50 protein-coding genes and 1 tRNA gene (1 of these 51 running past the window's edge) are annotated in these 56,824 nt (G+C 71.8%); 19 read left to right on the plus strand and 32 right to left on the minus strand.

The window, feature by feature from the left end; translation table 11 throughout:
- Window positions 1–159 precede the first annotated feature (159 nt).
- Window positions 160–1,059 carry a D-alanyl-D-alanine carboxypeptidase family protein gene (locus tag ACFT32_RS22570; protein WP_382491992.1) on the plus strand — a complete coding sequence of 300 codons (900 nt, stop codon included), beginning with the start codon at window positions 160–162 and terminating at the stop codon, window positions 1,057–1,059.
- A gap of 54 nt (window positions 1,060–1,113) precedes the next feature.
- On the opposite strand, the gene ACFT32_RS22575 is transcribed toward ACFT32_RS22570, so the two are convergent.
- From ACFT32_RS22575 to ACFT32_RS22600, 6 genes are all read right to left on the minus strand, one after another.
- Complete coding sequence (locus ACFT32_RS22575) at window positions 1,114–1,908, minus strand: hypothetical protein (RefSeq protein ID WP_382492735.1); 795 nt, start codon at window positions 1,906–1,908, stop codon at window positions 1,114–1,116.
- A gap of 50 nt (window positions 1,909–1,958) precedes the next feature.
- Window positions 1,959–4,193 (minus strand): glycoside hydrolase domain-containing protein, encoded by a 2,235-nt coding sequence (locus ACFT32_RS22580; RefSeq protein ID WP_382491995.1) that lies wholly within the window; start codon window positions 4,191–4,193, stop codon window positions 1,959–1,961.
- Window positions 4,194–4,348: 155 nt separating this feature from the next.
- The gene (locus ACFT32_RS22585; protein ID WP_382491998.1) at window positions 4,349–5,752 is read right to left on the minus strand and encodes a dihydrolipoamide acetyltransferase family protein; all 1,404 of its coding nucleotides are present in this window, start codon (window positions 5,750–5,752) and stop codon (window positions 4,349–4,351) included.
- A gap of 10 nt (window positions 5,753–5,762) precedes the next feature.
- Entirely contained in the window at window positions 5,763–6,740 is a 978-nt protein-coding gene (locus tag ACFT32_RS22590; protein ID WP_382492001.1) for an alpha-ketoacid dehydrogenase subunit beta, read from the minus strand.
- Between the two features lies 1 nt (window position 6,741).
- Entirely contained in the window at window positions 6,742–7,947 is a 1,206-nt protein-coding gene (gene pdhA / locus ACFT32_RS22595) for a pyruvate dehydrogenase (acetyl-transferring) E1 component subunit alpha (RefSeq protein ID WP_382492003.1), read from the minus strand.
- A 394-nt stretch (window positions 7,948–8,341) separates the two neighbouring features.
- Window positions 8,342–9,925, minus strand: a complete 1,584-nt coding sequence (locus ACFT32_RS22600; RefSeq protein WP_382492006.1) for a protein kinase — start codon at window positions 9,923–9,925, stop codon at window positions 8,342–8,344.
- 356 nt (window positions 9,926–10,281) lie between these two features.
- Between ACFT32_RS22600 and ACFT32_RS22605 the strand changes: the two genes are divergently transcribed.
- On the plus strand, window positions 10,282–11,928 hold the full coding sequence (locus tag ACFT32_RS22605) for a protein kinase (RefSeq protein WP_382492009.1): 1,647 nt from the start codon (window positions 10,282–10,284) through the stop codon (window positions 11,926–11,928).
- An 80-nt stretch (window positions 11,929–12,008) separates the two neighbouring features.
- Here ACFT32_RS22605 and ACFT32_RS22610 read toward each other — a convergent pair whose 3' ends face one another.
- Window positions 12,009–12,551 carry a bacterial proteasome activator family protein gene (locus ACFT32_RS22610; RefSeq protein WP_382492011.1) on the minus strand — a complete coding sequence of 181 codons (543 nt, stop codon included), beginning with the start codon at window positions 12,549–12,551 and terminating at the stop codon, window positions 12,009–12,011.
- A gap of 249 nt (window positions 12,552–12,800) precedes the next feature.
- Between ACFT32_RS22610 and ACFT32_RS22615 the strand changes: the two genes are divergently transcribed.
- Window positions 12,801–13,304, plus strand: coding sequence for a hypothetical protein (locus ACFT32_RS22615; protein WP_382492013.1), 504 nt, complete (start codon window positions 12,801–12,803; stop codon window positions 13,302–13,304).
- 277 nt (window positions 13,305–13,581) lie between these two features.
- Here the strand turns inward: ACFT32_RS22615 and ACFT32_RS22620 are convergent, their stop codons facing one another.
- On the minus strand, window positions 13,582–14,571 hold the full coding sequence (locus ACFT32_RS22620) for an NAD(P)H-quinone oxidoreductase (RefSeq protein ID WP_382492016.1): 990 nt from the start codon (window positions 14,569–14,571) through the stop codon (window positions 13,582–13,584).
- Window positions 14,572–14,742: 171 nt separating this feature from the next.
- Between ACFT32_RS22620 and ACFT32_RS22625 the strand changes: the two genes are divergently transcribed.
- Both ACFT32_RS22625 and ACFT32_RS22630 read left to right on the plus strand, forming a co-directional pair.
- Window positions 14,743–15,777 (plus strand): ATP-binding cassette domain-containing protein, encoded by a 1,035-nt coding sequence (locus ACFT32_RS22625; RefSeq protein WP_382492019.1) that lies wholly within the window; start codon window positions 14,743–14,745, stop codon window positions 15,775–15,777.
- Window positions 15,774–16,622: an ABC transporter permease gene (locus ACFT32_RS22630; RefSeq protein WP_382492022.1), complete on the plus strand. Its 849-nt coding sequence runs from the start codon at window positions 15,774–15,776 to the stop codon at window positions 16,620–16,622. Before ACFT32_RS22625 ends, ACFT32_RS22630 begins: the two co-directional genes overlap by 4 nt.
- A gap of 7 nt (window positions 16,623–16,629) precedes the next feature.
- On the opposite strand, the gene ACFT32_RS22635 is transcribed toward ACFT32_RS22630, so the two are convergent.
- The 6 genes from ACFT32_RS22635 to pdhA (ACFT32_RS22660) all read right to left on the minus strand — a co-directional run bounded on the left by ACFT32_RS22635 (window position 16,630) and on the right by pdhA (ACFT32_RS22660) (window position 23,637).
- The gene (locus tag ACFT32_RS22635) at window positions 16,630–17,736 is read right to left on the minus strand and encodes a potassium channel family protein (protein WP_382492025.1); all 1,107 of its coding nucleotides are present in this window, start codon (window positions 17,734–17,736) and stop codon (window positions 16,630–16,632) included.
- Window positions 17,733–19,103: a molybdopterin molybdotransferase MoeA gene (locus tag ACFT32_RS22640; RefSeq protein WP_382492026.1), complete on the minus strand. Its 1,371-nt coding sequence runs from the start codon at window positions 19,101–19,103 to the stop codon at window positions 17,733–17,735. Before ACFT32_RS22640 ends, ACFT32_RS22635 begins: the two co-directional genes overlap by 4 nt.
- On the minus strand, window positions 19,100–20,080 hold the full coding sequence (locus tag ACFT32_RS22645) for an NTP transferase domain-containing protein (protein ID WP_382492029.1): 981 nt from the start codon (window positions 20,078–20,080) through the stop codon (window positions 19,100–19,102). The genes ACFT32_RS22640 and ACFT32_RS22645 overlap by 4 nt, the downstream gene beginning before the upstream one ends.
- 85 nt (window positions 20,081–20,165) lie before the next feature.
- Window positions 20,166–21,491, minus strand: a complete 1,326-nt coding sequence (locus ACFT32_RS22650; protein WP_382492032.1) for a dihydrolipoamide acetyltransferase family protein — start codon at window positions 21,489–21,491, stop codon at window positions 20,166–20,168.
- The gene (locus ACFT32_RS22655) at window positions 21,491–22,495 is read right to left on the minus strand and encodes an alpha-ketoacid dehydrogenase subunit beta (protein ID WP_382492034.1); all 1,005 of its coding nucleotides are present in this window, start codon (window positions 22,493–22,495) and stop codon (window positions 21,491–21,493) included. The genes ACFT32_RS22650 and ACFT32_RS22655 overlap by 1 nt, the downstream gene beginning before the upstream one ends.
- Window positions 22,492–23,637: a pyruvate dehydrogenase (acetyl-transferring) E1 component subunit alpha gene (gene pdhA / locus ACFT32_RS22660; protein WP_382492037.1), complete on the minus strand. Its 1,146-nt coding sequence runs from the start codon at window positions 23,635–23,637 to the stop codon at window positions 22,492–22,494. The genes ACFT32_RS22655 and pdhA (ACFT32_RS22660) overlap by 4 nt, the downstream gene beginning before the upstream one ends.
- Window positions 23,638–23,827: 190 nt before the next feature.
- Here pdhA (ACFT32_RS22660) and ACFT32_RS22665 point away from each other — a divergent pair, with 190 nt between their 5' ends.
- Entirely contained in the window at window positions 23,828–24,313 is a 486-nt protein-coding gene (locus tag ACFT32_RS22665; RefSeq protein WP_382492738.1) for an Lrp/AsnC family transcriptional regulator, read from the plus strand.
- Window positions 24,314–24,316: 3 nt separating this feature from the next.
- Here ACFT32_RS22665 and ACFT32_RS22670 read toward each other — a convergent pair whose 3' ends face one another.
- On the minus strand, window positions 24,317–24,907 hold the full coding sequence (locus ACFT32_RS22670; protein ID WP_382492040.1) for a TetR/AcrR family transcriptional regulator: 591 nt from the start codon (window positions 24,905–24,907) through the stop codon (window positions 24,317–24,319).
- On the minus strand, window positions 24,904–26,421 hold the full coding sequence (locus ACFT32_RS22675) for a 3-hydroxyacyl-CoA dehydrogenase (RefSeq protein ID WP_382492043.1): 1,518 nt from the start codon (window positions 26,419–26,421) through the stop codon (window positions 24,904–24,906). The genes ACFT32_RS22670 and ACFT32_RS22675 overlap by 4 nt, the downstream gene beginning before the upstream one ends.
- A 160-nt stretch (window positions 26,422–26,581) precedes the next feature.
- Here ACFT32_RS22675 and paaN point away from each other — a divergent pair, with 160 nt between their 5' ends.
- Entirely contained in the window at window positions 26,582–28,273 is a 1,692-nt protein-coding gene (gene paaN, locus ACFT32_RS22680) for a phenylacetic acid degradation protein PaaN (protein WP_382492046.1), read from the plus strand.
- Here the strand turns inward: paaN and ACFT32_RS22685 are convergent.
- Genes ACFT32_RS22685 through ACFT32_RS22695 form a run of 3 tightly spaced genes read right to left on the minus strand, consistent with a single transcriptional unit; the run spans window position 28,270 to window position 30,976 of the window.
- Window positions 28,270–29,010, minus strand: a complete 741-nt coding sequence (locus ACFT32_RS22685; RefSeq protein ID WP_382492049.1) for a TrmH family RNA methyltransferase — start codon at window positions 29,008–29,010, stop codon at window positions 28,270–28,272. The genes paaN and ACFT32_RS22685 overlap by 4 nt on opposite strands.
- On the minus strand, window positions 29,007–30,224 hold the full coding sequence (locus tag ACFT32_RS22690) for an HTTM domain-containing protein (protein WP_382492052.1): 1,218 nt from the start codon (window positions 30,222–30,224) through the stop codon (window positions 29,007–29,009). Before ACFT32_RS22690 ends, ACFT32_RS22685 begins: the two co-directional genes overlap by 4 nt.
- Entirely contained in the window at window positions 30,221–30,976 is a 756-nt protein-coding gene (locus ACFT32_RS22695; protein WP_382492740.1) for a DUF5819 family protein, read from the minus strand. The genes ACFT32_RS22690 and ACFT32_RS22695 overlap by 4 nt, the downstream gene beginning before the upstream one ends.
- A gap of 296 nt (window positions 30,977–31,272) precedes the next feature.
- On the opposite strand from ACFT32_RS22695, the gene ACFT32_RS22700 reads away from it, so the two are divergent.
- On the plus strand, window positions 31,273–32,406 hold the full coding sequence (locus tag ACFT32_RS22700; RefSeq protein WP_382492055.1) for an acyl-CoA dehydrogenase family protein: 1,134 nt from the start codon (window positions 31,273–31,275) through the stop codon (window positions 32,404–32,406).
- A gap of 19 nt (window positions 32,407–32,425) precedes the next feature.
- Here the strand turns inward: ACFT32_RS22700 and ACFT32_RS22705 are convergent, their stop codons facing one another.
- The 4 genes from ACFT32_RS22705 to ACFT32_RS22720 form a co-directional block, all read right to left on the minus strand.
- On the minus strand, window positions 32,426–32,755 hold the full coding sequence (locus tag ACFT32_RS22705; RefSeq protein WP_382492743.1) for a rhodanese-like domain-containing protein: 330 nt from the start codon (window positions 32,753–32,755) through the stop codon (window positions 32,426–32,428).
- A 65-nt stretch (window positions 32,756–32,820) separates the two neighbouring features.
- On the minus strand, window positions 32,821–33,669 hold the full coding sequence (locus ACFT32_RS22710) for a hypothetical protein (protein ID WP_382492058.1): 849 nt from the start codon (window positions 33,667–33,669) through the stop codon (window positions 32,821–32,823).
- Window positions 33,670–33,713: 44 nt separating this feature from the next.
- Entirely contained in the window at window positions 33,714–35,147 is a 1,434-nt protein-coding gene (locus ACFT32_RS22715; protein WP_382492061.1) for a DUF2252 domain-containing protein, read from the minus strand.
- A 176-nt stretch (window positions 35,148–35,323) separates the two neighbouring features.
- A complete protein-coding gene (locus tag ACFT32_RS22720; protein WP_382492064.1) occupies window positions 35,324–35,980 on the minus strand; it encodes a ScbR family autoregulator-binding transcription factor in 657 nt (218 codons plus the stop codon).
- A gap of 170 nt (window positions 35,981–36,150) precedes the next feature.
- Here ACFT32_RS22720 and ACFT32_RS22725 point away from each other — a divergent pair, with 170 nt between their 5' ends.
- Entirely contained in the window at window positions 36,151–37,167 is a 1,017-nt protein-coding gene (locus ACFT32_RS22725) for a ScbA/BarX family gamma-butyrolactone biosynthesis protein (RefSeq protein WP_382492067.1), read from the plus strand.
- Complete coding sequence (locus ACFT32_RS22730; RefSeq protein WP_382492069.1) at window positions 37,164–38,087, plus strand: NAD-dependent epimerase/dehydratase family protein; 924 nt, start codon at window positions 37,164–37,166, stop codon at window positions 38,085–38,087. The genes ACFT32_RS22725 and ACFT32_RS22730 overlap by 4 nt, the downstream gene beginning before the upstream one ends.
- Window positions 38,088–38,091: 4 nt before the next feature.
- On the opposite strand, the gene ACFT32_RS22735 is transcribed toward ACFT32_RS22730, so the two are convergent.
- The 4 genes from ACFT32_RS22735 to ACFT32_RS22750 form a co-directional block, all read right to left on the minus strand.
- Entirely contained in the window at window positions 38,092–39,348 is a 1,257-nt protein-coding gene (locus ACFT32_RS22735) for a cytochrome P450 (protein ID WP_382492072.1), read from the minus strand.
- Window positions 39,349–39,468: 120 nt separating this feature from the next.
- Complete coding sequence (locus ACFT32_RS22740) at window positions 39,469–40,140, minus strand: ScbR family autoregulator-binding transcription factor (protein WP_382492075.1); 672 nt, start codon at window positions 40,138–40,140, stop codon at window positions 39,469–39,471.
- A 138-nt stretch (window positions 40,141–40,278) separates the two neighbouring features.
- Window positions 40,279–40,938, minus strand: a complete 660-nt coding sequence (locus ACFT32_RS22745; RefSeq protein ID WP_382492746.1) for a response regulator — start codon at window positions 40,936–40,938, stop codon at window positions 40,279–40,281.
- 12 nt (window positions 40,939–40,950) lie between these two features.
- Entirely contained in the window at window positions 40,951–42,222 is a 1,272-nt protein-coding gene (locus ACFT32_RS22750; RefSeq protein ID WP_382492078.1) for a sensor histidine kinase, read from the minus strand.
- 159 nt (window positions 42,223–42,381) lie between these two features.
- Between ACFT32_RS22750 and ACFT32_RS22755 the strand changes: the two genes are divergently transcribed.
- The 4 genes from ACFT32_RS22755 (at window position 42,382) to ACFT32_RS22770 (ending at window position 46,464) form a co-directional block, all read left to right on the plus strand.
- Window positions 42,382–43,104, plus strand: coding sequence for an ABC transporter ATP-binding protein (locus ACFT32_RS22755; RefSeq protein WP_382492081.1), 723 nt, complete (start codon window positions 42,382–42,384; stop codon window positions 43,102–43,104).
- The gene (locus ACFT32_RS22760) at window positions 43,101–43,430 is read left to right on the plus strand and encodes a hypothetical protein (protein WP_382492084.1); all 330 of its coding nucleotides are present in this window, start codon (window positions 43,101–43,103) and stop codon (window positions 43,428–43,430) included. The genes ACFT32_RS22755 and ACFT32_RS22760 overlap by 4 nt, the downstream gene beginning before the upstream one ends.
- Window positions 43,424–45,874 (plus strand): FtsX-like permease family protein, encoded by a 2,451-nt coding sequence (locus tag ACFT32_RS22765; protein WP_382492086.1) that lies wholly within the window; start codon window positions 43,424–43,426, stop codon window positions 45,872–45,874. Before ACFT32_RS22760 ends, ACFT32_RS22765 begins: the two co-directional genes overlap by 7 nt.
- 65 nt (window positions 45,875–45,939) lie before the next feature.
- Window positions 45,940–46,464: a winged helix-turn-helix transcriptional regulator gene (locus ACFT32_RS22770; protein WP_382492089.1), complete on the plus strand. Its 525-nt coding sequence runs from the start codon at window positions 45,940–45,942 to the stop codon at window positions 46,462–46,464.
- A gap of 14 nt (window positions 46,465–46,478) precedes the next feature.
- Here ACFT32_RS22770 and ACFT32_RS22775 read toward each other — a convergent pair whose 3' ends face one another.
- The 5 genes from ACFT32_RS22775 to ACFT32_RS22795 form a co-directional block, all read right to left on the minus strand.
- Entirely contained in the window at window positions 46,479–47,147 is a 669-nt protein-coding gene (locus ACFT32_RS22775; protein ID WP_382492092.1) for a response regulator, read from the minus strand.
- Window positions 47,144–48,484 carry a sensor histidine kinase gene (locus ACFT32_RS22780; protein WP_382492095.1) on the minus strand — a complete coding sequence of 447 codons (1,341 nt, stop codon included), beginning with the start codon at window positions 48,482–48,484 and terminating at the stop codon, window positions 47,144–47,146. Before ACFT32_RS22780 ends, ACFT32_RS22775 begins: the two co-directional genes overlap by 4 nt.
- Before the next feature lie 25 nt (window positions 48,485–48,509).
- Window positions 48,510–49,349: an ABC transporter permease gene (locus tag ACFT32_RS22785; RefSeq protein WP_382492097.1), complete on the minus strand. Its 840-nt coding sequence runs from the start codon at window positions 49,347–49,349 to the stop codon at window positions 48,510–48,512.
- Window positions 49,349–50,287: an ABC transporter ATP-binding protein gene (locus tag ACFT32_RS22790; protein WP_382492100.1), complete on the minus strand. Its 939-nt coding sequence runs from the start codon at window positions 50,285–50,287 to the stop codon at window positions 49,349–49,351. Before ACFT32_RS22790 ends, ACFT32_RS22785 begins: the two co-directional genes overlap by 1 nt.
- Window positions 50,288–50,568: 281 nt before the next feature.
- A tRNA-Leu gene (locus ACFT32_RS22795) sits at window positions 50,569–50,652 on the minus strand.
- A gap of 474 nt (window positions 50,653–51,126) precedes the next feature.
- On the opposite strand from ACFT32_RS22795, the gene ACFT32_RS22800 reads away from it, so the two are divergent.
- The 5 genes from ACFT32_RS22800 to ACFT32_RS22820 form a co-directional block, all read left to right on the plus strand.
- Window positions 51,127–52,011 (plus strand): FhaA domain-containing protein, encoded by an 885-nt coding sequence (locus ACFT32_RS22800; protein ID WP_382492102.1) that lies wholly within the window; start codon window positions 51,127–51,129, stop codon window positions 52,009–52,011.
- 10 nt (window positions 52,012–52,021) lie between these two features.
- On the plus strand, window positions 52,022–52,534 hold the full coding sequence (locus tag ACFT32_RS22805) for an FHA domain-containing protein (protein WP_382492105.1): 513 nt from the start codon (window positions 52,022–52,024) through the stop codon (window positions 52,532–52,534).
- Between the two features lie 138 nt (window positions 52,535–52,672).
- Entirely contained in the window at window positions 52,673–54,229 is a 1,557-nt protein-coding gene (locus tag ACFT32_RS22810) for a Stp1/IreP family PP2C-type Ser/Thr phosphatase (protein WP_382492108.1), read from the plus strand.
- 27 nt (window positions 54,230–54,256) lie between these two features.
- Entirely contained in the window at window positions 54,257–55,714 is a 1,458-nt protein-coding gene (locus ACFT32_RS22815; protein ID WP_382492111.1) for an FtsW/RodA/SpoVE family cell cycle protein, read from the plus strand.
- On the plus strand, window positions 55,711–56,824 hold the 5' portion of the coding sequence (locus ACFT32_RS22820) for a peptidoglycan D,D-transpeptidase FtsI family protein (protein WP_382492114.1). 365 nt of this gene lie beyond the right edge of the window; 1,114 of the gene's 1,479 nt are visible here — the first part of the coding sequence; its start codon is at window positions 55,711–55,713; the stop codon falls past the right edge of the window. The genes ACFT32_RS22815 and ACFT32_RS22820 overlap by 4 nt, the downstream gene beginning before the upstream one ends.

Raw genomic sequence — 56,824 nt, forward strand, 5'->3', positions numbered from 1 at the left:
CGGCCTCCAATGTCACACGTCTGTGGCAAAGGGCGGGTCCCCCTCGGCAACGGCACAACCAACTGTGCTAGTTACAAGTCAGACACGTGCGGCTCCCCTTCCCCTCGTCCTCAATTCGGCCGCACGCCTGGGGCATTCAAAGCAATCGGGGTACTTCACTTGATAACCGGCATTAAGGGCACCCGTCTCCGTAGAGCCGCGGCCGTCGCCGTCACCACCGGCGCCATGCTCGCGACCGGAGCCCTCACCGTTGCGCCGGCGCAGGCCGCCACGGCGCCCACCATCGCCGCCAAGGGCGGCTATGTGATGAACAACGCGACCGGCAAGTCGCTCTACACCAAGGCTGCCGACACGCGTCGCTCCACCGGCTCGACCACCAAGATCATGACGGCCCTGGTGGTGCTGAAGCAGTCGAACCTCAACCTGGACAGCAAGGTCACGGTCCAGAAGGCGTACAGCGACTACATCGTCGACAACAACTGGGCGTCGAACGCCAAGCTGATCGTCGGCGACAAGGTCACCGTCCGCCAGCTGCTGTACGGGCTGATGCTGCCGTCCGGCTGCGACGCGGCGTACGCGCTCGCCGACAAGTTCGGCTCGGGCTCGACGCGGGCGGCGCGCGTGAAGTCGTTCATCGGCAAGATGAACACCACGGCCAAGAACCTGGGTCTGAAGAACACCCACTTCGACTCGTTCGACGGCATCGGCAAGGGCAACAACTACTCCACGCCGCGCGACCTGACGAAGATCGCCAGCAACGCCATGAAGAACGCCACGTTCCGCACGGTCGTCAAGACGAAGAAGTACACGGCGAAGACGACCACGAAGTCCGGCGGCACGCGGACCATGGCCGCGTGGGAGAACACCAACCCGCTGCTCGGGAGCTACACCGGCGCCATCGGTGTGAAGACCGGCTCCGGCCCGGAGGCCAAGTACTGCCTGGTCTTCGCCGCCACGCGGAACGGCAAGACGGTCATCGGCACGGTCCTCACCTCGACCAACCTGACCACGCGCAAGACGGACGCGACGAAGCTGCTCAACTACGGCTTCGCCAAGTAGTTCGGGATCGAGCGAAGGGGGCTCACCGCCGATGGCGGTGAGCCCCCTGTCGTGTCAAACGGCGCTCCGCTGACGGCGCTCCAGCGCCCGGGCCGCCTTCCGCCGGCCACCGGCCAGCACGTTCACGGACGAGCCCGCCCCGGCCCCCGGCTCCAGCTGCCAGCCGCGGATCCGCGCCGCGACCCGGGCCAGCCTCTCGTCGCCGGGCCGTACGTCGACGGAGAACAGCGACTCGTCGGGCGTACGGTCGTCGCCGCCCCAGCGGACGACGCCGTCCAGCTCGGCGAGGATGTCGCGGATCACGACCTCCTGCCACGGGAAGAAGCCGCCCCGGGCACCGCGCGGGTGGAAGCCCGGCCGGATCCGTACCGCCGTGCCCGACGCCAGGTTGGACTCCGGCCGGCCTCTGCCGACCTCGGACGGGTCGTGCCAGCCGACGACATCGCCCCGGCGCAGCGCGTCGACCTCGTAGTGGAACCGGCGCACCAGGTGGACGAGCACGGTCTCCACGTCGCCCATCCGCACGGCGACGCCCTTCAGCGGGGTGCCGGGGACGGGCCGGGTGTAGACGGTGCCGCCGTCGTCGGCGACGTTCTCCATCTCCCAGCCGTTGTGGGAGCGCGCACCGGCCCGCACGCGCCGGGTCCGGTCCTGCGCGCTGCGCAGGGCGTCCCGTACGCGGGCCGGAATGGGGTTGTGCGCGTCGGCGTACGCCTGGGACAGCAACTGCGAGACGGGCAGGGCGGCGACGCCCACGGCACCGCCGACGGCGGCGATACGGCCGAGCAGGGCACGACGGGACAGACCGCGGCGGTGCGCGGAGCCCGGGCGGGGCCCTCTGCGAGTGATGCTGGGGATGTGGGGGAGGTTGAGCTTCAACGGTCTCTCATTCCGGCGATTCACGCGTGACGAGCGATGCTGTTGTACTTCTCGAAGATCTGGTAGACGGCCAGGCTCCGGTGCGTCTGGGCCTCGACCTCGGGGTCCCAGGCCCGGTAACGGCGCAGGAGCTCGGTGATCTCGAACTCGGCGAGGTCCAGGCGCATGGACCGCGGGGTGGTGACGCGGTCGCCGGGCGGCAGTTGCCCGCCGGGCCTGCCCCGGGTGCCCCAGAGATGGATCAGGGCCGCGGTGCGCACGCTGAACGCGTTGTCCTTGTTCAGCCGTTGCCACACCGCCCAGAGGTCGGCGTCCTTGCCCGGGTCGCGGTGATCGCCGGTGGCGTATCCCCAGCCGATGCAGTGGTTCCAGGCCTGGATCGCGTCGCCCGCGCCGATCTCGCCGATGCCGGTGGGCGAGTCCTTGACGGAGCCGGAGCCGGTGAGGTGGTGGTCGGCGACCTGCTGGTCGGTGGCCTGGTCGGCGAGGCTGTAGTCGCGCATGGCCCAGTAGACGACCGTCTGGATCAGCGCCTTGCGCATCGAGTACGTGTGCGACAGCTCGGTGATCAGCCCGTCCTGGTCCTGGATCGCGCCGACGGCCTGGGCGTTGGTGTAGAGCCGCGCCTCGCTCCCGATGCCGCCCAGGTCCGGCCGCCCGATCGACCGCATGTACCGCGAGAGGTCGGCCCGCAGGGCGGGCACCTGGCGGGTGTCGAAGGCGACGTCCGGGACGGCGGGCCGCGGCCGGTCGAACGCGCCCTGCCCGGTGTCCCGTCCGGAGGCGATGTCGACGTCCACCTCGAGCTGCCCGTCGCCGGAGCCGAGGGTGCGGATGACGAACTGGTCGTAGGCCCAGTCGCCGGGCAGGGGGCGCCCGGCGTTGCCGTCGAAGCCCGGGGACATGTCGGCCACGAAGCTCGCCGTCGAGCAGCCGGCCGCCCCGACCTGCGCACAGACGTTGCGGGAGCCGTAGACGCCGATCTCGTACGGGTGGCCGGAGTCCGCCATCGCCTCCTTGATGCCCCTGAAGTGAGGCAGGACGTTCGCGGTGATCTCGGTGTCGATCGCGTCGAAGTCGACCGCGAAGAAGATCCGCGTGCCCTTTCTGAAGCCGTGGTCCAGGGCGGCGTTGACCGCCGCGTACCCGGCCGTCCGCCCGGCGACGTAGTCGAAGTCCGAGGCGTCGTTGTTGACGGTCTGGTAGATCGGGAAGCAGCGCAGGCCGTGCCGGGCGATGGTGGCGAGCTCGCCCGGCTGGATGGCCTTCTCGGGCAGGGACGTGGCGCTCGGGTTGGTGAGGTAGCGGCCGACGTACGTGATGCCGGCCGCCTTGAGCGTCGCCGCGCGCTCCGGGGTGACCTTCGCGATCGTGTCGCAGGCCTTCCCCTGCCGCGACTGGTCGCCGTAGGACGCCAGCAGGGAGGCGAAGGTGGCGAAGTCGCCTTCGCCGGTGGCAGGGAGCGCGACGAAGTTCTGGAACGCCCGGACGGCGGCGGCCAGATAGGAGTCGAAGCCGTCGGTGAGGGCGACGGGCCGCCGGTTGACGACCATCCCGGCGGAGAACAACTGAACGTAGACGCCCTGGTCGCCCTGGCGCACGGCGTGCGCCCTCAGGGCCGACTGGGTGCCGGGGCCGAAGTTGCCGTTGGCGGTGCCGTCCGCCATGCCGAGCTCGTACTGCACACCGAGGACCAGCGCCCTGGCCGTGTCCCGGGACACGCGCCCGTCGCAGGCGACGGCGAAGAAGTCCTGCCGTCCGAGGTAGCGGCCGTTGAGCCACCGCTGCACATCACGGACCTGCCGGGTGCCGGAGCCACCGAGGACGTACGAGTCCATCGTCAGCAGCGCCTTGAACACCTTGGGCGTCAAGGCCGCGCCGGGGAGGGCCTGTTCGACGCCCATGTCCGTCTTCAGCTTCGTGACCGCTGCCCGGGTCCGCGCGCCGTACGTGCCGTCCAGGTCGCCGCCGTCGTACCCCTTGCAGTACAGACCTGCCTGGATGACGCGGCAGAAGTCGGGCGAGGGGACCGTGTCCGCGTCGAGCACCGGGTACTTGGCGGTCAGTGTGGAGAGCGTCGTGGGGCCGAAGTTGTCGGACAGCGCCGTGATGCCCAGCTCGTACTGCAGCGCACGGGTCAGGGCGTACATGGTCGCCCAGTCGGCCTCGCCGGTCTCCTCCACGGTGGTGCCGGTACGGCTGCCGTAGACGGAGTTCACGAATCTCTGGGCCTTGAGCACCATGGCGTTGCGCATGGAGAGTGATCGTATGTCCGGCTAAACCGCTTACTGTGCGGTATTTGGGCGGGCTCTGGGGAGCTTCATACGCGCTTCGGTATACGGCCGGCCAACTCTCCGGAGAGACGCCGGCGGCCCCCCGCCCGAGGGCAGGGGGCCGCCGGCGTTTCGGCTCACGCCCAGGTGATCAGACGCTTCGGCTGCTCCAGGATCGCCGCCACGTCCGCCAGGACCTTCGAGCCCAGTTCGCCGTCGACCAAGCGGTGGTCGAAGGAGAGGGCCAGGGTGGTGACCTGGCGGGGCTTCACCTTGCCCTTGTGGACCCACGGCTGGAGCTTGATCGCGCCGACCGCGAGGATCGCGGACTCGCCGGGGTTGAGGATCGGCGTGCCCGTGTCGACGCCGAAGACACCGACGTTGGTGATCGTCACCGTGCCGGCCTGCATGTCCGACGGGGACGTCTTGCCGTCCCTGGCCGTCGACACCAGCTCGCCCAGCGACTCGGCCAGCTGCGGCAGCGTCTTGGCGTGGGCGTCCTTGATGTTCGGGACGATCAGGCCACGCGGGGTCGCGGCCGCGATGCCCAGGTTCACGTAGTGCTTGACCACGATCTCCTGGGCGGCCTCGTCCCAGGACGCGTTGACGTCCGGGTTGCGCCTGATCGCGACGAGCAGGGCCTTGGAGATCAGCAGGAGAGGGTTCACGCGCAGGCCCGCGAACTCCTTGTCCTCCTTCAGCTCCTCGACCAGCTTCATCGTGCGCGTCACGTCGACCGTCACGAACTCCGTGACATGCGGCGCCGTGAACGCCGAGCCGACCATCGCCGCCGCCGTCGCCTTGCGGACACCCTTGACCGGGATACGGGTCTCGCGGGCCGTGTCGTACGACACCACCGCCGGCGCGGGTGCCGGGGCGGCGGGCGCGGGCGCCGCGGGGACCGTCGGCTGCGCGGCCTGCGGCTGGGCCACCGCCCCGTGCACGTCCTCGCGGGTGATGATGCCGTCCGGGCCGGTCGGGACGACCGTCGTCAGATCGACGCCCAGGTCCTTGGCCAGCTTGCGGACCGGGGGCTTGGCCAGCGGGCGTTCCTTGACGGCGGCGGCTGCCGAGGGTGCCGCACCGTGGCCGTTCAGCTCCGTCTGGATCGCGGTCGAGGCCTGCTGGACCGGGACCTCCGGGCCCTTGCGGGGGCGACGGCGGGTGGACGAGGCCGCCACCCCGTAGCCGACCAGGACCGGCTGACGTCCCGAGCCCTCCGCCTTCGGTTCTTCAGTGGCCTGGGGGGCTTCCGCCGGCGGCTCGGCCGGCGCGGCCCCGCCGCTCACGTCGACCGCGATGATCGATGTGCCCACGTCGACCGTGGTGCCCTCGGGGAAGTGCAGATCCCTGACCACACCGTCGTACGGGATGGGCAGCTCGACGGCCGCCTTCGCCGTCTCGACCTCGCACACCACCTGGCCGTCGGTGACCGTGTCGCCGGGCTGGACGAACCACTTGAGGATCTCGGCCTCGGTGAGCCCCTCACCCACGTCCGGCATCTTGAACTCGCGTACGGACGCTTCCGTCATCGTCGTCACGACCCTCTCCTCAGTACGCCAGCGAGCGGTCGACGGCATCCAGCACCCGGTCCAGGTTCGGCAGGTACTCCTCCTCCAGGCGGGCCGGCGGGTACGGCGCGTGGTAGCCGCCGACCCGGAGCACCGGGGCCTCCAGGTGGAAGAAGCAGCGCTCCGTGATCCGCGCCGCGATCTCCGCGCCCGAACCGAAGAACACCGGGGCCTCGTGCACGACGACCAGGCGCCGTGTCTTCTCCACCGACGTCTGGATCGAGTCGAAGTCGAGCGGCGAGACCGAGCGCAGGTCCAGGACCTCGAGGTTCTTGCCCTCCTCGGCGGCCGCGGCCGCGACCTCCTGGCAGAGCTTCACCATCGGGCCGTAGGCGGCCAGGGTGAGGTCGGTGCCCTCGCGGACCACCTGGGCCTTGTGCAGCGGGCCCGGGATCGCCTCCGTGGCGACCTCGCCCTTGTCCCAGTAGCGGCGCTTGGGCTCGAAGAAGATCACCGGGTCGTCGCTCTGGATGGCCTGCTGCATCATCCAGTACGCGTCCGAGGAGTTGGACGGGCTGACGATCTTCAGGCCCGAGACATGCGCGAAGAGCGCCTCGGGGGACTCCGAGTGGTGCTCCACCGCGCCGATGCCGCCGCCGTAGGGGATGCGCACGACGACCGGGAGCTTGACCTTGCCCAGGGAGCGGGCGTGCATCTTCGCGAGCTGAGTGACGATCTGGTCGTAGGCCGGGAAGACGAAGCCGTCGAACTGGATCTCCACCACCGGGCGGTAGCCGCGCAGGGCCAGGCCGATCGCCGTGCCGACGATGCCCGACTCGGCGAGCGGGGTGTCGATGACGCGGCTCTCGCCGAAGTCCTTCTGCAGTCCGTCCGTCACCCGGAAGACGCCGCCCAGCTTGCCGACGTCCTCGCCCATGATCAGGACCTTGGGGTCGGCCTCCAGGGCGTGGCGCAGCGACTCGTTGATCGCCTTGGCGAGTGCCATCTTGTCGGCCATGTCAGTTGCCCCCCTCATCCGCGAACGACGCCTGGTACGCGGCGAACTGGGCGCGCTCCTCGTCGACGAGCGCGTGTCCGTCCGCGTAGACGTTCTCGAAGATCGCGAAGTGGTCCGGGTCCGGCATGGCACGGACCGCCTCGCGCACTCGTTTGCCCAACGCCTCGGACTCGGTCTCCAGTTCCTCGAAGAATCCCTCGTCCGCGTGGTTTGAGGCCTCCAGGAACCGGCGAAGGCGCAGGATCGGGTCCTTGGCCTCCCAGGCCTGGCGCTCCTCGTCGCCCCGGTAGCGGGTCGGGTCGTCGGAGGTGGTGTGGGCGCCCATGCGGTAGGTGAACGCCTCGACGAGGGTCGGACCCTCGCCGGCGCGGGCCCGCTCCAGGGCCCAGCGGGTGACCGCGAGGCAGGCCAGTACGTCGTTGCCGTCCACCCGTACGCCCGGGAAGCCGAAGCCCTGCGCGCGCTGGTAGATCGGGACGCGGGACTGCTTCTCGGTCGGCTCGGAGATGGCCCACTGGTTGTTCTGGCAGAAGAACACGACCGGGGCGTTGTAGACCGCGGAGAAGGTGAACGACTCGGCCACGTCGCCCTGGCTGGAGGCGCCGTCGCCGAAGTAGGCGATCACCGCGCTGTCGGCGCCGTCCTTGGCCACGCCCATCGCGTAGCCGGTGGCGTGCAGCGTCTGGGAGCCGATGACGATCGTGTAGAGCTGGAAGTTGTTGCTGTTCGGGTCCCAGCCGCCGTTGTTCACGCCCCGGAACATGCCGAGCAGGTTGGTCGGGTCCACCCCGCGGCACCAGGCGACGCCGTGCTCGCGATAGGTGGGGAAGACGTAGTCGTCCTCGCGGGTGGCCCGGCCGGAGCCGATCTGGGCGGCCTCCTGGCCGAGCAGCGAGGCCCACAGGCCCAGCTCGCCCTGGCGCTGCAGGGAGGTGGCCTCTGCGTCGAAGCGGCGGGTGAGCACCATGTCGCGGTACAGGCCGCGGAGCTCTTCCGGGGTGACACCGGCGACGTACTTGTCGTACTCGGCGTTCTTGACGCGCTTGCCCTCGGGCGTCAGCAGCTGCACGAGCTGGGGCTCGGCGGCCTTCTTGGCGCCGGCCGCCTTCTTCGCAGGCGTGCGGGTGGTGCCCTTGGTGCCGGTGGTGCCGGCCTTGCTTCCGGCGCTGCGTCGCGATGTGCGCGCGGCAGTGCTCTCCACGGTCACGTGTGCTCCTCCGTCGGTCCGGCCCCCGGGGTTGCCGGTAGGCCAGTGCGGCTCACCTGTTCTCGACCACCGGGCACGGGGTGGGTGCCACTCGGCCGGAACAGGCGTGACAGGTGCCCCGGCGAGCGCCCTGCAACAAGCACGTTACCCAGTGCTCCACATTTCTGTGAAACCCCATCTGACCTGCGATTTTGCTTGGATTTCCAAGTAAATCGGGAAGCCGGGGAAGGGGCCCTGGTCACAGCCTTGCAGGAGGCCGGAGCTACCGCACGTTAACCCGGTGACCCAGGTCACGGGAAGAGTCAACTTGTCGGCGCGCCGAAAACGCCACGCGCGCGTGGATCCCGTTTCGGGGTCCCACGCGCGCGTGAATCGTGTGTTTTCGTTGTGCGGGTCAGCCTTCCGCGCCGCCGACGACGCCGCTCGTGGTGCCCGCGTCCGTGCCGCCCGTGTCGTCCGGCGGCGTCTCCGGGTCCGAAGGCTCCTCGTCCGTCGGCTCGCCGGTCGGCTCGCCGGTCGGCTCCGCGGTGGTCGGCTGGTCCGTCGGCGTCTCGGGAGTACTCGGGGACGGCGTGTAGGACGGGCTGTACGACGGGGTCCATCCGCCGCCGCCGGAGCTCGTGCCGGTACCGTCGTCCGTCGACGTGTCGGTCGGCTCGTCGTCGGTGACCTCGTCGCTCGGCGTCTCGCTGGGGGTCTTCTCCTCGGTCGTCTGCGAGGTGGACGGCGACTTGTTGTCCGCGGGGTCCTTCTTGTCGCCGCCGGTGTTCTGCAGCGCCAGGGCGACACCCGCCGCCACGGCGATCACCGCGAGCACGGCGAGGATCCACAGCTTGCCGCGGCCGCTGCCCTTGTTGCCGCGGCCCTCGAAGCCGCCGTCGTCACCGCCGCCGTAGCCGGCGGGAAGTATCGGCGAGGGGATCTGAGCGGTGCCGGAGACATCGCCGGGGTGGCCCATCACGGCCGTGTGGGCGAAGCCGCCCGACGGGGTGTGCCTGCCCTCGTGCATGTCGACCGGGCCGGTGTTCCAGGTGCCGGTGTGGCCGCCCTGGTCGTAGAGCATCTGGAGCGCGTACTGGACCAGCCCGCGCATCTCCTCGGCCGTCTGGAAGCGGTCGTCGGGCTCCTTGGCGAGGGAGCGCATGACCATGCCGTCCAGCTCCGGCGGGCAGACGTCGGAGGCCTCGGACGGCGGCGTCGGGATGTCCTGTACGTGCTGGTAGACCACCGACAGCGGGGTCTCGCCGGTGAACGGCGGGCGCAGCGAGAGGAGTTCGTAGAGCAGGCAGCCTGTGGCGTACAGGTCGGAGCGGTGGTCGACGGCCTTGCCGAGCGCCTGCTCCGGGGACAGGTACTGGGGGGTGCCCATGACCATGCCGGTCTGCGTCATCGTGGACTGCGCGCCGTGCAGGGCGCGGGCGATGCCGAAGTCCATCACCTTCACGGCGCCGTTGTGCGTGATGATGACGTTGGCGGGCTTGATGTCGCGGTGCACGATGCCGTGCTGGTGCGAGTAGGCGAGCGCCTCCAGGACGCCCGAGACGATGATCAGGGCCTGTTCGGGGCCCGGCGCCTCGGCGTTCAGCAGCAGGTCGCGGATGGTGCGGCCCTCGACCAGCTCCATGACGATGTAGGGGAGCGGCTGGCCGCCGACGATGTCCTCGCCGGAGTCGTACACGGCGACGATCGCGTGGTGGTTGAGGCCCGCCACCGACTGGGCCTCGCGTGTGAAGCGCGCCTTGGACACCGGGTCCTCGGCGAGGTCGGACCGGAGCAGCTTGACAGCGACGGTGCGTCCGAGACGGACGTCCTCGGCCGCGAACACCTCGGCCATGCCACCCCGGCCGAGTCTGCGGGTCAGCCGGTACCGGCCGTCCCCGACCAAACCGCCGTTACCCCAGGCCTCCGGCGCCTCCGACATGCCGCCGCCACTCGCCTCGGGTTCGGACGGGCCCTGAGCGCGCTGCTGCTGTGCCATCAGTCCTCGCCGTCGTTTCTGCCCGCGGTGCGCGCGGTGTTGTTACGGTCTCCGTCGGCCACGCTACAGCCTCCGCGCAAGCCGCCGGTCCGAGACGGGTGCCGGGACCGGCACGGGACGGACGCGCCATGAAACCTTTACTCAGCACTCTCGTGCAAATTCTGTGTACCGGCCGCACGTCCCCGGTAACGCTTCCGCGACGCTTCTTTCGCGTACGGTCACGGAACGGGCACCGAGCTTGACGTGTCCGTGCCCTGGGGCAGACTTGGCCGGGAATGACGGTTTGGATCAACGACGGATCAGACGGATCAGCGGCAGTCGGCAGCTCCTCGGGGAGCCACGGGGGACACGAAAACATGAGCCAGGACGGCGCACAGGGCCAGTACACGGGGCGGGCGCTCGCCAGTGGCCGCTATCAGCTGCGTGACCTCCTCGGCCAGGGCGGCATGGCCTCGGTGCACCTCGCGTACGACAGCGTGCTCGACCGGCAGGTCGCGATCAAGACACTTCACACCGAGCTCGGCCGCGAACAGGCCTTCCGCGAGCGGTTCCGCCGCGAGGCCCAGTCCGTGGCCAAGCTCACGCACACCAACATCGTCTCGGTCTTCGACACCGGCGAGGACAGCCTCGACGGCATGACGACTCCGTACATCGTCATGGAGTACGTCGAGGGCCGCCCGCTCGGCTCGGTCCTCGACGAGGACGTACGGCAGCAGGGCGCGATGCCCGCCGACAAGGCGCTGAAGATCACGGCGGATGTGCTGGCCGCGCTGGAGATCAGCCACGAGATGGGCCTGGTCCACCGCGACATCAAGCCGGGCAACGTGATGATGACCAAGCGCGGTGTGGTCAAGGTCATGGACTTCGGCATCGCCCGCGCCATGCAGTCCGGTGTGACGTCGATGACGCAGACCGGCATGGTCGTCGGCACCCCGCAGTACCTCTCGCCGGAACAGGCCCTCGGCCGCGGTGTGGACGCCCGCTCCGACCTGTACTCGGTCGGCATCATGCTGTTCCAACTGGTCACCGGGCGGCTGCCCTTCGAGGCGGACTCGCCGCTGGCCATCGCGTATGCACACGTCCAGGAGGAGCCGCCGGTTCCGTCCACGATCAACCGTGCGCTGCCGCCGGCCGTGGACGCGCTGATCGCCCGGGCGCTGAAGAAGAATCCGAACGAGCGTTTCCCCAGCTCCGAGACCATGCGCGACGAGTGCCTGCGGGTGGCGGCGTCCTTCCACGCCGCTCCGCCGAGCATCGTCCCGGGCACGCAGGCGCCGAGCGGCGCGGGCGTCGGCTCGGCCGTGTTCCCGCCGGTCGACCAGGCGAACCCGGCCGCCTCGGGCCAGGTCCAGACGCCGTACCAGCCGACGCCGCCCCCGAACCCGTACGGCACCCCGGCCCCGTCGGCGCCGTCCCCGGCCTACGGCTATCCGCAGCAGGGCGGCTACCAGACGCCGCACCCGGCCGCGTACTCCCCGCAGCCGGGCCCGTCGACCCCGCCGCCGTACAACCTCACGCCCCAGACCGCGCCCGCGGCGCAGGGCGGCGGCAAGAGCAACAAGCCGGTGATCATCGGCTCGGTCGTCGTGGCCGTGGTCGCGGTCGGCGGACTGGTCGCGGCCCTGCTGATGAACGGCGGCGGCGAGGACGACAAGGGCGGCGGGGGCAGCAGCGCGAGCGCCTCGGCCCCGGCGGCCAAGAAGCCCGGTTACCGGGGGCCGGACCCGACGAAGACGATCGACCCCGAGGAGTGCACGGAGCCGGAGGAGTCGTACAACGACCCCGACAAGATCCAGATCCCGGACTTCAAGTTCATGAACATCACGTCGGTCAAGTCCTGTGCCCAGGCGGCCGGCTGGCAGGTCAGCACCAAGAACGTGGACGAGAACACCTACGGCCAGGGCACGGTCATGAACCAGTTCCCGTCCAAGGGCACCGATGTCGACCCGGACGACATGCCGCTCATCGAGCTCAACGTCTCGACGGGCAACCCGCCGTCCTGACGCTCCGGACATTCCGGACATGAGGAAGGGCCCGGCGGCTTCGGCCGCGGGGCCCTTTGTGTTCGGGGGGTGTGCGGGACCTACAGGTACGGTCCGCCGGAACGGGCACCAGGTTGCTGGTCGTCGAGGCCCTCGTGGCCGACGCCCGGCGGGAGGGCGCGGCGCATCTGCTCCAGCTGGGCGCGGGCGGCCATCTGCTGGGCGAACAGCGTCGTCTGGATCCCGTGGAAGAGTCCCTCGAGCCAGCCGACCAGCTGGGCCTGCGCGATGCGCAGTTCCGCGTCGCTGGGGGTCGCCTCGTCCGTGAAGGGCAGGGAAAGCCGCTCCAGCTCCTCGACCAGCTCGGGCGCCAGACCGTCCTCCAGCTCCTTCACCGAGCTGGCGTGGATCTCCTTGAGCCGGACCCGGCTGGCCTCGTCCAGGGGCGCCACGCGCACTTCTTCGAGCAGCTGCTTGATCATGCTGCCGATCCGCATGACCTTGGCGGGCTGCTCCACCTGTTCCGTGACCGGGATCTCGCGGGAGTCCTCGTCTCCGCTGCCGCCCCCGAGCGCCATGCCGTCCTGGCCCACGACCAGGATCTGCGGGCTCTCCGGCGACCGTTCGTTTCTCGGCATCTCCATGTCGCCATTCTCTCGCACGCCTGCACCTCACCTCCGTGGTGCCCCCAAGGGAAGCTGATCCACCCTGTTTCGACAGACGTTTCGGCCGGGACCCGGGTTGCTCCCCGGAGGGTGGTTCCACCTCACGGGTGACACCCATCGGCCGAACCCGGAATGCCGGATCCCCGGGGGAATGTGAGGCTGATTGCCTTGAAATGACCGAACTTGCCGGGATTGCCCTACCGGGCACGGCGGGAGGGGGTCACCAACGTGACTCCATGGCTACGCGCACTGCGGGCGACCGTACTGGTGGTCGCCTTGGGGGCGGGTGCGGTCGTCTCACCCTGCGGAGCTGTTCGGGCCTACGGTTCCGTCTTCGCGTACGACACGGAGGCCGGGTCCGTCGGGGCCGTCGCCGCCCCCTCCGCCCGCGCAGCCCCGTCCGCGCCATCCGTGCCATCGGTGCCCGGCGAGCCCGGCGAGCCCTCGCGGGCCGGGACCCGGGCCGGTGAGGGGCGGGACCGGCCGGGGCGGCCGGAGGGGGCCGAGGAGGAGCGGGAGGCCCGTGAGGCCACCGCCGTGCCCGAGGCGTCCCGCGAGGAGGCCGTCCCCGTACCCTCCGCACCGACGGAGCCGCCCGTACGCGAGGCCGCGGCACAGGCAGACCGGTCTGTCGGGCCCGTGCTGCGGATCCTGCCGCTCGGCAGCGGGCTGGTACTGATCGGCATCGGCCTGGGCCTGGCATTCGTCGGCCTCCGGCTGAGACGCGCGTAAGGGACGCTGCCGGGCGCGGATGCGGGCAGGGCCTTCAGACGCCCTGCGGTCGCGCCGCGCCCGGACCGGCCTCGGGCGCCATCGGGCTGAGCCTCGTCCAAGGCCGCTTCCAGCCCTCTCGGGCGGCGAGCGGGCACGGGGCCGTTCTCAAGCGCCCCGGTCCGCACCGCGACCTGGGTCCGCACCGCGGCCTGAGGCCGTTCCAAGCACCCTCCGACCGCGGACGCGCCCGGGGCCGTTCTCAAACACCCCGGCCCGCACCGCGCCCGACGCCCTTTCAGGTGGTCTGTGGGGCGATCAGCAGGACCTTGCCGATGTGGCCGCTGTCCTCCACGACCTGGTGGGCGGTGGCGGCGTCGCTCATGGGGAGTTCCCGGTCGATGACCGGGCGCAGACGGCCGCCGGAGAGCAAGGGCCAGACGTGTTCGCGCACGGCCGCGACGATGGCCGCCTTCTCCTCCAGCGGCCGGGCCCGAAGGGACGTCGCGCTGATCGCGCCGCGCTTGGCGAGCAGCGCGCCGATGTTCAGCTCGCCCTTGACGCCGCCCTGCATGCCGATGATCGCGAGCCGGCCGTTGACCGCGAGGGCCTTGACGTTGCGCTCCAGGTACTTGGCGCCCATGTTGTCGAGGATGACGTCCGCACCGGCGCCGTCCGTGGCCTTCCTGACCTCTTCGACGAAGTCCTGCTCGCGGTAGTTGACCAGGATGTCGGCGCCCAGTTCGGCGCACCGGTCCAGCTTCTCCTTGGTACCCGCCGTGACGGCGACCCTGGCACCGACGGCCTTGGCGAGCTGGATCGCCATGGTGCCGATGCCGCTGGAGCCGCCGTGGACGAGGAGCGTCTCGCCGGGGCGCAGGTGGGCGATCATGAAGACGTTCGACCAGACGGTGCAGGTCACCTCGGGCAGTGCCGCGGCCTGCCGCAGTCCGACGCCCTCGGGCACGGGCAGCAGCTGTCCGGCCGGGACCACCACCTTCTCGGCGTAACCGCCGCCGGAGAGCAGCGCGCACACCTCGTCGCCCACGCTCCAGCCGGAGACGCCGGTGCCGATCCCGGCGATCCGCCCGGAGCACTCCAGGCCGGGGTAGGGGGGTGTGCCGGGCGGCGGGTCGTAGAAGCCCTGCCGCTGAAGGATGTCGGCCCGGTTGACGGCACCGGCCGCCACCTCGACCAGGACCTCGCCCTCGCCGGGCACGGGATCCGGGACCTCGTCCCAGACCAGCGCCTCGGGCCCACCGGGTTCGGGAATCGTGATCGCATACATGACTGGGACGGTACTCCTCGGTCGCCGGACGGAGTCCGCTCCTCCCCCGGTCGGTTCCCCCTCTACGTCATTGGTCCGGTTCTGGCGAAAATCCATATGCGGGACCGATGAGTTTGCGCGACCGTAAAGGTCTCCCCATGCGTAGCCCACGTACTCGGAAGGACCCGAAGCATGAGCACGCAGACGTCCGGCCTGGCGATCGAGACCGCGGGCCTGGTGAAGACGTTCGGCGAGACCAGGGCCGTCGACGGAGTCGACCTGTCCGTGCCCGCGGGCACGGTCTACGGCGTCCTCGGCCCGAACGGCGCCGGCAAGACCACCACCGTGAAGATGCTCGCCACACTCCTGCGGCCGGACGGCGGCGAAGCGCATGTCTTCGGCCACGACATCGTCCGTGAGGCGGACGAGGTGCGCGCCCGGGTGAGCCTCACCGGCCAGTACGCGTCGGTCGACGAGGACCTCACCGGCACCGAGAACCTGGTCCTGCTGGGCCGGCTGCTCGGCCACCACAAGAAGGCCGCCAGGGACCGCGCCGCCCAGCTCCTGGAGGCCTTCGGGCTCACGGAGGCCGCCGCGAAGCAGGTCAAGCACTACTCGGGCGGCATGCGGCGCCGGATCGACATCGCCGCGTCCATCCTCAGCACCCCCGACCTGCTGTTCCTCGACGAGCCGACCACCGGCCTCGATCCGCGCAGCCGCAACCAGGTGTGGGACATCGTGCGGGCCGTGGTCGCCCAGGGCACCACCGTGCTGCTGACCACGCAGTATCTGGACGAGGCCGACCAGCTGGCGTCCCGGATCGCCGTCATCGACCGCGGCCGGGTGATCGCCGAGGGCACCAAGGGCGAGCTGAAGTCGTCCGTCGGCGCCGGATCGGTCCATCTACGGCTGAGAGATCCGGATCAGCGGGTCCTCGCGGGCGAACTGCTGCGGCGGACCCTCGACGCGCAGGTGCAGCTGGACCACGACCCGGTGGCCCTGACCGCTCGCCTCGGTGCGGCGGCGAGCGACGACACCGCGGCCCAGCAGGCGTCCCGCGCGCTGAGCGAGCTGTCCACGGCCGGGATCACCGTCGACAACTTCTCACTGGGCCAGCCCAGCCTGGACGAGGTGTTCCTCGCCCTCACCGGGCACGACACGCACGCCCCGGACCGCCCGGCCGGCTCCGGTGCCTCCCACGACCCGAAGGACGAGGTGGCGGCATGAGCACCACGACGACCACCGAGGCCAAGGAACTCGCCCCGGTCAGCACCGAGTCCCTCGCGGCCCTGCTCATCGCCAAGGAGCGGCCGTCGCGGCCCAGCGCCCTGTCGGCATCGATGACCTTCGGCTGGCGGGCGATCCTCAAGATCAAGCACGTGCCGGAGCAGCTCTTCGACGTCACGGCGTTCCCGATCATGATGGTGCTGATGTACACGTACCTGTTCGGCGGGGCGCTGGCCGGCTCGCCGAAGGAGTACATCCAGTTCCTGCTGCCGGGCATCCTCGTGATGTCGGTCGTGATGATCACGATGTACACGGGTGTCTCGGTCAACACGGACATCGAGAAGGGCGTCTTCGACCGGTTCCGCACCCTGCCGATCTGGCGGCCGTCGACCATGGTCGGCTATCTGCTGGGCGACGCCCTGCGGTACACCATCGCGTCGGTCGTGATGCTCACCGTCGGCATGATCCTGGGCTACCGGCCGGACGGCGGGATCGCCGGTGTGCTCGCCGGGATCGCGCTGCTGGTGCTCTTCTCGTTCGCCTTCTCGTGGATCTGGACGATGTTCGGGCTGATGCTGCGCACCGAGAAGTCGGTGATGGGCGTCAGCATGATGGTGATCTTCCCGCTCACGTTCCTGTCCAACGTGTTCGTCGACCCCTCGACGATGCCGGGCTGGCTCCAGGCGTTCGTGAACAACAGCCCCATCACCCATCTGGCGTCGGCGGTGCGCGGCCTGATGGGCGGCGACTGGCCGGCCGACGAGGTCGCCTGGTCGCTGGGCTGGGCCGGACTGTTCGTGCTGGTCTTCGGCCCGATCACCATGCGGCTGTACAACCGGAAGTAACGCTCGGTCAGTTGCGGGGCATCGGTGGCATCGGACGGATGTCGGGGGCGACCTGTGTGGCCGGTGTCTTCCGCACGATCGTGATGAGCCGGTCGGTCAACTCCAGCCTCCCCACGGCCGGATCGTCGTAGCCGAGCACCCGGTGGCCACGTATGACACTGACCACCAGGTCGGCGACCTCGCGCGGGGTCTTGCCCACCTCGGCCTTGACGACCGGCCGTTCGACGATGTCGAGCCCGCTGCCCTGCTGGATGAGGTCCTCCATCACCATGCCGGCGGAGGGGCTGAGCACGGAGAGGCCCAGAAGGCGTCCGGCGGCGCTGGCGCTGGTGATGACCGCGTCGGCGCCGGACTGCTTGAGCAGCGGCGCGTTCTCCTCTTCCCGCACCGTGGCCACGATCTTCGCCCCGCGGTTGAGCTGCCGGGCCGTCAGCGCCACCAGGACCGCCGTGTCGTCGCGCTGGGTCGCGATGATGATCTGGCGTGCCTTGTGCACCTCGGCCCGCTTCAGCACCTCGCTGCGGGTCGCGTCCCCGACGATGCCCGCGTAGCCCTCCGCGGTCGCGGCGTCGACGACCTTGGAACTGGGGTCGACCACGACGACCTGTTCCTTCTTCAGGCCCGTCGCGCAGACGGTCCGGATCGCCGACCTGCCCTTCGTGCCGAAGCCGATGACGACGGTGTGATCGCGCAACGTGGACCTCCAGCGGGTCAGGCGCCACTCGTCCCGGGTGCGTTCGGTGAGGGCTTCGAGAGTGGTGCCGACCAGGATGATCAGAAACAGCACGCGCAGGGGCGTGATGACGAGGATGTTCGTGAGCCGGGCGGCATCGCTTGCGGGGGTGATGTCGCCGTAGCCCGTGGTGGAGAGGGTGACGGTCGCGTAGTAGAAGGAGTCGAGCAGGTCGACTCCGCCGCCCGCGTTGTCGTTGTAGCCGTCCCGGTCGGCGTAGACGATCAGCGCGGTCATCACGAGGACCACCAGCGCCATGGAGAGCCGCTTGAAGACCTGGCGGATCGGGTGCTCCACCACTTTCTTCGGGAGTTTCACCCGATGGGTCACCAGATGCTCGTCCGCCTGGCGGGCAATCGCGTCCTGGCCCGGAAGTTTCACGTGAAACACACCCCGATTCCTGCGGACGCCCAGGGCAGGTCGAGCAGTTCCGCCTCCTGCCCCGGACGGGCGCCGCCCGGGGGCACGACGGCCAGCGCGTCGGCCGCCGCGATACCGCGCAGCATGGCCGGGCCGTTGTAGTGCAGCGGCACGGCCTGGTCGCCGCGCAGGACGACGGGCACGAGCCGGGTGTCGTGCGGGTGCCCGTGCACGGCGTCCCTGAGCGGCAGCGTGTACGGCTCCGGGGCCGGGCGGGCCGCGAGGGTCCGCAGCAGCGGCTCGGCGAGCGTCAGCAGCCCGGAGACGGCGGCGAGCGGGTTGCCCGGCAGTCCGACGAGATGCTGGGTCTCCGTGATGCGGGCCAGCAGCATGGGGTGGCCGGGGCGCACCTTGACGCCGTCCACGAGGAGTTCGGCCCCGATACGGCGCAGGGTGGGGTGGACGTGGTCGACGGGTCCCGCGGCGGTGCCGCCGGTGGTGACGATGATGTCGGCGTCGGACCCGGTCACCGCCTTGCGCAAGGCGTAGGCGTCGTCGCGGACGCGTCGTACGACGGTGACCTCGGCGCCGAGCGCGCGCAGCCAGGGCGGCAGCATCGGGCCGAGCGCGTCGCGGATCAGTCCGTCGTGCGGCAGCCCTTCGGTGAGCAACTCGTCGCCGAGGACGAGGATTTCGGCGCGGGCCCGGGGGACGGCGGTGAGTGTGTCGTATCCGGCCGCCGCGGCGAGCCCGAGGACGGCCGGGGTGACGAGGGTGCCGACGGGCAGGAGCTGGTCGCCGGTGCGGCATTCCTGGCCCCGGGGCCGGATGTCCTGGCCGGGTGCGACGCCCCTGGTCGCGTGCAGACGGCCCTTGTCGTCGGTGTGGCCGTGCTCGCTGCGCAGGACGGCCGTGGTGTCCGCCGGGATGCGGGCGCCGGTGGCGATCCGCACGGCCTCGCCGTCGGTCAGGGGCGCCTGCGCGGTGTGCCCGGCCAGGACGCCCTCGTCCCGTACGTCCCAGGGGGCGAGCCCGCAGACCGCCCAGCCGTCCATCGCGGAGGTGTCGAAGGAGGGGAGGTCGGTGAGGGCGTCGAGGGGGGTGGCCAGGGTGAGGCCGAGTGCGGCGTCGAGCGGCACGGAGACGGGGTCGCGGCGGGCGGCCCGGGTCGCGCTCCGGGCGGCGCGCTCGGCGATGTCCCGGGCCTCCGGCCAGGGGGTTGCCCGGTGCCGGCCCTCCGGCTTCCGGGGTGTGCCGGTGCCGTCCTTCTCACCTCGTGCGGCCGGGTCGGGCAGGTGGGTGCCGTTGCTGTTGTTCACGAGGGCGAGCACCTCCTCGACGTCGAGGTCTTCGGCGTCCTCACCGGTGCGGGTGGAGCGCGGGGTCATCCGGCGTCCGGGCGGGTGTCGGGCGTCGCGTCGGGGGCGACGTCGGGCCGGTCCCCCGGGGCCTTCGGGGCTTCCGGAGCTCCAGGGGTGCTCTCCTCCGCCCAGCGGGCGGCGAGTGCCACGGCCTTGCGGGCGGCCTCGGCGACCGCCTCGGGGCCCCCGCCGGCCCGCGCGGCCGCATAGCCGACGAGGAAGGTGGTCAGCGGCGCGGCGGGCCTGGCCACACCGTGGGCGGCGTCGCGGGCGAGGTCGAGCAGCTCTTTCACATCGACGTCGAGGTCGATCCCCAGCTCGTCCTTGACCGCGGAAATCCATTCATCCAACACGTGCCCATGCTCCCTGATGCGTGCCCTGGCGGAGGCGATGTCGTCCCAGGTGTCGCAGTCGAAAGACGCGACGGGATCGGAGATGCGGGTGAGGTTCAGCTCGGCGGTGAGGCGCCGCAGGGGAAGACCCTGCGGACCGCCGTGCCGGTCGGCGAGGAGAGCGAGCGTCTCGCGCAGCCGCCGCGTGCGGTACGCGGCGACGAGCGGCTGGTCGCGGCCGTCGGGGTCGGTCAGCAGCACGCCGTCGGCGGCGCTCTCCCGCAGAGTGCTCAGCAGCCGGCCGACGGTCCGCTCCTGGAGGAACGGCAGGTCGGCGGAGAGCACCACGACGTGCTCCGCCGTGGTGTGCCGGAGCCCGGCGTCGAGCGCGGCGAGCGGTCCGCCGCCGGGCGGGTCCTCGCGGGCCCAGGTCACGGGCCGTGCCGTCGGCCGGGTCGCGGCCACGACGACGGTGGTGCGGGCGCCGTCGCACGCGGCGAGCACCCGGTCGAGCAGGGCCCGCCCGCCGACGCGCACCCCGGGTTTGTCCGCGCCCCCGAGGCGCCGGGCGGCGCCGCCGGCGAGCACGACGGCGTCGTAGGCGGCGGGGTCCGTCCCCTGCGCGGGGCCGGGGCCGACGCCGGGTTCACCGGGAGGCGCGTTCGCGGTCACCCCCCGAGTATGCGTGCCCCTGCGATCACATGGAACGCGGGGGAACCGACGCGATCACCGGGAACGGCCGCGCGCCGGAGTGGAATCACAGCGTCCGCAGCAGCACCGCCGGCTGTTCCACACAGTCCGCCACGTAACGCAGGAAGCCGCCCGCCGTGCCGCCGTCGCACACCCGGTGGTCGAAGGTGAGCGAGAGCTGGACGACCTGCCGCACCGCCAGCTCGCCCTCGTGCACCCAGGGCTTGGGGACGATGCGGCCGACGCCGAGCATGGCGGCCTCGGGGTGGTTGATGATCGGTGTGGAGCCGTCGACGCCGAAGACTCCGTAGTTGTTCAACGTGAAGGTCCCGCCGGTGAGTTCGCCGGGCGTCAGCCTCCCCGTCCGGCCCGACTCGGTCAGCCGGGCGAACTCCGCGGTCAGCGACTCGGCGTCCCGCGCGTGCGCGTCCCTGACCACCGGGACGACGAGGCCCCGGTCGGTCTGCGCCGCGAAGCCCAGATGCACGTGGTCGAACTGGACGACCTCCCTGGCCTGGGCGTCCACGGTGGAGTTGAGCTCGGGGAAACGGGCGAGGGCCGCGGTGCAGATCCGGGCCAGCAGGGCCAGGAGGGAGATCTTCGGCCCGCCTGCCGTGTTCATGGCCGTCCGTGCCCGCATGAGCTCAGTGGCGTCGGCGTCGACCCAGCAGGTCGCGTCGGGGATCTCGTGACGGCTGCGGGACAGCTTGTCGGCGACTGCACCGCGCATGCCCTTGAGGGGCGTACGGATCTCGCCCGGGGCGGCTGTCGTGGCAGGCCGGGGGGCGGGGGCCGCTGTCTCGGCGGGGCGGGGTGCGGCACGCAGGGCGTACTCCACGTCCGCCCGCAGGATCAGCCCGTCGGGCCCGGAGCCGGTCAGCTCCCGCAGGTCGAGGCCGTTCTGCCGGGCCAGCCTGCGGACCAGGGGCGAGATCACGGGGAGGGGGCCGTCCTCGGCCTCGGGGACACCCGCCCGCCCGTTGACCGCGGGAGCGGGGGCAGGGGCAGGGGCAGGGGCGGCACCGGCCCTCCGCTCCTGCCGCACCCTGCGTCGCCGCGCGGGTGCCTCGGAGGTGCCGTAGCCGACCAGGACGTTCCCCGAGTTCTCGGACCCGGCCGCTTCCGGACCGCCGCCGGACGGCGTCCGTTCCCCCACCGCCACCGTGATCAGCGGCGCCCCGACGGGCAGTTCCGTGCCCTCCTCGCCGAAGCGGGCCGTGACCACACCGCCGTAGGGGCAGGGCACCTCGACCATCGCCTTGGCCGTCTCGACCTCGACGACCGGCTGGTCGATGACGACCACGTCGCCGATCTCGACCAGCCAGCGCACGATCTCCGCCTCGGTGAGCCCCTCCCCGAGGTCGGGCAGCTTGAACTCCAACACCTGTGCCATCAGCTCTCGGCCTCCCACTGCAGACGCCCCACGGCGTCCAGGATCCGGTCCACACCGGGCAGGTGGTGGCGCTCCAGCATCGGCGGCGGATACGGGACGTCGAACCCGGCGACGCGCAGCACCGGCGCTTCCAGGTGGTGGAAGCAGCGCTCCGTGACCCGGGCCGCGATCTCACCGCCCGGGCCCCCGAAGGAACCCGACTCGTGGACGACGACCGCGCGTCCCGTCCGCCGCACCGAGGCGCACACCGTCTCGTCGTCGAACGGCACCAGGGAGCGCAGATCGACGACTTCGAGGTCCCAGCCCTCGGCCCGGGCCGCCTCGGCCGCCTCCATGCAGACGGGGACGGACGGCCCGTACGTGATGAGCGTGGCGCTCCGGCCCGAGCGCCGCACCACCGCGCGGCCTATCGGTTCAACGGGCGCCGGCTCCTCGGGGTTCCAGGAGGCCTTCGACCAGTACAGCCGCTTCGGCTCCAGGACGACGACCGGGTCGTCGGAGGCGATGGCGGCGCGCAGCAGGCCGTAGGCGTCGGCGACGGTGGCGGGTGTGACCACATGGAGTCCCGGAGTCGCCATGTAGTAGGCCTCGGAGGAGTCGCTGTGGTGCTCCACGCCTCCGATGCCGCCGCCGTAGGGGACGCGGATGGTGATCGGCAGGGGCATCCTGCCGCGGGTGCGGTTGCGCATGCGGGCCACGTGCGAGATGAGCTGCTCGAACGCCGGGTAGGCGAACGCGTCGAACTGCATCTCCACGACCGGCCTGAGGCCGTACATGGCCATGCCTACTGCGGTGCCGAGGATGCCCGCCTCGGCCAGCGGGGTGTCCGTGCAGCGGTCCTCGCCGAACTCCTTGGCGAGTCCGTCGGTGACGCGGAAGACGCCGCCGAGGGTGCCGACGTCCTCGCCCATGACGTGCACGGCGGGGTCGGCGGCCATGGCGTCGCGCAGGGCGCGCGTGAGGGCCTGCGCCATGGTGGCCGGTTTGACGGCGACGGTGGTCATCGGTGCGTGCCCCCGTCCGGCTCGGTCTCGGCCTCCAGCTCGGCCCGCAGCTGGTCCCGCTGCTCGCGCAGCTGGGGGGTGGGCTCGGCGTAGACGTGGGTGAAGAGGTCCATCGGGTCGAGCGCCGGGTCCTGGTTCATGTGCGCGCGCAGGTCGGCGGCCATCGCCTCGGCGGCGTCCCGTGCGGACTGTTTTCCGGCCTCGTCGAGCAGGCCGCGGTCGGTCAGCTCCCGCTCCAGCAGCTCGATCGGGTCGTGCTGGCGCCAGGTCTCGACCTCGGCGTCACCGCGGTAGCGGGTCGCGTCGTCGGCGTTGGTGTGGGCGTCGACGCGGTAGGTGATCGCCTCGACCAGGGTGGGACCGCCGCCGGCACGCGCGTGCCGTACGGCGTCGGAGAGCACCTCGTGCACGGCCGCGGCGTCGTTGCCGTCGACCAAGCGGCCGGGCATGCCGTAGCCGACGGCCTTGTGGGCCAGCGACGGGGCCGCGGTCTGCTTGGCGAGCGGGACGGAGATCGCGAAGCCGTTGTTCTGCACCAGGAAGACGACCGGGGCCTGCCAGACGGCGGCGAAGTTCAGCGCCTCGTGGAAGTCGCCCTCACTCGTGCCGCCGTCGCCGACCATGGCCAGCGCGACCACGTCGTCGCCCTTGAGGCGGGCGGCGTGCGCGAGGCCCACGGCGTGCGGCAGCTGCGTGGCCAGCGGGGTGCACAGGGGGGCGACCCGGTGCTCGTACGGGTCGTAGCCGGTGTGCCAGTCGCCGCGCAGCAGCGTGAGCGCCTCGACGGGATCCACCCCGCGGGCCACCACGGCGAGCGTGTCGCGGTAGCTCGGGAAGAGCCAGTCCCGCTCCTCCAGCACGAGCGCGGCGGCGATCTCGCAGGCCTCCTGGCCGGTGGTGGAGGGGTAGACGGCGAGGCGGCCCTGCTTGGTGAGGGCGGTGGCCTGCGCGTTGTAGCGGCGGCCGCGGACCAGCTGCGCGTACAGCGTCCGCAGCAGTTCCGGGTCGGCCTTCGCGGCGGCCTCGGTGCCGAGGACGCGGTACGGCTCGGCGTCGGGCAGCAGCGGCGCGGGATCCATGCGGGGCTGCCAGGCGGGCGGCGGGGTCGGCCGGTACGCGCCCCGCTGCTCCATGACCGTCATGACGGCACCTCCTCGTGGGAGCGGCTACGGGAGGCGGGTCGGCTGTGACCCGCCTCACCTACCGATTGTTCGGTCGACGGCACAATTTGGCTATGGGTGGCCCCAGGCTGTGGACAAACGGTTCTCCACAGCCTGTGATGGACGCAGTACGTCCATGGTAGGGAGGTCGGCGCAGGTGGCATCTGAACAAATGGCCGAAGGGCAGGACGCCGGCGCCGCACTGCCGCCGCCGCGGCCCCTGGACGCCATAGATCAGGACATCCTGCGCATGCTCCAGGCGGACGGCCGCGCCTCGATACGGTCGGTCGCCGAACGGGTCCATGTCTCGCGCGCCAACGCCTACGCCCGCATCAACCGGCTCGTCGAGGACGGTGTCATCCGCGGCTTCGGCGCCCGCGTCGACCATCAGCGGGCCGGTCAGGGGACGTCCGCGTACATCACGCTGAAGATCGTGCAGAACTCCTGGCGCACGGTGCGCGAGGAGCTCAGACAGCTGCCGGGCGCCTCTCACATCGCCCTGGTGGGCGGGGACTTCGACGTGCTGCTGCTGGTGCACGTGTCCGACAACCGGTCCCTGCGCGAACTGGTGCTGACCCGTCTCCAGGCGATTCCGCAGGTGCTCAGCACCCGCACGCTGCTGGTGTTCGAGGAGGAGGACCTGGAGCCGCAGGGCTGAAGCTCAGGAGTCCTTCCGGAGCCCTCCGAACGCCAGCCGCACCACCGCGTCGGCCACCTCGCGCTCGTTCATGCCGCGCCCGTCGGGCCGGTACCACTCCACGATCGAGTTGATCATTCCGAAGACCAGCCTGGTCACCAGCCGGACCTCTATGTCGCCGCGCACGTCCCCGTCCGCGGCCGCCGCCTTGATCAGGTCGGCCACCCGGTGATCGAAGTCGCGGCGTCGCTCCAGGGCCCACCGCTCGGTGTCCGTGTTGCCGCGCACCCGCAGCAGCAGGGTCACGTAGGGCAGCTCGGCTATGAGCACCTCGACCATGCGCCGTACGACGTACTCCAGGCGCTCGGCGGAGCGCCCCACGCGCGCGTGCTCCTCGTCGAGGATCCCGAAGAGGCCGTCCAGGGCCCGGCTCACGGCGCGGCGCAGCAGCTCCTCCTTGCCGGCGACATGGTGGTATATCGACGACTTGGAGATGCCCGCCGCCTTGGAGAGGTGCTCCATGGAGGTGCCGTCGTAGCCGCGCTCGTTGAACACCCGGACGGCGACGGACAGCAGGGTGTCCGGGGTGTACGTGTCGCGTTTGGCGGTGGTCATGATGCTGTGCCCTCCCGCTTGTCGGAGGCGTGGGCGTGGCGGTACAGCGCGAGGGACGGCGTGTAGCGGCCCGAGGGGTCGCGCAGGTGGAGGTCGTCCAGGAGCGCGTAGGCCCAGTAGCGGCCGAGTTTCCGGCTCCACTCGAAGGGGCCCAGGGGGTAGTTGACGCCGAGGCGCATCGCGGTGTCGATGTCCTCCTCGGTGGCCACGCCCTTGGCGACCGCGTCGTGCGCCAGGTCGATGATCCGCGCGACCGTGCGGGCGACGATCATGCCGGGGACATCGCCGATGAGGCTGACCCGCTTGCCCAGCGCCTGGAAGAGGCCGATGGCCTCGGCGAGGGTCCCCGGGGAGGTGTCCTGGGAGGCGGACAGGGCGATCCGGGTGGCCTTGCGGTAGTCGAGGGCGAGGTCGAAGTAGACGACGTCCCGGAACTCCACGGAGGTCTGCCCGTCGGCGAGGGCGAGCTGGCCGCCGCTCGGCAGCACCATGCGGGTGCCGTTGTCGTCGTCCTCGTCACGGACCGGGATGCCCGCCTCGCGGATCAGCGCGAGCAGGTCGGACGCCGGGCCCAGGTCGCCCTCGGCGACGACGTACGCGGGCGGCTGCCGCTTCTCCGCCGTGTCGGGCTCCGGGAGCTCGGCGCCGTCCTGGTGGTCGTACCAGCCCTGGCCGGTCTTGCGGCCCAGCCGGCCGGACTCGACCAGGCGCCGCTGGGCGAGGGACGGAGTGAAGCGCACGTCCTGGAAGAAGGACTGCCAGACGGAGTGCGTGACGGACTCGTTGACGTCCTGGCCGATCAGGTCGGTCAGCTCGAACGCGCCCATCCTGAAGCCGCCCGACTCGCGCAGCACGGCGTCGATGGTGGCCGGGTCGGCGCCCTGCGCCTCGTACACCGCGAAGGCCTCGGCGTAGAAGGGCCGGGCGATGCGGTTGACGATGAAGCCGGGGGTGTCCGCGCAGGCGACCGGCGTCTTGCCCCAGGCGCGGGCGGTCTCGTACGCGCGCGTGGCCGACGAGACGTCGGTGGCGAACCCGGAGACGACCTCGACCAGCGGCAGCAGCGGCGCCGGGTTGAAGAAGTGCAGGCCGACGAAGCGGCCGGGGGAGCGCAGGGCGCCGCCGATGGCCGTGACGGACAGGGACGAGGTGTTGGTGGCGAGCAGGCAGTCGTCGGCGACGATGCCCTCCAGCTCGCGGAACAGGTCCTGCTTGACGTCCAGCCGCTCCAGGACCGCCTCGAGGACCAGGGCGCAGTCCGCGAGCTCGGCGAGGGTCCCGGCGGGCAGCAGTCTGGCGCGGGCGGCGTCCCGGTCGGCGGCGGTGAGCCGTTCCTTCTCCACGAGCCGGTCCAGGCGCGCGCCGATCTCGTCGGCCGCCTCCCGGGCCCGCCCGGGAACGGTGTCGTACAGCCGTACGGGATGGCCCGCGACCAGCGCGACCTGGGCGATGCCCTGGCCCATGGTGCCGGTGCCGACGACGGCCACGGGGCTGCTGAGGTCGAGTGCTGTCATGTGCGCGATCCTCCCGCACGGGGTTTTCCACAGATGCGGCGGACCCCCTTGAGCCGACCGATCGTTCGGTTACTCTAGCTGTGTCCGAGTGTTCCTGCCCAGGTTTCTGCCCAGGTCATGAACTCGACGAAGAGTTCTTGAGACGAGGAGTTGGTCACCCATGACCGCCGCACTCTCGGCGCACGAGCTGATCGCCCGGCACCGGTCCACCCTCGACCAGGCGCTGGAAGCGATCCGCACGCGCGCGTACTGGTCCCCGCACCCCGAGCACCCCAAGGCCTACGGGGAGCACGGCAGCCTGGACGCGGCGGCGGGCAAGGCCGCCTTCGACGCCCTGCTCGGCTCCCGCCTCGACCTGGGCCAGCCCGGCACCGACGACTGGGTGGGCGGCGAGACGTCCCCGTACGGCGTCGACCTGGGCGTGACGTACCCGCACGCGGACCTCGACGTCCTGCTGCCCGCCATGAAGGCCGGACAGCGGGCCTGGCGGGACGCGGGCGCTGAGCAGCGCGCGGTGGTCTGCCTGGAGATCCTCAAGCGCATCAGCGACCGGACCCACGAGTTCGCGCACGCGGTCATGCACACCTCCGGCCAGGCCTTCATGATGGCGTTCCAGGCGGGCGGGCCGCACGCCCAGGACCGCGGCCTGGAGGCGGTGGCGTACGCGTACGTGGAGCAGGTGCGCACACCCGACAACGCCGAGTGGACCAAGCCGCAGGGCAAGCGCGACCCGCTGGCCATGACCAAGCAGTTCACCCCGGTCCCGCGCGGCATCGGCCTGGTGATCGGCTGCAACACCTTCCCGACGTGGAACGGCTACCCGGGCCTGTTCGCCTCCCTCGCCACGGGCAACGCGGTCCTGGTCAAGCCCCACCCGCGCGCGGTGCTGCCGCTCGCCCTCACGGTGCGGGTCGCGCGCGAGGTGCTCGCCGAGACGGGCTTCGACCCGAACCTGGTCGCGCTGGCCGCCGAGCGCCCCGGCGAGGGCATCGCCAAGACCCTGGCGACGCGCCCCGAGATCCGGATCATCGACTACACGGGCTCGACCGAGTTCGGCGACTGGCTGGAGGCCAACGCCCGCCAGGCGCAGGTGTACACGGAGAAGGCCGGCGTCAACACCGTCGTCGTGCACTCCACTGCCGACTACAAGGGCATGCTCTCCAACCTGGCGTTCTCGCTGTCCCTGTACAGCGGCCAGATGTGCACGACCCCGCAGAACCTGCTCGTCCCCCGGGAGGGCATCTCCACGGACCAGGGCCCCAAGTCCTACGACGAGGTGGTCGCCGACCTCGCCAAGTCGGTCGACGGCCTGCTCGGCGACGACGCCCGGGCGAACGCGCTGCTCGGTGCGATCGTCACCCCGGACGTGAAGGCCCGTCTTGAGGCCGCGGCGGGTCTCGGCGAGGTCGCCCTGGCGTCCCGGGAGATCACCAACCCCGACTTCCCGGGTGCGGTCGTGCGCACGCCGGTGATCGTGAAGCTGGACGGGGCCAAGCCGGACGACGAGGCCGCGTACATGAGCGAGTGCTTCGGGCCGGTGTCCTTCGCCGTCGCCGTCGATTCGCCCTCGGACGCGGTGGAGCTGCTGCGGCGGACCGTCCGCGAGAAGGGCGCGATGACCGTCGGGGCGTACACGAACGACCCGGAGGTCGAGCAGGACGTGCGGGAGGCCTGTCTGGAGGAGGCGGCGCAGTTGTCGCTGAACCTGACGGGCGGGGTGTATGTGAACCAGACGGCCGCGTTCTCCGACTTCCATGGGTCGGGAGGGAATCCGGCGGCGAGTGCGGCGCTGTGTGACGGGGCGTTCGTCGCCAACCGGTTCAGGGTGGTCGAGGTGCGGCGGGAGGCCTAGAAACTCCCGCAGCTCCAGTGATACAGCGTCATCGCCACACTCGTGGCCAGGTTGTAGCTGCTGACCTGCGGACGCATCGGCAGGGACAGCAAGTGGTCCGCACGGGCGCGTAGGTCCGTCGACAGGCCCGTGCGTTCCGAGCCGAACGCGAGGACGGCGTCGTCCGGGAGCTTGACGCCCCGGATGTCGTCGCCCTCGGGGTCGAGGGCGAACAGCGGGCCGGGCGGCAGGTCGGGGACCTCCAGCCGTTCCACCGCCGTCGCGAAGTGCAGGCCCGCCCCGCCGCGTACGACCGTCGGATGCCAGGGGTCGACCGTCCCGGTCGTCACCACGCCCGTCGCGCCGAAGCCGGCGGCCAGGCGGATCACCGCGCCCGCGTTGCCCAGGTTGCGCGGATTGTCGAGGACCACGACCGGGGTGGTGCGAGGCGTGTGCGCCAGCCGCGCGAGGTTGGACTCGCGGGAGGGGCGTACGGCCAGCGCTGCCACGGCGGTGGGGTGCGGGCGCGGCACGAACGACGCGTACGTCTCGTACGGCACCTCCGTGAGCAGCGCGCCCAGCGCGTCCCGTACGTCCGGGGCCAGCTCGTCGGCGAGGGCGAGTGCGGCCGCCCGGTCGGCGGTGACCGCCACCGGAACCTCGGCGCCGAACCGCACCGCGTGCTTGAGGGCGTGGAAGCCGTCGAGCAGGACGGCGCTGCCGGCGAACCGGTGCCAGACGGTGACGGGGTCGGTCATGCCCCGAAGCCTACGTGCGTGGCCTGGGAATTCTCGGGGGTGTGCTGCTCGGGCACCGGCACGCGCCGGCCGCGCCGGCGCAGCAGCCGGTCACGCGCACGGGCCGACCAGCCTCCCAGGCGGCGCAGGAAGGACGTCGGCAGGAACACCGCGTCCGCAGCGATCATCGCCAGCGAGAAGAACGGCAGGCCCAGAACGACGGCGATCACGGCGTGCTCGGTGATCATGAGCGCCAGCAGGACGTTCTTCACCCGCCGGTTGAACAGCGTGAACGGGAAGGCGACCTGCACGAGGACCGTCCCGTAGGTCACGAGCATCACCATCGTGCCGCTGGAGGACAGCAGGTCGGCGAGGGCGGGCCAGGGCGAGAAGTACTCCAGGTGGAGCGGGTAGTAGACGGCGGTGCCGTCCTGCCAGCGGGAGCCCTGGATCTTGTACCAGCCGGCCGTCGCGTAGATCAGGCATGCCTCGGCCATGATCACGAGCAGGGCCCCGTTGTGCACGATGTTGGCGACGACGTCGAGCAGGATCCGCGGCTCGCCGGTCTTCACGCGGCGCCCGACCAGCCACCACAGGGCCTGCGCCGCCCACACGGTCCACAGCAGCACGGGTATCAGCAGGTCGTCGCCGTCCATCCGGCCGGCCAGGGTCGCCGCGAGCAGCACGGCCCCGAGTACCCCCCACAGGACCGGGCCGGTCCGGTCCCCGGCCCGTTCGCCCCGCGCTCGGGCGTCCCGGGCGCTCGAGGCCCGCCGGGCGTCCAGCGACCACACCTGGGCGCAGCGTGTGAAGACCAGGTAGATCGACATCAAGTGCAGCACGTTGTCGCCGCCGTCGCCCATGAAGACGCTGCGGTTCTGCAACGACAGCACGCCGGCCATGAACAGCACCGACATGGTGCGGGTGCGCCAGCCCAGCAGCAGCAGGGCACTGGACAGGATCGCGAGCGCGTAGACGAGCTCGAACCAGATCCGGCCGTCCGACCACATCAGGGTGGTGAAGGCCTTGTTGGTCCCGATCAGCTGCTCGGCGAGACCCCAGCTCCAGGGCCCGTCGGGACCGTAGAGCTCATGGCGGTGGGGCAGCTCGCGCAGCAGGAACAGCAGCCAGGTCGCGCTGAAGCCGATGCGGATCACGGCCGTCTGGTACGGGCCGAGGGCGGCCTCGGTGACACGGGCGATGCCGCGCGAGACGGCCAGGGAGAAGCCGTTCACCGCATGCCTCCCCGGGCCTCGTCCCGCGGCACCGGCCACCAGGGCAGCTCGCGGTAGGCCGGCGTCATGGAGACCTTCTCCCGGCTCCACTCGGGCGGGGGCACATTGGTGGTGCGGGAGCGGACCTGGACGCGCTCGATGACAGCGCCGTCCCCGGCCGAGGCGCCCGCCGCGTCGTCGCGGTCGAGGCGCAGCACCACGATCCGGCGCAGATACGACTCGGAGAGTGACCCGCGCAGGCCGACCGGGCGGCTCTCGCTGTCGTGCGTCGCGGTGAAGAAGTCCCAGGCCCGGCGCAGCTCGTTCTGCTGGGTGTGGCTGGGCAGCAGATTGCCGTCGATGGCCCGGCCGTCCTCGGCGGACAGGTCGTACCAGCCGGTGCTCAGCTTGTCGCCGTCCGCGCCGCGGACCTCGGCGCGGGCCTGGATCGAGATGTCCTGCTGGAGCGGGTTCGGGGCGAAGAGCTTCCAGTTCTGCTCGAACTCCGGATAGATCCAGTCGTCCACGGCCCGGCCGTGCTCCTTCGTGACCGTGTTCGCCGGCGCGACGTGCAGGAACGTCATCGCGATATGCACACAGACCCCGATCGCGACGACGGCGAGCGCCACCGCGACACCGATCTGATACGGGAGGGACAGCGATGCGATGCCGGAGCGGGGCGGGTCGGGCGGACCCGGCTCGGCGAGCCCGGACGGGCCGGGCGGGCCCTCCGGCCCGTGCCGGGCGTTCGAGCCCTCGTCGTACGCGTCCAATTCCGCCCCGTTCCAGATCCCGGTCCGTGGTACCGCCCGCACACCACCGCGCGGCGTCGGCACGGGCACGGTACTCAGGCCGCCCACCCCGGCACAGCCCCTGTCCGCCGGTCCCGGCCGTGGCAGTCGCCACACCACGGAAGCCGACCACGCGGACGCCGACCACGCGGAAGCCGACCGTACGGCAGGAGTGACACCCTACGGCGCCAGCCCGTACGCCCATTCCCTTCTTCTAGAACCTGTTCTATCTTGACGCCCCGTCAGCTCAACGGGATCGGCCCGGAAGGACAGGCACCGTGGACTTCACCTTCACCGAGGAGCAGCAGGCGGCGGCCGAGGCGGCGAAGGGCGTGTTCGCCGGGGTCGCCCCGGACGCCGTGCCCAGCCCCGCGCTCACCCCCGGCGCCGTCGCCGACACCCACGACCGCGCCCTGTGGGCCGGGCTCGCCGGCGCGGACCTGCTGAGCCTGCTGCTCGACGAGCGCTACGGCGGGGCCGGCCTGGACGCCATCGCGCTGTGCCTGGTGCTGCGGGAGTCGGCCCAGGTGCTGGCCAGGGTGCCGCTGCTGGAGAGCAGCGCGGCAGCGGCGGCCGTCCAGGCCTTCGCCGGCGACGAGGCGAAGTCCGCCCTGCTCGCCCGGGCCGGACGGGGCGAGATCGTGCTGACCGTCGCCGCGCACGGCCGCACCGGCCACGACCCGGCCGAGCTCGCCGTGACCGCGCGGCAGGACGGCGAGGCCTGGGTGCTGGACGGGGTGCAGACGGCCGTGCCGTGGGCCTACGACGCGGACGTCACGGTCGTACCCGCCCACACCGCGACCGGCCGGACCGTCCTGGCCCTGGTGCCCCGCGAGCACCCCGGGGCCGTCCTCGCCGAGCAGTTCTCCACCAGCGGTGAGCGGCTCGGCGAGCTGCGGCTGGAGTCGGCCCGGCTCACCGCGCGGGACGTGATCGACGCCGACGGGGCGTGGGAGTGGCTGCGGGACCTGCTGGCCACCGGCACGTGCGCGCTGGCGCTCGGGCTCGGGGAACGCGTGCTGCGAATGACCGGGGAGTACACGAGCAAACGGGAACAGTTCGGGTTCCCGATCGCCACCTTCCAGGCCGTCGCCGTACAGGCCGCCGACCGCTACATCGACCTGCGCGCGATGGAGGCCACACTGTGGCAGGCCGCATGGCGGATCGCCACGGGATCACCCGGCGCGCTTCCCCCCGCCGGTGACGTCGCCGTCGCCAAGATCTGGGCGGCGGAGGGCGTACGCAGGGTCGTGCAGACCGCGCAGCATCTGCACGGCGGGTTCGGCGCCGATGTCGACTACCCCCTGCACCGCTATCACGCCTGGGCCAAGCACCTGGAGCTGTCGCTCGGCCCGGCCGCGGCACACGAGGAGGCCCTGGGCGACCTGCTGGCGGCGCACCCGCCGGCCTGAACGCCCGAAAAGGGACGCGCTACAGGACGAACCCCTGCTGCCCGTCGTCCGTCACCACGGGACGGCCCGCCGCCTCCCACACCTGCATGCCGCCGTCGACGTTCACGGCGTCGACGCCCTGCTGGGCCAGATACATCGTGACCTGGGCGGACCGGCCGCCGGAGCGGCAGATCACATGGACGCGGCCGTCCTGCGGGGCGGCCTCGGTCAGCTCGCCGTACCGCGCGACGAACTCGCTGATGGGGATGTGCAGCGCCCCTTCGGCATGACCGGCCTTCCACTCGTCGTCCTCCCGGACGTCCAGCAGGAAGTCGCCGTCCTTGAGGTCAGCGACCTCGACCGTGGGCACACCAGCTCCAAAACTCATGCCTCCGACGCTACCCGACCCGCCCCACGAGCCGGACGGGACGCGGCTCAGCCCTCGCCGAGCAGCGTGGCCAGCTCCGTCTCCCGCTCGGTGACCTGGGTGCGCAGCTGCTGCCCGATCTCGTCCAGAAGCCGGTCCGGGTCGTCCGGGGCCAGCTGGAGCATGTGGCCGATGGCGCTCTCCTCCAGCTCCTTGGCGAGCAGGGCGAGCAGTTCCTTGCGCTGGGCGAGCCACTCCAGGCGGTTGTAGAGCTCCTCGGCGCGGCTCGGGCCCCGCTTCAGCTCGGGCCCCTTGGCCCACTCCTCGGCGAGCTCGCGCAGCTCCGCCGCGTCGCCGCGGGCGTAGGCGGCGTTGACCCGGGTGATGAACTCCTCGCGCCGCTCGCGCTCCGTCTCCTCCTGAGCCAGGTCCGGGTGCGCCTTGCGGGCCAGGTCCCGGTAGAGCTTGCGGGCCTCCTCGCTGGGGCGGACCCGCTGCGGGGGCCGGACCGCCTGGTCCGTGAGCATCGCCACGGCCTCCGGGAACAGGCCGCTGTCGTCCATCCAGCCGTGCAGCAGCTCCTCGACGCCCGGGATCGGCGCCAGCCGCGACCTGGCCTCCTCCGCGCGCCGCAGATCGTCGGGGTCGCCGCTGCGAGCGGCCCTGGCCTCGAGGATCCGGGCGTCCAGGTCCTCGAGCCGGGCGTACAGCGGACCGAGCTTCTGTTCGTGCAGCCGGGAGAAGTTCTCGACCTCGACGCGGAAGGTCTCCACCGCGATCTCGTACTCGATCAACGCCTGCTCGGCGGCCCGCACGGCCCGCTCGAGCCGCTCCTCGGGCCGGGCCGCGTCGCCTTCGGGCGTCACCCGTTCCTCATCGGCGCCGCCACCGCCCTGCTCAGCTTCCGGGGTCGTCACCCGACCAGCCTAGGCCACACCTGGGCAGCGCCTCGCCCCGAGGATCACACCCCCGTCTCCGCGGCGACCTTCCCCGCCCGCACCCCCGCCACCAGATCCGCGTGATCCGCCTCGGTCCGGTCCGCGTAGGCCACGGCGAATCCCGCCATCGCCTCGTCCAGTTCCTCGTTCTTGCCGCAGTACCCGGCGATGAGGCGGGGATCGGCGCTGTGGGCGTGCGCCCGGGCCAGGAGCGCGCCGGTCATCCGGCCGTAGTCGTCTATCTGGTCGGCGGCCAGCGCGGCCGGATCCACGCTGCCCTTGCGGTTGCGGAACTGGCGGACCTGGAAGGGGAACCCGTCGACCGTCGTCCAGCCCAGCAGGATGTCGCTGACGACCTGCATCCGCTTCTGGCCCAGCACGACCCGCCGGCCCTCGTGCACGGGCTCCGGCGCCTCGAAACCGGCCGTCACCAGATGCGGCACCAGCGCCGAGGCACGCGCCTCCTTCACCTGGAGCACCAGCGGCTCGCCCCGGTGGTCCAGGAGCAGTACGACATAGGACCGGGTGCCGACGCTGCCGGTGCCGACGACCCGGAACGCCACGTCGTGCACCGCGTGCCGGGCGAGGAGCGGGAGACGGTCCTCCGGCAGGGTGCCGACGTACTCCTCCAGGGACGCGGCCACCGCCGCCGCCTCCGCGTCCGGGACGCGCCGCAGCACCGGCGGGGCGTCGACGAACCGGCGCCCTCCGCTCCGCGTGGCCTCCGTCGACTTGGCCGCGAAACGGCCGCTCGTGTTGTGGCGGGCCTTCTCGGAGACCCGCTCCAGCGTGCCGAGCAGGTCATGGGCGTCCGTGTGGGAGACGAGCTCCTCGTCCGCGATCGCGTTCCACGCGTCCAGCACCGGGAGCTTGGCCAGCAGCCGCATGGTGCGGCGGTAGGCGCCCACCGCGTCGTAGGCCGCCTTGCGGCACCGGTCCTCGTCCGCGCCGGCCTCCCGGCCCGCGAGCACCAGGGAGGCCGCGAGGCGCTTGAGGTCCCATTCCCAGGGGCCGTGCACCGTTTCGTCGAAGTCGTTCAGATCGATGACGAGGCCGCCGCGCGCGTCGGCGTACAGGCCGAAATTGGCCGCGTGGGCGTCACCGCAGATCTGGGCCCGGATCCGGGTCATGGGGGTGCGCGCCAGGTCGTAGGCCATGAGGCCCGCCGCGCCGCGCAGGAACGCGAACGGGGTGGCGGCCATGCGGCCGACCCGGATGGGGGTGAGCTCGGGGAGCCGGCCGCGGCCCGACTCCTCGACCGCGCTCACCGCGTCGGGCCGGGACGCGTCCAGGTCGAGCAGGGAGTGCGCGCCGCGCGGGATCCCCTTGCGCAGGGCCTTGCCCTCGTCCTTGGGCGAGCCCTCGGCCGGCCAGTCGGCGAAGCCGCGCACCCGGGGCAGCCGGCGGTCCGTCCCGTCCGCCGCCATGCCCTCGGTCCCCACACCAGCCCTGGTCATCCCAACCGCCTCCCCCACCACCGTACGAACGCCCACGTACGAGCGCCCGCGTACGAACGCTCACGTACGAACGCTCACGTACGAAGCCCACGCGCCAACATCAACTCGTGCCGACCGTACAACCGGGCGGCCGAAACGCGTCAGGCCCTGTGGAGAACTCCACAGCTGTGGACAACTCATGCGGGAGCGGGAAGCGCCTGCTCGTCCGCCCCCTCGGCCAGCACCCGCTCCGCCCGCTCCACCGATACGTCGAGCCGGGCCAGCACCGCGGGCACGCAGATGCTCGGCAGGAAGTGCTCGAACATCACGACGACACGGCGTTCCAGATCCCGCCGCTGGCAGCGCAGCTGGGAGAGCAGCTGCACCCCCGAGAAGCTGCCGACCAGCAGTTCGGCCGTCTCCGCCACGTCGACATGCTGCAGCAGTTCGCCCTGTGCCTTGGCCTCGGCCAGCCGCTGCACGTTCTGGTCGAACCACATCCCGAAGGCCTGTGTGCGGTCGAGGTCCATGGCCCCCTGGTCGAGGGCGAGCCCCACACTGGCCCGCACCAGCGGCTCGGACCGCAGCCGGCGGGCCAGCACCAGACCGGAATCGACGAGTTCCTGGAGTTTGCTGGACTGCGGCGGGAGGGTGATCGCGAGCTGTTCCTCGAACACTCCGATCGCGAGCTCCTCCTTGGAGCCGAAGTGGAAGTACAGCGCGCCCTTGGTGACGCCCGCCCGGTCCAGGATCTCTCCGATGGTCGCCGAGGTGTAGCCGCGTTCGTCGAAGACGGCCGCCGCCGCCTCCAGGATGGTCCGCCGGGTGCGGATCGCGCGCTCCTGTCGCGCCATCGGGTGCCTCCTGATCTCCGTCGATCCCTGTGAAGTCACTGTGCAGCGGGGGCTCGAGGGCCTGTCCCGGCGGCTTGGCTCACCCTTTGAAAAAAACCGGCTCGTCCGTATCTTAGTCAAACGTCCAAGTCAAACCGACCGCAGCCAGGCAGCCGATCCTGGGGGTTCTCATGCCGCAGACAGGGCCTTTAAGCGCACCCACGGACGATCAGACCGGACGCGAGGCCCGTCCGGCAAACAGAACCGTTGCGGCCGTCGAGAACGCGCCACAAGCCGGGCGCGGGCCCCACACCGCCGTCACCACCGGCCTCGCCCACCGCACCACCGCCGCCGACGTCTTCCCCACCCGGTGGCGCCGAATATCCGACGGCCGCTTCCGCTTCACCGCGCACTGGCCGGCCGCCCACCCCTTCTTCGGCCCCGTGGACGACCGCCACCAGGACCCGATGGTCGTGGGCGAAACGTTGCGGCAGGCCTCGATGGTGCTCGCACACGCCGAGTACGGCGCCCCGGCCGACACCCACTTCGTGATGTGGGACCTGACGGTCTGGGCCGACCCGTCGGCGCTCCCGCTGTCGGACGCCGCCGAACCGGTCGACATCGACGTCGTGTGCTCCGAGGTACGCCGCCGCGGTCGCGGCCTGAGCAGCATGCGGACCACGATGGAGTTCCGCCGCGCGGGACGCTTCGTCGCCCGCGGCACCGGCAGCACCGGCTGCACCTCGCCGCTCGCCTACCGCCGTATGCGCGAGCGGCAGCTGGCGGCCCTGGAGACTCCGGTGCCGCTGCTGGAGGGCATCGCGCCCGAGCTCGCCGGCCGCTCCCGCGCCGAGGATGTCGTCCTCGCCCCCGGCGACCGCCCCGGTGTCTGGCTGCTGCGCGTGGACACCCGCCACCCGGTCCTCTTCCCCCGCCCCAACGACCATGTGCCGGGCATGGCCCTGTTCGAGGCGGCCCGCCAGGCCGCGACCGCCGCGACCGGCCTGCACCCCTTCCTGCCCCGCGCGATGACGGCCACCTTCGCCCGGTACGCCGAGCTGCACAGCCCCTGCCGGCTGGAGACCGAGGTGCTCGGCACGGACCCGGAGGAGGTGACCGTACGGGTCTCCGGGCGGCAGGACGGCGAGTCCGTCTTCACCGCCACGCTGACCTCCGCACGGCCCGCCCGGGTACGGTCGCTGTCGTGACGGCCAACCTTCTGATCACGGGCGCGAGCGGCTTCGTCGGCAGCCAGGTGGCCGCCTCCGCCGACCGGCAGCCCGGCGTGCGCGTACGGCGGTTGTCCAGGCGGACACCACCCGGTCCCGAATCCGTCCACGGCGACCTCGCCGACCCGGCCTCCCTGCGCGGCGTCTGCGCGGGCACCGACGTCCTGGTGCACTGCGCCACCCGGATCAGCGGCGACGCCGAGACCGTCGAGGCCGTCAACGACCTGGGCACACGGGCCCTGGTCGAGGAGGCCGTGCGCTCCGGGGTGGGCCGGATCGTGTACGTGAGCACGGCCGCCGTGTACGGCCGGGGCCCCTTCCGCGGCGTACGCCCCGGGGAGGTGCCGATCGCGCCCGCGTCGGCCACCAGCCGCACCCGGGCCGCCGCCGAACGGCACGTCCTCGACGCGGGCGGCCTGGTGCTGCGGCCGCACCTCGTCTACGGCGAGGGCGACCGCTGGGTCGTCCCCGGACTGGTGTGGCTGCTGGGCGAGTTGTCGGCGACCCTGACCGGCTGCGCGGCGCTCCAGTCGATGATCGACGTCGGCACCCTGGGCCGTGCGGTGGCGGCCGCGGCCCTGTCCCCGGCGCACGGCGGCGGTGTGCACCACGTCAACCACCCCGAGCCTGTCGCGGTTCCGGACCTGCTCGGGGCTGTGAGCGCGCGGTTGGAGGTGCCCGGCACAGGTGCCCCGGTGGACGTCGCCACCGCCCTGGACCGGGCCGCCGGGACACCGCTCGCCCTTCATCACCTCGGCATGCTCACGGTCGACCACTGGTTCGTGGACGACGCCTTCTGGAAGGACCTCGACTGCTCACCCGGCGAGGGCTTCGCGGCGGCCTTCACTCGGGCGGCACCGTGGTACCGCTCGTTCCTCGGAGACCGGACGGCTTCCTGAGCGTCTACGCCTCTTCGAGACGGTGGCCGTGCAGCAGTACGGGCAGTTCCTCGTGCCCCGTCGAGATGATGGAGCGCAGCCGCTTCGGCGGGCGGGACGGGTCGGCCAGGGCCAGTCGCGGGAAGCGGTCGAACAGGGACGTCAGGGCCGCCGTCGCCTCGGCCATGGCCAGCGGCCGGCCGAGGCAGTGGTGCACGCCGTGGCCGAAGGACACATGGTCGCGGCTGGTGGCACGGGTGATGTCGAACCGCTCGGCGTCCGGGCCGTGCCGCTCGGGGTCGCGTCCGGCACCGGCGAAGGAGACCACGAGCGGGTCGCCCTTCGGGATCGTCAGACCCGGTTCGATCTCGATGTCCTCGACGGCGTAGCGCAGGCCCGACATGGCGCCCGGCGCTTCGAGGCGCAGCGACTCCTCGAGGGCGTCCTCCCAGGTCGCCCGCCCGGAGCGGACCAGTTCGAGCTGGCCGGGGTGGGCGAGCAGGCTGTGCACGGTGTTGTCGATGAGGTTGACGGTCGTCTCGAAGCCCGCGGTGAGCAGCAGGATCAGGTTGTCCATCAACTCCTGTTCGCTGAGGCCGCCTTCGTCGCGGGCGGCGATGAGGGCCGTCGTCAGGTCGTCGGCCGGGTGCTCGCGCTTGTCCTGGAGGAACGCGGTGAGGGTGGTGTACAGCTCGACCCCGTTGGCCTGGGCGTCCTCCAGGGAGATCGCCGTGTCGAAGAAGCGGCCGATGATGCGGTGGAGGACAGCGCGCGGACCGTCCTCGCCGGCCGGTACGCCGAAGAGTTCGCACACCACCTCGTGCGGAACCGACGCCGCGAACGCCGCCCGCAGGTCGACGACCTCGCCCTTTGGGATCCGCTCCAGGTCGTCCAGCGCCCGGTCGACGATCTCCTGGACGCGCGGGAGCAGCGCGTCGACGCGCCGCTTGGTGAAGGCGGCGGCCATCGGCTTGCGCAGCCGGCTGTGGTCGGTGCCGTAGGCGGTGACCATGTTGCGCACCGAGACCCAGATCGCGAGCGGCCAGGTGCGGGAGATGTCCCCGTTGATCCAGGCCGGCCAGTGCTGAAATGCGTCCTTGCTCGTCTCGGGGCCGGCCAGGAGCCGCTTGTTCAGCTCCAGGCCGTTGATCCACCACGCCCGGACGCCGCCGGGGAGTTCCACTTCGACGGCCGGGCCCTGGTCGCGGATCCGGGCTATCTCGCCGTAGAGGTCCTGGCCTGACGGGTCGATCGTCAGGAAGGGGCAGGCCTGCTGTGCCATGACACTTCGCTCCTTGGTCCCGGGGTTGGGGCTGGGGTGGGGCTGGGGCTGGGGCTGGGGAACCATGGTGCGATTCGGCCACGGAAAAAACTTGGCATCCGGTTTGTTTTGGCCACTGCTTCACAGAGTGTTGGCCAGGGACAGACACGTCTCCGCGTGGCCGGGATCCACGGGGTCCGGACCGGTCCCCGCCGGATCCAGCACTCCGTCCAGGTGCGGCGCGGCCACACAGGGCAGGAGCAGCCGCCACAGATCGGTCAGCGAGGGGCGGGCGAGCCGGCCGTGGTCCTCGCGGGCCAGCACCTCGATGCCGGTCGTGGCGGCGAGCACGACGGCGCCGGTGCGGTGCGGCGGCACACCGGCGGCGAGTTCGCCCTCGCGCTCCGCCTCGGCGAGCAGGCCGTCCACGCAGTCCCGCCACTCCTGGCGCAGATCACGCACCCGCCCGGCGGCCGCCTCGGCGTTCAGCCGTAACCCCGCCCGCACCACGCTGTCGGCGCACAGCAGCCGGGCGACCTGGTGCGTGACGTCCACCAGGCGCTGCAGGGCACTGCCCTCGCCGTCGCGGCCCCGGGCAGCCGCCCGGCGCAAGGCACGGGCGGCCGCGTGCTCGACGGCCTCGGCGACAGCCGCCTTGTTCGCGAAGTGGAAGTGCAGCGCTCCGGAGCTGACCCCGGCCCCCGCGCTGATCTCCGCCAGGTTGGCCTGGACGTATCCCCGTGCCTCGAACTGCCCGGCCGCCGACCGGATCAGCGCGAGACGGGTCCGGACGGCCCGGTCCTGTTTGGTCACCGGTGGCTCCCATGGAGGGCTCTGATGGCGGCTGAGGGGCTCTGATGGCGGCGCGATGAAACCAACTCGCTGGTTTTATACAACGCGCGTACGACACAAGGGCCTTGGGGGCGCCTCCTGCCCGCGGACCGGGCCGCCCTAGGCCCTCAGAAACGCCAGCACCGCCAGCACCCGGCGGTGGGTCTCGTCCGCCGGGGGCAGGTCGAGCTTCATGAGGATGCCGGAGATGTGTTTGCCCACGGCCGCTTCGGAGACGACCAGTTCACGGGCGATCGCGCTGTTGGATCTGCCCTGCGCGATCAGCGCCAGCACCTCACGCTCGCGCGGGGTGAGCCGCTCCAGCGGGTCACGGCGGCGGCGCAGCAACTGCCGTACGACCTCGGGGTCGACGACGGTGCCGCCGTCGGCCACCTCGCCGAGCGCCTCGACGAACTCCTCGACCTGGCCGACACGGTCCTTCAGCAGATAGCCGACGCCCGTGCCGTCACCGGAGTCCAGCAGCTCGGCGGCGTAGCGGCGCTGCACGTACTGGCTGAGGACCAGGACGGGCAGCGTGGGCCGCTCCCCGCGCAGCCGCACGGCCGCGTGCAGGCCCTCGTCCTGGAAGCCGGGCGGCATCCGTACGTCCGTCACGACCACGTCGGGCGCGTGCTCCTCGACGGCCGCGACCAGCGCCTCGGCGTCCCCCACCGCGGCGACGACCTCGTGTCCGCAGCGGCCGAGCAGCCCGACGAGCCCGTCCCGCAGCAGCACGCTGTCCTCGGCCAGGACCACACGCAGCGGCCGGGCGGCTCGCAGCGTCACGGCCGGTCAACTCGCAGGGTCACAGGGGATCTCCACACGCAGCAGGGTCGGTCCGCCGGGCGGGCTGGACAGGGAGAGTCTGCCATCGAGCACCGACACCCGGTCGGCGAGTCCGGTCAGCCCGCTGCCCGCACCGGCCCGCGCACCCCCGCGGCCGTCGTCGCGGACCAGGAGGAACAGCCGGCCGTCGCGGTGCCCGCCGCTCACCTGAGCCCGGCTCGCCCCGCTGTGCCGGCCCACGTTGGCGAGCGCCTCGCACACCACGAAGTAGGCGGCGGCCTCGACCGCCTGGGAGAGCCGCCCGGTCAGCTCCAGATCGACGTCCACGGGCACGGCCGAGCGGTCGGCGGCGTCGGCGACGGCGGCCTCGAGACCGTAGTCGGCGAGGACCTTGGGGTGGATGCCGTGGATGAGCTCGCGCAGTTCCGCCAGGGCCGTGCCCGCCTCCTCGTGGGCCTTGGCGAGCTGGTCGGCCAGCGGGCCGGGCGGCGCGTCGAGCCGGGCCAGGCCGAGCGTCATCGTCAGGGCGACGAGCCGCTGCTGCGCCCCGTCGTGCAGGTCGCGCTCGATACGCCGCCGTTCCGCCTCGAAGGCGTCCACCAACCGCACCCGGGACCGCGCCAGTTCGACCACCCTGGCCCCCAGGTCGGCCTCGCGCGGCGCGATCAGCAGCCGCGTCAGCCCGGCCCGGGCCCCGGCCACGACACCCAGCAGATAGGCGCCCAGGGCCAGGAGCACCAGCCCCAGCAGGGCGAACCCGAAGGCCGCCGGCCAGCCGGTGACGAGCCACACCTTCAGCACCTTCGCCTCACCGAAGGCGGCCAGGAGCACCGGGGTGGCGACCACGGTCAGCGGGCACAACAGGCCGAGGGCGAGCGCGAGGGCGTCGACCGGCCACAGCAGCCCCGCGAACAGCAGGGCGTGGCCGAACTCCCGCCAGGTGGCCCGTTCCCGCACCCGGGTCGTCAGCCAGGCCCGCAGGCCCGGGTCACCCGGCGGCTCGTGCGGGTCGGGCGCGGGGTCCGGGTCGACCAGCCGCAGCCGCAGCCGTTCCAGCGCCGCCACCGGGATGCCCGCCAGGACCGTGCACAGGAGCAGTGGCAGCCCCACCAGCACGAGCGCGAGCACCCCGCCCGCCGCCGCCGACAGCACGATCCCCACGAGCACGACGACACCGGTCACCGCGCCGGTGAGCAGGTAGCCGGCCGAGCGCCAGGGCCACGCCGACAGCAAGTAGCCGGGGCGGGACAGGGCCTGCCACACGTTCCGAGGGTGCATGGGGATCACCGTAGAAGCCGGTCGAGGGCCCTGCCATGGGCTCAGGCGGAGGCCCGGGGGTATGCCTGGCCCTACCCCAGGTCTAGGCCCTGCCGCACTGCGCCGGCCCGCCTCCGCGCGATGTCGTTGGAGCCCGGTCAATCGACGTGAGGCAGGGACATGAACGCCATCCAGCTCGACTCGGTCACCAGGACGTACGGAGCCGTCACCGCACTCGACGGGGTGTCGCTCTCGTTCCCCTACGGGACCTTCACCGCCGTCATGGGCCCCTCCGGCTCCGGCAAGTCCACCCTGCTCCAGTGCGCCGCGGGCCTGGACCGGCCCACCTCCGGCTCGGTCACCGTCGGCGGCACGGAACTGACCGGCCTGAGCGAACGGCGGCTGACCCTGCTGCGCCGCGAGCGCGTCGGGTTCGTCTTCCAGGCGTTCAACCTGCTGCCCTCGCTGACGGCCGAGCAGAACGTGGCCCTGCCCCTGCGCCTGGCGGGCCGCCGCGTCCCGAAGGCCCGGGTGCGCCAGGCACTCCAGCAGGTCGGCCTCGCCGACCGGGCCCGGCACCGGCCTTCCCAGCTCTCCGGCGGCCAGCAGCAACGTGTCGCCCTGGCACGGGCGTTGATCACCCGCCCCGAGGTGCTGTTCGGCGACGAGCCGACCGGTGCCCTGGACACCCGGACCGGACGTGAGGTGCTGGAGCTGCTGCGCGGCATGGTCGACCGCGAGGGCCAGACGGTCGTCATGGTCACGCACGACCCGGTCGCCGCCGCGTACGCCGACCGCGTCCTCTTCCTCGCCGACGGCCGCGTCCACGGCGAGCTGACCGCCCCGGACGCCGAGACCGTCGCGGCCCACATGACCCGCCTGGAGGCCGCGCCGTGCGCATGACCCGCCCGCAAGCCGCCGCCGTACGCATGACCGGCCTGAAGACCACCGTGGCGCACACGCCCCGCCCGAAGGCCGCCGCCACGCACGCGCCCCGCCCGAAGGCCGCCGCCACGCACGCGCCCCGCCCGAAGGCCACCACCGCACACCCGCCCCGCCCGGGGGCCGCCGCCGCACACGCGCCCCGCCCGAAGGCCGCCGCCACGCACCCGCCTCGCCCAAAGGCCGCCACCGCCCGTACGCGCCGCCCGAAGACCACCACCCGCACAACACCCCACCCGAAGGCCACCGCCACCCGCACACCCCGCCCGGAGGCCCTGCCGTGCTGAGCGTCACCCTGCGCACCCTGCGCACCCGTTGGGTCACCTTCACCGGCAGCTTCGTCGCGCTCTCGCTGGGCGTGGCCCTGCTCACGGTGATGGGACTGGCCCTGGCCTCCTCGGCCGCCGCCCCGGAGCGCGGCCCCGAACGCTTCGCCGCCGCCCCGGTCGTCGTCAAGGGCCAGGACACCCTGCGCGTACCGACCCCGATCGGCGACCGCACGTCCCGGCTCGCCCACCCGCGCCCGCTGTCCGCCGCGACAGTCGCGGAGGTGCGGAAACTCGGCCCCGTCGTGGCGGACCGCTCCTTCGCCGTACGCGCCGCGGGCGGCCCTGACGACCTCGTCGGCCACCCCTGGTCCACCGCCGCGTTCGCCCCCTACGACCTCGCCACCGGCCGCGCCCCCCGCACCGCCGGCGAGGCAGCCGTCACCGGCGACTGGGCCCGCCCCGGCCAGGAGCTCCGCACCGACCGGGGCACCGTACGCGTCGTCGGCACCCTGACCTCGCGCGGCTTCGAGAACGCCGTGTTCTTCACCGACGCCCGAGCCGCCGAACTGTCCCCTCCGGTCCACCAGCTGGCGGTCACGGCGGATCCGGCAGCCGTACGGAAGGCCGTGGGCGCCGGCGCCCAGGTCCTCACCGGGAACGCGCGCCGCCTCGCCGACGCCGATCCCGACCGGGACAGCGAAGCGCTCACCGCGATGAACGCCCTGTTCGGCACGGCCGGCGGCGTCACCGCCTTCGTGTCGGTCTTCGTCGTGGCGTCGACCTTCGCCTTCGCGGTCGCCCAGCGGCGCCGGGAGTTCGCCCTGCTGCGCACCGCCGGGGCGACCCCGGGCCAGATCCGCCGGACCGTCCTCGTCGAGGCCCTCGCCGTCGGCGCCCTCGCCTCGGCCGCCGGCTGCGCCCTCGGCTCCTACGGGGCACCGCTGCTGGCCGGCCGGGTGGCCGCCGAGGGCCTCGCACCGGCCTGGTTCACCATCGGCGACCACACCTGGCCGTACCACGCGGCGTTCTGGACCGGCCTGCTCGTGGCCCTGTGCGGAGCGACCGCGGCCTCGTGGCGGGCCGGCCGCACCGGCCCCACCGAAGCCCTGCGCGAGGCCTCGGCGGACAGCGCGACACTGACGCCCGGCCGACTGCTGTTCGGCACGGCCCTCCTCCTGACGGCCGCCGTGACGCTGGCCCTCGCCCTGACCGATGCCCCGGGCGACCTCCTCCAGCGCAAGACGTACATCAGCCGCCCGATGCTGCTGATCACCGCGACCGCCCTGCTGGCACCGCTCGTCCTGCGCCCCCTGACCCGGCTGCTGACCTGGCTGCCTTCCCTCCTGCCCGGTGCCGGCGGCCTCCTCGTCCGCGAGAACACCGCCGCCGGGGTACGCCGCAGCGCCGCGCTCGCTGCCCCCGTGCTGGTCACGGTCGCCCTCGCGGGTTCCCTGCTCGGCGCCACCGCGACCCTCGACGGGGCGAAGTCCACCGAGGCGAGGGAGCGCACCACCGCGGCCTTCGTCGTCACCCCGGCGGCCGGGACGGCCTTCGACGCCGCCACCCTCCGCAGACTGCGAGCAGTACCGGGAGCCGAGGTGTCACCGACGTCCACGACGGCCGTCCACGTCCTGGAGGACGGCGTGGCCCTCGTCCGCTCCGAGGCCCGCGCCGCGACCCCCGGCCTCCTCGCGGCCACCGCACGCCTTCCGCTCACCGCGGGCAGCACGACCGCTCTCGACGACGACTCGATCATCGTCAACGAGGAGTGGCAGCGGCACCGGGTCGGCGAGCGGGTCCGGGTGTGGCTCGGCGACGGCACACCGCGGACCCTGCGGATCGCCGCGGTGATGACCACCGGCACCGGCGACAACGGCGTCTACGTCACCCCGCGCAACGCCCCGGGCGCCACGGCCGACCGTGTCGACGTGGCCCTGGCCGACGGCGCGGACCCGGGCACCGTCGCCACCGCCCTGCGCCAGGCGGCCGGCACCGGGAACGGACAGGTCCTCACCCGGCAGGAATGGCTCACCGCCACCGCCCCCGGCACCAACCGCACCACCCGCCTGGGCCTTCTGCTCGTCCTCGGCATCGCCCTCCTCTACACGGGCATCTCCGTGGCCAACACCACCGTCATGGCCACCTCCGACAGGATCCGCGACCTGGCCGTACTGCGGCTTACCGGCGCCACCAGGTGGCAGGTCCTGCGGCTGACCGGCGCCGAGGCCCTGACGGTCGTCACGGCCGGCACCCTCCTCGGCCTCCTGGCCGCCGTCGTCAACCTGGCCGGCATGTGGAGCGCCCTCGCGCTGCTCTCGGTCCGGCCCGCCCTCACCCTCCCGTGGCAGGCCCTCGGCACGACAGCGGCCGCCTGCGCGCTCCTGGCCGTCCTCTCCGCGACACTCCCCGCAGCCCTCGCCCTGCGCCGCCGCCCGGTGGAACTGGCAGGCGTACGGGAGTGATGCGGCGAGCCGCCGGTGGATCTCATCATGAGACCAACAACCAGGAGAGCAATAAAGTGGGGCCCATGCGACGGACCTCGTTCGACACCTGGCCCTGCTCGATCGCCCGCACCGCCGACATCCTGGGCGACGCCTGGACCCTGCTGGTGCTGCGCGAGGTCTTCTACGGCGAGTCCCGCTTCGACGGCTTCATCGGCTCGCTCGGCATCGCCCGCAACACCCTCACCGACCGGCTGCGCCGCCTGGAGTCCGAGGGCCTCCTGCGGCGGCGCGCCTACCAGACCGACCCGGTGCGCCACGAGTATCTGCTGACGGACAAGGGCCGTGACTTCTTCGGCGTCCTCGCCGCGATCAACGCCTGGGGCGACCGCTGGCTGGCCGGCGACGAGGGCGCCCCGGTCGTCCTGCGCCACACGTCCTGCGACCACGACACCGAGGCCCGGGTCGTCTGCTCCTCCTGCGGCGAGGCCCTGCACCACCAGGACCTGACCGCCCGCACCGGCCCCGGCTACCCGCCCCGCCTCCTGGACGACCCCGCCGTCCAGGAGCGCTTCGCCCCGGGACGGACCCTGGGGGACCGCCGGGTCTAGGTCGTGTCCGCAACCTAGGACTTCGCCCTGACCAGCCCGGCGTCGTAGGCGGTGATCACGGCCTGGATCCGGTCGCGTGCCCCGATCTTGGCGAGGACCCGTCCGACGTGCTTCTTCACCGTGGACTCGCTGAGCACGAGCCGTTCGGCGATCTCCGTGTTGGTCCAGCCCTGCCCGATGGCCACCAGCACCTCGCGTTCGCGGTCGCTGAGGGCCCGGAGCCGGGGGTCCTGGGGTGCGGGGGCGTCGGCCGGTGCCAGGACCTGGTGGGCGTAGGCGTCCAGCAGACGCCGGGTCAGGCGCGGGGCCACGACGGCGTCACCGGTCGCGACCGCGTGGATGCCGGCGACGAGTTCCTCGGGGCGCGCGTCCTTGAGCAGGAATCCGCTGGCACCGGCCCGCAGCCCCTCGTAGGCGTACTCGTCCAGGTCGAAGGTGGTCACGATGAGGACGCGGGTGCGGCCGCCGGACGCGACGATGCGGCGGGTGGCCTCGATACCGTCCATGCCGGGCATGCGGACGTCCATGAGGACCACGTCGGGACGGAGCTCGGCGGCCATGCGCACGGCCTCGGCGCCGTGCCCGGCCTCACCCAGGGGTTCCAGGCCCGGCGTGCCCTGCAGGAGCATGCGGACGCCCATGCGCTGCAAGGGCTGGTCGTCGGCGACGAGGACGGTGGTCATGGCAGTCGTTCTCCCGGTGGTACGTCGAGCACGACGTCCACGAGCCAGCCGTGGCCGGTGTCGCGCGGTCCGATGATGACGCTCCCGCCGTACATGGCGGCCCGCTGGCGGATGCCGACCAGGCCGTGGCCGGGGCCGTCGTCCCTGGTCGCCGTCTTCTCCCGTGGGGGTGCCCCCGGCGGTGCGCCGGCGTCGGCCACCCGGACCCGTACCTCGCCCGCCTCGACGGCGAGGGTGACCTCGGCGGACGTGCCGGTCCCGGCGTGCTTGAGGGTGTTGGTCAGCGATTCCTGGACGATGCGGTACACGGTCAGCTGCACCCCGTCGCCCAGCGCGTCCAGGTCGCCCACGGTCCGGTACGTCACCGCCACCCCGGCCGCGCGGACCCGGGCGAGCAGGGGGTCGAGATCCCGGATGCCGGGCTGCGGGCCGAGCAACCGCTCGTCCTCCTGCTCCTCGCGCAGGACGCCCAGCATGCGGCGCAGTTCGCTCATGGCCTGGCGGCCGGTGTCGCCGAGGACGCGCAGGGCCTCGGTGGACTGCTCGTTCCGGTGGGCGGCGAGCGTCGCGGCGCCGTCGGCGACCGTGACCATGACCGAGAGGTTGTGGCCGACGATGTCATGCATCTCGCGGGCGACCCGGGCGCGTTCGGCGGCGGCGGTGAGCCGGACGCGCTGGTCCCGCTCGACCTCCAGTCGCCGGGCACGGTCCTCCAGCGCCGCCAGATACATCCGGCGGATCCGCAGGGTCAGTCCGACGGCCATGGCCGCCGTCGCCGTGCCCAGCAGGAAGAACAGGCCGCGCAGCGGGTTCCCGACGTCCACCAGGACGCAGACCGCCACCGTCGTCTCGACGACCGTGACCGCGGCGGCCCAGCCCAGTGCCCGCAACGACCCGTGCAGGGCCAGGGAGTACAGGGCGACGAGGGTGCTGATGCCGGCCTGCTGCCACACCCCGAACGACCACTGGACGAGCGACACGAACGCGATCACGAAGAAGGTGACGGCCGGGGCCCTGCGCCGCCACCACAGCGGCACGATGAGGGCGGCGGTGAAGAGGTACAGGACCCCGGACGGCAGCTCACCCCGGTGCACCGCTTCCCCGAAGGGACCGTGGCTGCGGTCGGCGAGCAGGTCGGGCAGGCTGATCAGCACGACGAACAGCACCACCGCCGTGTCCAGCAGCCACGGATGGCGGCGGTCCAGCCGCTGCCGGTCCTGCCGGCCGCGCCACATCCGCCCCAGGACCGGGTGGGCCAGGCCGGCGTCGAACCCGGAGGCGGGGGACGCCGCCCCCCGGGCGGTGTCCGCGGCGGCCGCCGCGCGTTCCGCGCTCATGGACACCATTGTCCTCGTGCCCTGGTCAGGCGTCGGTCCTGCGGAGCCGCGACGCCGCACCGACGAGGGTGATCGCCACCCAGCCGGCGAAGACCGCGAGCCCCGCGCCCGGTGAGAGGGACCCGGAGGACTCGTGCAGGGCGTAGACGGCGGACCCGGCGTTGCTGGGGAAGTAGGGGCTGAGCGTGTCGTACCAGGAGTCGGGCAGCAGCGAGGCCAGACCGGGCAGCACGAGCAGGATCCCGACGAGGGCCGCGATGGCACCGGCGGAGGAGCGGATCAGCACACCCAGGGCCACGCCGAACACGCCCACCAGGCCGAGGTACACACCGGCACCGGCCAGGCTGCGCAGCACACCGTCGTCACCGAGGGAGAGCGCGATCCTCTCGCCGTCCAGGCCGGGAGTGCCCAGCTGGAACGCGGCCAGCGCGCCGAGGGTGGTGAGGATCAGGGCGACGGGCCCGATCACGGCCGCCTTGGACCACAGGACGGGCAGGCGGCGCGGTACCGCGGCGAGGGTCGAGCGGATCATGCCCGTGGAGTACTCGCCCGCGGCCAGCAGTACCCCGAGGACACCGATGGCGAGCTGTGCGAAGGACACTCCGGTCAGGGCCAGGCCGACCGCGTCGCTGTCACCGCCGGAGCCGCCAGGGCCGGGCGGCCCGGCGGTCGCGACGGCGTCGGGGCTGTAGGTGTAGCCGGCGATCGCCCCGAAGAGGACGAGCAGGAAGACGGCGACGCCCAGGGTGATCCAGGTGGAGCGCAGCGACCAGAACTTGGCCCATTCCGAGCGCAGTACGCGCAGGCCGGTCACCTTGTACTTCGTCGTGCGGGCAGGGGCGGAGGAGAGACTGGTGACGGTCATCAGGCGGCCTTCCGCTCCGAGCCGGCGGGGTCGGCCGGAGCACTCTGGTACTCCACGACATCCCGGGTGAGGTCCATGAACGCCGCCTCCAGCGAGACGGCCTGCGGGGTGAGTTCGTACAGCGCCACCCCGTGCTGCGCGGCGATCGCCCCGATCTCCCGGGCGTCGCGCCCGGCGACCAGCAGTTCCTCGGCGGAGGAGGAGCTGATCGTGACGTCCGGTCCGGCCAGCAGCGAGCGCAGCCGCATGGCCTCGTCGGTGCAGACCTTCACGCCTCCCCCGCCGGTCTCCCGGGTGAAGTCGTCGACGGTCGTGTCGGCGAGCAGCCGTCCCCGTCCGATGATCACCAGATGGTCGGCGATCAGCGCGGTCTCGCTCATCAGGTGCGAGGACAGCATCACGGCCCGGCCCTCGTCGGCAAGCGAGCGCAGCAGATTGCGCACCCACAGCACGCCCTCGGGGTCCAGGCCGTTGACCGGTTCGTCGAGCATGACGATCGCCGGATCGCCGAGCAGGGCGGAGGCGATGCCGAGCCGCTGGCCCATGCCGAGCGAGAAGGAGCCGACGCGCTTGCCTGCCACGCTGGTCAGCCCGGCCAGCTCGATGACCTCGTCCACCCTGCGGCTCGGAATGCCGTGGGTGTGCGCGAGCGCCATCAGATGGCTGCGCGCACTGCGCCCGGGGTGGACGGACTTGGCCTCCAGCAGGGTGCCGATCTCCTGGAGGGGCGCGGCGTGCCTGGCGTACGCCTTGCCGCCCACGGTGACCGAGCCCCTGGTCGGGGAGTCCAGGCCGACGATCATGCGCATCGTCGTGGACTTGCCCGCACCGTTGGGGCCGAGGAACCCGGTCACCTCACCGGGCTTCACGGTGAAGCTCAGCTGGTCGACGACCGTCTTGTCGCCGTAGCGCTTCGTCAGCTCACGCGCTTCGATCATGGGAGTGGGCCTTTCCTGCCTCGTGCTCGGACCGGCCCGCGGACGCGCCGCGGTGTCTGACTTCGAAGCTAGGAGCGGGGACCGCCCCGGCCCTGGGACCGGAGGCGACTCTTCGGCGCCCGGGTGGTACCGCGGTACCACTCGTGAGATAGCTCACGCGCGAGGCTCGCCATGGGGCCTGACCAGGCTGTGCGATGCCTCACAGGGTTCACGGAAACGAGAAACGGGCCTCTGCCGTGACTTCCGTCACCGGCAGAGACCCGTTTCATCGGTTTTCTCTGTGCGCGAGGGGGGAGTTGAACCCCCACGCCCTTGCGGGCACTGGAACCTGAATCCAGCGCGTCTGCCTATTCCGCCACCCGCGCATTTGGGTGTGTCCTGGGCTCCTGCCCCTTGCGGGCTGGCGCCTTCCGACACCCAGAACATTAGCACGCAGGACGGGGTGGGTTCACATCCCTTCTCCCCGCAGGCAGACCCGCCTCCGAACCTTCGATGCCCTGGCCACGTATCAACACGCACTGCTTCACGTATCAACCTCGTACCGGTACCCCTTGTCTCCCCAGGAGGCGTTCCGGGTCCACAGCCGGGTGCGGGACACTGGTCCACGGCCGCCTCTACGATCCTTGGCAGGGGTACGCGAGGCGGTGACGCGCAGCAGTACCACCGGAGGAGTTCGAAGACGAGCTCCACAGGGAACTTCGTCATGCGTCGACACCCGTCGGCCTGGCCGACAGGGGGAACCAGCCGATCGACCGGCGCGTGGATACGATCAGTAAGCAGTACCAGGCAAGTGGCCCGCAGGGCAGTACACAGGACGGCAGCCAAGGAGGAGGTGCCCCATGGGAGTCCTGAAGAAGTTCGAGCAGCGTCTCGAAGGTCTGGTCAACGGCACCTTTGCCAAGGTGTTCAAGTCCGAGGTCCAGCCCGTGGAGATCGCGGGAGCGCTCCAGCGCGAGTGCGACAACAACGCCACCATCTGGAACCGCGACCGGACGGTCGTGCCCAACGACTTCATCGTCGAGCTGAGCACGCCGGACTTCGAGCGGCTCAGCCCCTACTCCGGCCAGCTCGGCGACGAGCTCGCCGGCATGGTGCGCGACTACGCCAAGCAGCAGCGCTACACCTTCATGGGCCCGATCAAGGTCCATCTGGAGAAGGCGGACGACCTCGACACCGGCCTGTACCGGGTGCGCAGCCGTACGCTCGCCTCCTCCAGCAGCCAGCAGGACGGCCCGGGAGGCGGCGCCGCCGCGCCCGCCGCCCCGCAGGGCGGACGCGGCGGCGGTGGCTACGGCTACCCGCCGGCCGCCGGTGGGCCCGCGGGCGCACCGCCCATGCCGTCCGCGCCGCCGCCCGGCGGCCGCCCCGGCGGGTACGGCTATCCGCAGCCCGCGAGCGGCCAGCGGCCTCCTGCCGCCCCGGCCGCCCCGGCCGCCGGCGGACGTACCCGCCACTGGATCGAGATCAACGGCACACGCCATCAGATCTCCCGCGCGACGCTCGTGCTGGGTCGCAGCACCGAGGCCGACGTGCGGATCGACGACCCCGGCGTCTCCCGCCGGCACTGCGAGATCCGGACCGGAACGCCCTCGACGATCCAGGATCTCGGATCCACCAACGGCATCGTGGTGGACGGGCAGCACACCACCCGCGCTACGCTCCGCGACGGCTCGCGGATCGTCGTGGGCAGCAGCACCATCATTTACCGGCAAGCCGAAGGGTGAAGCGGGGGCAATGTCAGAGCTGACCCTCACGGTCATGCGGCTGGGTTTCCTGGCCGTACTGTGGCTGTTCGTGATCGTGGCCGTGCAGGTCATCCGCAGCGATCTGTTCGGTACGCGTGTCACACAGCGCGGATCGCGCCGCGAGGCCGGCCGGCAGCAGCAGGCCGCCGCCCGCCAGGCGCCGCCGCAGCAGCGCCAGCAGTCCGCCGGCGGACGGCGCGGCCGTAACGCCCCCACCAAGCTGGTCGTGACCGAGGGCACCCTCACCGGCACGACGGTCGCGCTCCAGGGCCAGACCATCACCCTTGGCAGGGCGCACGACTCGACGATCGTGCTGGACGACGACTACGCGTCCAGCCGTCATGCCAGGATCTACCCGGACCGCGACGGCCAGTGGATCGTCGAGGACCTCGGATCCACCAACGGCACGTACCTGGACCGAAACCGGCTGACGACTCCCACACCGATTGCGCTGGGCGCGCCGATCCGCATCGGCAAGACCGTCATCGAGCTGCGGAAGTAGTGCTACACCAATGAATGAGCGCGAGCGGAGCGAGCACGCGGTGGCGGGCCCCCCTGGCCCCCGCGCGCTCCCGACCGGAGGGTGGGCAGTGTGGCTCGACACGACCGGCTGTACCCGGAGCCGACAGGCGAGGTGCGCATGAGTCTGTCACTGCGCTTCGCCGCCGGATCGCACAAGGGGATGATCCGGGAGGGCAACGAGGACTCCGGGTACGCCGGCCCGCGCCTGCTCGCCATCGCCGACGGCATGGGCGGCGCCGCGGCCGGTGAGGTCGCCTCCTCCGAGGCGATCTCCACCATCGTCGCGCTCGACGACGACGTCCCCGGCTCCGACGTCCTCACCTCGCTCGGCACCGCCGTGCAGCGCGCCAACGACCAGCTGCGCTCCATGGTCGAGGAGGACCCCCAGCTGGAGGGCATGGGGACCACCCTGACCGCCCTGCTCTGGACGGGCCAGCGCCTCGGCCTCGTCCACGTCGGCGACTCCCGCGCCTACCTCCTGCGCGACGGCGTCCTGACGCAGATCACGCAGGACCACACCTGGGTGCAGCGCCTGGTCGACGAGGGCCGCATCACCGAGGAAGAGGCGACGACGCACCCGCAGCGGTCGCTGCTGATGCGGGCGCTCGGCTCCGGCGACCATGTCGAGCCGGACCTGTCCATCCGCGAGGTCCGCGCCGGCGACCGCTATCTGATCTGCTCCGACGGCCTGTCCGGCGTGGTGTCCCACCAGACCCTGGAGGACACCCTCGCCAGCTACCAGGGCCCTCAGGAGACCGTCCAGAACCTGATCGAGCTGGCGCTGCGCGGCGGCGGCCCGGACAACATCACCGTGATCGTCGCCGACGTCCTCGACCTGGACACCGGCGACACCCTCGCGGGGCAGCTCTCCGACACCCCGGTCGTGGTCGGCGCCGTCGCCGAGAACCAGCACCAGTTGCACGACAACAACGGCATCATGCAGACCCCCGCCGGCCGCGCCTCCGGCCTCGGCCGCCAGGGGCACGGGCACGGCGGCGGAGGCGAGTTCGGCCCGCCCGGCTCCGGCGACACCACCGGCTACATCCCGGCGACCGGCCTGGACTACGGCGACGACGACTTCGTCAAGCCGCGCCGCAAGGGCCGGTGGCTGAAGAGATCCTTCTACGGCGCGCTCGCGCTGGCCGTCATCGGCGGCGGTCTGTACGGCGGCTGGCGCTGGACGCAGACGCAGTACTACGTCGGCGCCGAGGACGAGCACGTCGCGCTGTACCGGGGCATCAGCCAGGATCTGGCCTGGGTGTCGCTGTCGGAGGTCGAGAAGGACCACCCCGAGATCGAACTCAAGTACCTGCCGCCCTACCAGCAGAAGCTGGTCAAGGCGACCATCGCCGAGGGCGGGCTGAAGAACGCCCAGTCGAAGATCCAGGAACTGTCGGTGCAGGCGTCCGCGTGCAAGAAGGAAGCGCAGCGCCGCGACACCGAGAGCCGGAACAACTCCAAGACCGGCGAAGGCGAGGCCGGGGGCACCACGGGAACCACTCCCGCCTCCTTCACGTCCAAGGCCACACCTACGCCGAACCCGTCGAACCCGTCGGGCTCGCCGTCGGCGCCTGAGAAGTCCACGCCCCCGACCGACACCGCACCCACTCCCAGCCCCGGCCCCAGCCTCTCGGAGGAAGAGCAGAAGGTCGTCTCGCTGTGCGGTAAGCAGTAGGCAAGCCGTGAGAGGCCCTGTCACACGATGAGCAGTACGAATACGTCGAACTCGCCGACGCACCACACGTCCACGATCGGCGCGATCGGTGCGCCGAGCCGGCGCAACACCGAACTCGCGCTGCTGGTGTTCGCCGTCGTCATCCCGGTCTTCGCCTACGCCAATGTCGGGCTGGCCATCAATGACGAGGTGCCCGCCGGCCTGCTGGGCTACGGCCTGGGCCTCGGTCTGCTGGCCGGTGTGGGCCATCTCGTCGTACGGAAGTTCGCCCCGTACGCGGACCCGCTGATGCTGCCGCTGGCCACGCTGCTGAACGGCATCGGGCTGGTCGCCATCTGGCGCCTGGACCAGTCGAAGAAGCTGCAGGCGAGCCCCAACTTCGTCGAGGCGGCACCGCGCCAGCTGCTGTACTCCGCGATGGGCGTCGCCCTGCTGGTGGCCGTGCTGATCTTCCTCAAGGACCACCGCGTCCTGCAGCGCTACACGTACATCTCCATGGCGGGCGCGCTGTTCCTGCTGGTCCTGCCACTCGTGCCCGGCCTCGGCGCGAACGTCTACGGCGCCAAGATCTGGATCAAGATCCCCGGCCTCGGCACGCTCCAGCCCGGCGAGTTCGCGAAGATCGCCCTCGCGGTCTTCTTCGCCGGCTACCTCATGGTCAAGCGGGACGCCCTGGCCCTGGCCAGCCGCCGCTTCATGGGCCTGTACCTGCCGCGTGGCCGCGACCTGGGTCCGATCCTGGTCGTCTGGGTGATGTCGATCCTCATCCTGGTCTTCGAGACCGACCTCGGTACATCCCTGCTGTTCTTCGGGATGTTCGTCATCATGCTGTACGTCGCCACCGAGCGGACCAGCTGGATCGTCTTCGGTCTGCTGATGTCCGCGGTCGGCGCCGTCGGTGTGGCGAGCTTCGAACCGCACATCCAGACCCGTGTGCAGGCCTGGCTCGACCCGCTGCACGAGTTCGAGCTCAGCCGGGCCGGCGTCCAGGACGGCATCGTCCACTCCGAGCAGGCCATGCAGGCCCTGTGGGCCTTCGGCTCGGGCGGCACCCTCGGCACCGGCCTCGGGCAGGGCAACTCCGATCTCATCGGCTTCGCCGCCAACTCCGACTTCATCCTCGCGACCTTCGGCGAGGAGCTGGGTCTGGCGGGCGTCATGGCGATCCTGCTGATCTACGGCCTGATCATCGAGCGGGGCGTGCGCACCTCACTCGCGGCCCGCGACCCGTTCGGCAAGCTGCTGGCCATCGGCCTGTCCGGTGCCTTCGGCCTCCAGGTCTTCGTCGTGGCCGGCGGTGTGATGGGTCTCATCCCGCTGACCGGTATGACGCTGCCGTTCGTGGCCTACGGCGGATCCTCCGTGATCGCCAACTGGGCCCTGATCGGCATCCTGCTGCGCATCAGCGACACCGCACGCCGCCCGGCCCCCGCCCCGGCAAGCAACCCCGACGCCGAGATGACCCAGGTGGTCCGCCCGTCATGAACAAGCCCCTGCGCCGGATCGCGATCTTCTGCGGCCTGCTCGTGCTGGCCCTGCTGATCCGCGACAACTGGATCCAGTACGTCCAGGCCGACGAGCTGCGGACCAACAAGAACAACCGCCGCGTAACCATCGAGCGCTATGCCTCACCGCGCGGCGACATCATCGTCGACGGCAAGCCGATCACCGGCTCCAAGGAAACCTCGGGCAGCGACTTCAAGTTCAAGCGCACCTACCAGGACGGCGCGATGTGGGCGCCGGTCACGGGCTATGCCTCGCAGGCGTTCGGTGCCACCCAGTTGGAGAACATCGAGGACGGCATCCTCACCGGCAACGACGACCGGCTGTTCTTCCGGAACACCCTCGACATGCTCACGGGCAAGAAGCAGCAGGGCGGCAACGTCGTCACGACCCTGAACGCCGCCGCACAGAAGGCCGCGTACAACGGCCTGAAGAAGCAGGGCGGCAAGGGCTCGGTGGTGGCGCTGGAGCCGTCCACGGGCAAGATCCTGGCGCTGGCCTCCTTCCCCTCGTACGACCCGTCGTCCTTCGCGGGCAACTCCACGACCACGGACACCAAGGCCTGGCAGAAGCTGGAGAAGAAGAACAACCCCGACGACCCGACGCTCAACCGGGCGCTGCGCGAGACCTACCCGCCGGGCTCCACCTTCAAGGTGCTGACCGCGGCCGCCGCGCTGGAGGACGGGCTGTACACGGAGGCGGACCAGAAGACGAAGACGCCGCTGCCGTGGACCATGCCGGGCACCACGACCCCGCTGAAGAACGAGGGCAACATCCCCTGCAAGGACGCGACCCTGCGGGTGGCGCTCCAGTACTCCTGCAACACCGTCTTCGGCAAGATCGGCTCCGACCTCGGCAACGAGAAGATGCTGGCGATGGCCAAGAAGTTCGGCTTCACCGAGGAGCAGTTCACCCCGGTCCGCGCCAACGCCTCGGTCTTCTCGGACGACATGAACCCGTCGCAGGTCGCGCTGTCCTCCATCGGCCAGTTCAACACCGCCTCGACGCCGCTCCAGATGGCCATGGTCGCCTCGGCCGTCGCCAACGACGGCAAGCTCATGAAGCCGTACATGGTGGACAAGCTCCAGGCGC

The sequence above is a fragment of the Streptomyces sp. NPDC057002 genome (assembly GCF_042673825.1).
Lineage (GTDB): Bacteria > Actinomycetota > Actinomycetes > Streptomycetales > Streptomycetaceae > Streptomyces.

Coding starts and splice junctions, on each gene's coding strand:
- ACFT32_RS22655 (WP_382492034.1), bottom strand. CDS start 22,495: ATGACCACCGTCGCCGTCAAACCGGCCACCATGGCGCAGGCCCTCACG.
- ACFT32_RS22770 (WP_382492089.1), top strand. CDS start 45,940: ATGCGACGGACCTCGTTCGACACCTGGCCCTGCTCGATCGCCCGCACC.
- ACFT32_RS22670 (WP_382492040.1), bottom strand. CDS start 24,907: ATGACCACCGCCAAACGCGACACGTACACCCCGGACACCCTGCTGTCC.
- paaN (WP_382492046.1), top strand. CDS start 26,582: ATGACCGCCGCACTCTCGGCGCACGAGCTGATCGCCCGGCACCGGTCC.
- ACFT32_RS22790 (WP_382492100.1), bottom strand. CDS start 50,287: ATGATCGAAGCGCGTGAGCTGACGAAGCGCTACGGCGACAAGACGGTC.
- ACFT32_RS22750 (WP_382492078.1), bottom strand. CDS start 42,222: ATGCACCCTCGGAACGTGTGGCAGGCCCTGTCCCGCCCCGGCTACTTG.
- pdhA (WP_382492037.1), bottom strand. CDS start 23,637: ATGACGGTCATGGAGCAGCGGGGCGCGTACCGGCCGACCCCGCCGCCC.
- ACFT32_RS22590 (WP_382492001.1), bottom strand. CDS start 6,740: ATGGCCGACAAGATGGCACTCGCCAAGGCGATCAACGAGTCGCTGCGC.
- ACFT32_RS22605 (WP_382492009.1), top strand. CDS start 10,282: ATGAGCCAGGACGGCGCACAGGGCCAGTACACGGGGCGGGCGCTCGCC.
- ACFT32_RS22800 (WP_382492102.1), top strand. CDS start 51,127: ATGGGAGTCCTGAAGAAGTTCGAGCAGCGTCTCGAAGGTCTGGTCAAC.
- ACFT32_RS22735 (WP_382492072.1), bottom strand. CDS start 39,348: ATGGCACAGCAGGCCTGCCCCTTCCTGACGATCGACCCGTCAGGCCAG.
- ACFT32_RS22775 (WP_382492092.1), bottom strand. CDS start 47,147: ATGACCACCGTCCTCGTCGCCGACGACCAGCCCTTGCAGCGCATGGGC.
- ACFT32_RS22805 (WP_382492105.1), top strand. CDS start 52,022: ATGTCAGAGCTGACCCTCACGGTCATGCGGCTGGGTTTCCTGGCCGTA.
- ACFT32_RS22815 (WP_382492111.1), top strand. CDS start 54,257: ATGAGCAGTACGAATACGTCGAACTCGCCGACGCACCACACGTCCACG.
- ACFT32_RS22685 (WP_382492049.1), bottom strand. CDS start 29,010: ATGACCGACCCCGTCACCGTCTGGCACCGGTTCGCCGGCAGCGCCGTC.
- ACFT32_RS22715 (WP_382492061.1), bottom strand. CDS start 35,147: ATGACCAGGGCTGGTGTGGGGACCGAGGGCATGGCGGCGGACGGGACG.
- ACFT32_RS22610 (WP_382492011.1), bottom strand. CDS start 12,551: ATGGAGATGCCGAGAAACGAACGGTCGCCGGAGAGCCCGCAGATCCTG.
- ACFT32_RS22640 (WP_382492026.1), bottom strand. CDS start 19,103: ATGACCCCGCGCTCCACCCGCACCGGTGAGGACGCCGAAGACCTCGAC.
- ACFT32_RS22600 (WP_382492006.1), bottom strand. CDS start 9,925: ATGGCACAGCAGCAGCGCGCTCAGGGCCCGTCCGAACCCGAGGCGAGT.
- ACFT32_RS22630 (WP_382492022.1), top strand. CDS start 15,774: ATGAGCACCACGACGACCACCGAGGCCAAGGAACTCGCCCCGGTCAGC.
- ACFT32_RS22625 (WP_382492019.1), top strand. CDS start 14,743: ATGAGCACGCAGACGTCCGGCCTGGCGATCGAGACCGCGGGCCTGGTG.
- ACFT32_RS22675 (WP_382492043.1), bottom strand. CDS start 26,421: ATGACAGCACTCGACCTCAGCAGCCCCGTGGCCGTCGTCGGCACCGGC.
- ACFT32_RS22720 (WP_382492064.1), bottom strand. CDS start 35,980: ATGGCGCGACAGGAGCGCGCGATCCGCACCCGGCGGACCATCCTGGAG.
- ACFT32_RS22785 (WP_382492097.1), bottom strand. CDS start 49,349: ATGACCGTCACCAGTCTCTCCTCCGCCCCTGCCCGCACGACGAAGTAC.
- ACFT32_RS22620 (WP_382492016.1), bottom strand. CDS start 14,571: ATGTATGCGATCACGATTCCCGAACCCGGTGGGCCCGAGGCGCTGGTC.
- ACFT32_RS22810 (WP_382492108.1), top strand. CDS start 52,673: ATGAGTCTGTCACTGCGCTTCGCCGCCGGATCGCACAAGGGGATGATC.
- ACFT32_RS22755 (WP_382492081.1), top strand. CDS start 42,382: ATGAACGCCATCCAGCTCGACTCGGTCACCAGGACGTACGGAGCCGTC.
- ACFT32_RS22580 (WP_382491995.1), bottom strand. CDS start 4,193: ATGCGCAACGCCATGGTGCTCAAGGCCCAGAGATTCGTGAACTCCGTC.
- ACFT32_RS22725 (WP_382492067.1), top strand. CDS start 36,151: ATGCCGCAGACAGGGCCTTTAAGCGCACCCACGGACGATCAGACCGGA.
- ACFT32_RS22650 (WP_382492032.1), bottom strand. CDS start 21,491: ATGGCACAGGTGTTGGAGTTCAAGCTGCCCGACCTCGGGGAGGGGCTC.
- ACFT32_RS22760 (WP_382492084.1), top strand. CDS start 43,101: ATGACCCGCCCGCAAGCCGCCGCCGTACGCATGACCGGCCTGAAGACC.
- ACFT32_RS22780 (WP_382492095.1), bottom strand. CDS start 48,484: ATGAGCGCGGAACGCGCGGCGGCCGCCGCGGACACCGCCCGGGGGGCG.
- ACFT32_RS22665 (WP_382492738.1), top strand. CDS start 23,828: ATGGCCGAAGGGCAGGACGCCGGCGCCGCACTGCCGCCGCCGCGGCCC.